The sequence below is a fragment of the Pseudomonas sp. SMN11 genome, from assembly GCF_052041945.1.
Taxonomy (GTDB): domain Bacteria; phylum Pseudomonadota; class Gammaproteobacteria; order Pseudomonadales; family Pseudomonadaceae; genus Aquipseudomonas.
This window is the reverse complement of sequence record NZ_JBKGGW010000006.1, coordinates 109658-165956: the sequence shown is the minus strand read 5'-3', so window position 1 is coordinate 165956 and position 56299 is coordinate 109658. Positions and strand designations below refer to the sequence as shown.

Annotated in this window: 57 protein-coding genes (2 of these 57 cut by a window edge); 38 read left to right on the top strand and 19 right to left on the bottom strand. The window is 57.7% G+C overall.

What is annotated here, in order from left to right; translation table 11 throughout:
* The 4 genes in view from gyrB to dnaA are tightly spaced (at most 40 nt apart) and all read right to left on the bottom strand, a layout consistent with a single transcriptional unit that may run on beyond the window.
* Window positions 1-601: the beginning of a DNA topoisomerase (ATP-hydrolyzing) subunit B gene (gene gyrB, locus ACLEJU_RS08815; protein ID WP_435421851.1), read on the bottom strand. 1820 nt of this gene lie to the left of the window's left edge; only the first 601 of its 2421 coding nucleotides appear in the window; it begins with the start codon at window positions 599-601; its stop codon lies off the left edge, out of view.
* Window positions 602-605: 4 nt separating this feature from the next.
* Window positions 606-1709 (bottom strand): DNA replication/repair protein RecF, encoded by a 1104-nt coding sequence (recF, locus tag ACLEJU_RS08810; RefSeq protein ID WP_103448388.1) that lies wholly within the window; start codon window positions 1707-1709, stop codon window positions 606-608.
* A 15-nt stretch (window positions 1710-1724) separates the two neighbouring features.
* On the bottom strand, window positions 1725-2828 hold the full coding sequence (dnaN, locus tag ACLEJU_RS08805) for a DNA polymerase III subunit beta (protein WP_435421850.1): 1104 nt from the start codon (window positions 2826-2828) through the stop codon (window positions 1725-1727).
* A gap of 40 nt (window positions 2829-2868) precedes the next feature.
* Entirely contained in the window at window positions 2869-4407 is a 1539-nt protein-coding gene (gene dnaA / locus ACLEJU_RS08800; RefSeq protein ID WP_435421849.1) for a chromosomal replication initiator protein DnaA, read from the bottom strand.
* Window positions 4408-4988: 581 nt separating this feature from the next.
* Here dnaA and rpmH point away from each other — a divergent pair.
* The 25 genes from rpmH to ACLEJU_RS08675 all read left to right on the top strand — a co-directional run bounded on the left by rpmH (window position 4989) and on the right by ACLEJU_RS08675 (window position 31515).
* Entirely contained in the window at window positions 4989-5123 is a 135-nt protein-coding gene (gene rpmH / locus ACLEJU_RS08795; protein WP_003253163.1) for a 50S ribosomal protein L34, read from the top strand.
* 13 nt (window positions 5124-5136) lie between these two features.
* Window positions 5137-5541: a ribonuclease P protein component gene (rnpA, locus tag ACLEJU_RS08790; RefSeq protein ID WP_079230262.1), complete on the top strand. Its 405-nt coding sequence runs from the start codon at window positions 5137-5139 to the stop codon at window positions 5539-5541.
* Entirely contained in the window at window positions 5534-5779 is a 246-nt protein-coding gene (gene yidD, locus ACLEJU_RS08785; protein ID WP_079230263.1) for a membrane protein insertion efficiency factor YidD, read from the top strand. The genes rnpA and yidD overlap by 8 nt, the downstream gene beginning before the upstream one ends.
* Before the next feature lie 2 nt (window positions 5780-5781).
* Entirely contained in the window at window positions 5782-7458 is a 1677-nt protein-coding gene (gene yidC, locus ACLEJU_RS08780; RefSeq protein WP_435421848.1) for a membrane protein insertase YidC, read from the top strand.
* Between the two features lie 86 nt (window positions 7459-7544).
* Entirely contained in the window at window positions 7545-8915 is a 1371-nt protein-coding gene (gene mnmE / locus ACLEJU_RS08775) for a tRNA uridine-5-carboxymethylaminomethyl(34) synthesis GTPase MnmE (RefSeq protein ID WP_435421847.1), read from the top strand.
* A gap of 559 nt (window positions 8916-9474) precedes the next feature.
* A complete protein-coding gene (gene mnmG / locus ACLEJU_RS08770) occupies window positions 9475-11367 on the top strand; it encodes a tRNA uridine-5-carboxymethylaminomethyl(34) synthesis enzyme MnmG (RefSeq protein ID WP_435421846.1) in 1893 nt (630 codons plus the stop codon).
* Complete coding sequence (gene rsmG, locus ACLEJU_RS08765; protein WP_435421845.1) at window positions 11364-12014, top strand: 16S rRNA (guanine(527)-N(7))-methyltransferase RsmG; 651 nt, start codon at window positions 11364-11366, stop codon at window positions 12012-12014. Before mnmG ends, rsmG begins: the two co-directional genes overlap by 4 nt.
* Window positions 12015-12032: 18 nt before the next feature.
* A complete protein-coding gene (locus ACLEJU_RS08760; protein WP_060507762.1) occupies window positions 12033-12824 on the top strand; it encodes a ParA family protein in 792 nt (263 codons plus the stop codon).
* 9 nt (window positions 12825-12833) lie between these two features.
* Complete coding sequence (locus ACLEJU_RS08755; RefSeq protein WP_294327059.1) at window positions 12834-13706, top strand: ParB/RepB/Spo0J family partition protein; 873 nt, start codon at window positions 12834-12836, stop codon at window positions 13704-13706.
* A 149-nt stretch (window positions 13707-13855) separates the two neighbouring features.
* On the top strand, window positions 13856-14263 hold the full coding sequence (locus tag ACLEJU_RS08750; RefSeq protein WP_008092225.1) for a F0F1 ATP synthase subunit I: 408 nt from the start codon (window positions 13856-13858) through the stop codon (window positions 14261-14263).
* Window positions 14264-14279: 16 nt separating this feature from the next.
* Window positions 14280-15149: a F0F1 ATP synthase subunit A gene (gene atpB, locus ACLEJU_RS08745; protein WP_400726919.1), complete on the top strand. Its 870-nt coding sequence runs from the start codon at window positions 14280-14282 to the stop codon at window positions 15147-15149.
* Window positions 15150-15292: 143 nt separating this feature from the next.
* Window positions 15293-15550 (top strand): F0F1 ATP synthase subunit C, encoded by a 258-nt coding sequence (atpE, locus tag ACLEJU_RS08740; RefSeq protein WP_003097235.1) that lies wholly within the window; start codon window positions 15293-15295, stop codon window positions 15548-15550.
* A gap of 57 nt (window positions 15551-15607) precedes the next feature.
* Window positions 15608-16078, top strand: a complete 471-nt coding sequence (locus ACLEJU_RS08735) for a F0F1 ATP synthase subunit B (protein ID WP_027917106.1) — start codon at window positions 15608-15610, stop codon at window positions 16076-16078.
* A 12-nt stretch (window positions 16079-16090) separates the two neighbouring features.
* Window positions 16091-16627 carry a F0F1 ATP synthase subunit delta gene (locus tag ACLEJU_RS08730; RefSeq protein ID WP_003253191.1) on the top strand — a complete coding sequence of 179 codons (537 nt, stop codon included), beginning with the start codon at window positions 16091-16093 and terminating at the stop codon, window positions 16625-16627.
* Between the two features lie 21 nt (window positions 16628-16648).
* A complete protein-coding gene (atpA, locus tag ACLEJU_RS08725) occupies window positions 16649-18193 on the top strand; it encodes a F0F1 ATP synthase subunit alpha (RefSeq protein ID WP_016712768.1) in 1545 nt (514 codons plus the stop codon).
* A 48-nt stretch (window positions 18194-18241) separates the two neighbouring features.
* Window positions 18242-19102, top strand: a complete 861-nt coding sequence (atpG, locus tag ACLEJU_RS08720) for a F0F1 ATP synthase subunit gamma (RefSeq protein WP_013974905.1) — start codon at window positions 18242-18244, stop codon at window positions 19100-19102.
* 27 nt (window positions 19103-19129) lie between these two features.
* Entirely contained in the window at window positions 19130-20506 is a 1377-nt protein-coding gene (atpD, locus tag ACLEJU_RS08715) for a F0F1 ATP synthase subunit beta (RefSeq protein ID WP_008092236.1), read from the top strand.
* A gap of 44 nt (window positions 20507-20550) precedes the next feature.
* Entirely contained in the window at window positions 20551-20970 is a 420-nt protein-coding gene (locus ACLEJU_RS08710; protein ID WP_103448396.1) for a F0F1 ATP synthase subunit epsilon, read from the top strand.
* A 121-nt stretch (window positions 20971-21091) separates the two neighbouring features.
* Window positions 21092-22459 carry a bifunctional UDP-N-acetylglucosamine diphosphorylase/glucosamine-1-phosphate N-acetyltransferase GlmU gene (glmU, locus tag ACLEJU_RS08705; protein ID WP_435421844.1) on the top strand — a complete coding sequence of 456 codons (1368 nt, stop codon included), beginning with the start codon at window positions 21092-21094 and terminating at the stop codon, window positions 22457-22459.
* A 163-nt stretch (window positions 22460-22622) separates the two neighbouring features.
* A complete protein-coding gene (locus ACLEJU_RS08700; protein WP_435421843.1) occupies window positions 22623-23399 on the top strand; it encodes a DeoR/GlpR family DNA-binding transcription regulator in 777 nt (258 codons plus the stop codon).
* 2 nt (window positions 23400-23401) lie between these two features.
* Window positions 23402-25237, top strand: coding sequence for a glutamine--fructose-6-phosphate transaminase (isomerizing) (gene glmS / locus ACLEJU_RS08695; RefSeq protein ID WP_435421842.1), 1836 nt, complete (start codon window positions 23402-23404; stop codon window positions 25235-25237).
* Between the two features lie 269 nt (window positions 25238-25506).
* Window positions 25507-26406, top strand: a complete 900-nt coding sequence (locus ACLEJU_RS08690; protein WP_049695266.1) for a TnsA endonuclease N-terminal domain-containing protein — start codon at window positions 25507-25509, stop codon at window positions 26404-26406.
* Window positions 26399-28567, top strand: coding sequence for a Mu transposase C-terminal domain-containing protein (locus tag ACLEJU_RS08685; RefSeq protein WP_031312167.1), 2169 nt, complete (start codon window positions 26399-26401; stop codon window positions 28565-28567). The genes ACLEJU_RS08690 and ACLEJU_RS08685 overlap by 8 nt, the downstream gene beginning before the upstream one ends.
* Complete coding sequence (locus ACLEJU_RS08680; protein ID WP_023048574.1) at window positions 28564-30012, top strand: ATP-binding protein; 1449 nt, start codon at window positions 28564-28566, stop codon at window positions 30010-30012. The genes ACLEJU_RS08685 and ACLEJU_RS08680 overlap by 4 nt, the downstream gene beginning before the upstream one ends.
* 24 nt (window positions 30013-30036) lie before the next feature.
* Window positions 30037-31515: a TnsD family Tn7-like transposition protein gene (locus ACLEJU_RS08675; RefSeq protein WP_031312166.1), complete on the top strand. Its 1479-nt coding sequence runs from the start codon at window positions 30037-30039 to the stop codon at window positions 31513-31515.
* On the opposite strand, the gene ACLEJU_RS08670 is transcribed toward ACLEJU_RS08675, so the two are convergent.
* Window positions 31487-32410, bottom strand: a complete 924-nt coding sequence (locus ACLEJU_RS08670) for a TniQ family protein (RefSeq protein ID WP_157852843.1) — start codon at window positions 32408-32410, stop codon at window positions 31487-31489. The genes ACLEJU_RS08675 and ACLEJU_RS08670 overlap by 29 nt on opposite strands.
* Window positions 32411-32547: 137 nt before the next feature.
* Here ACLEJU_RS08670 and ACLEJU_RS08665 point away from each other — a divergent pair, with 137 nt between their 5' ends.
* The 3 genes from ACLEJU_RS08665 (at window position 32548) to ACLEJU_RS08655 (ending at window position 33864) form a co-directional block, all read left to right on the top strand.
* Complete coding sequence (locus ACLEJU_RS08665) at window positions 32548-33060, top strand: antitoxin Xre/MbcA/ParS toxin-binding domain-containing protein (protein WP_023048572.1); 513 nt, start codon at window positions 32548-32550, stop codon at window positions 33058-33060.
* Between the two features lie 145 nt (window positions 33061-33205).
* Window positions 33206-33538, top strand: coding sequence for a DUF2790 domain-containing protein (locus ACLEJU_RS08660; protein ID WP_012316932.1), 333 nt, complete (start codon window positions 33206-33208; stop codon window positions 33536-33538).
* Between the two features lie 137 nt (window positions 33539-33675).
* On the top strand, window positions 33676-33864 hold the full coding sequence (locus ACLEJU_RS08655) for an AbrB/MazE/SpoVT family DNA-binding domain-containing protein (RefSeq protein WP_016489899.1): 189 nt from the start codon (window positions 33676-33678) through the stop codon (window positions 33862-33864).
* A gap of 105 nt (window positions 33865-33969) precedes the next feature.
* Here the strand turns inward: ACLEJU_RS08655 and ACLEJU_RS08650 are convergent, their stop codons facing one another.
* The 6 genes from ACLEJU_RS08650 to ACLEJU_RS08625 all read right to left on the bottom strand — a co-directional run bounded on the left by ACLEJU_RS08650 (window position 33970) and on the right by ACLEJU_RS08625 (window position 38856).
* A complete protein-coding gene (locus ACLEJU_RS08650) occupies window positions 33970-34425 on the bottom strand; it encodes a DUF411 domain-containing protein (protein ID WP_023048571.1) in 456 nt (151 codons plus the stop codon).
* Window positions 34415-35197: a c-type cytochrome gene (locus ACLEJU_RS08645; protein ID WP_012316930.1), complete on the bottom strand. Its 783-nt coding sequence runs from the start codon at window positions 35195-35197 to the stop codon at window positions 34415-34417. The genes ACLEJU_RS08650 and ACLEJU_RS08645 overlap by 11 nt, the downstream gene beginning before the upstream one ends.
* Before the next feature lie 10 nt (window positions 35198-35207).
* Complete coding sequence (locus ACLEJU_RS08640) at window positions 35208-36323, bottom strand: copper resistance protein B (RefSeq protein WP_012316929.1); 1116 nt, start codon at window positions 36321-36323, stop codon at window positions 35208-35210.
* Window positions 36313-36636, bottom strand: a complete 324-nt coding sequence (locus tag ACLEJU_RS08635; RefSeq protein WP_012316928.1) for a hypothetical protein — start codon at window positions 36634-36636, stop codon at window positions 36313-36315. The genes ACLEJU_RS08640 and ACLEJU_RS08635 overlap by 11 nt, the downstream gene beginning before the upstream one ends.
* A gap of 14 nt (window positions 36637-36650) precedes the next feature.
* Entirely contained in the window at window positions 36651-38468 is a 1818-nt protein-coding gene (locus ACLEJU_RS08630; RefSeq protein WP_012316927.1) for a copper resistance system multicopper oxidase, read from the bottom strand.
* A gap of 181 nt (window positions 38469-38649) precedes the next feature.
* Window positions 38650-38856, bottom strand: a complete 207-nt coding sequence (locus ACLEJU_RS08625) for a co-regulatory protein PtrA N-terminal domain-containing protein (RefSeq protein ID WP_012316926.1) — start codon at window positions 38854-38856, stop codon at window positions 38650-38652.
* Window positions 38857-39021: 165 nt separating this feature from the next.
* On the opposite strand from ACLEJU_RS08625, the gene ACLEJU_RS08620 reads away from it, so the two are divergent.
* From ACLEJU_RS08620 to ACLEJU_RS08580, 9 genes are all read left to right on the top strand, one after another.
* Entirely contained in the window at window positions 39022-39699 is a 678-nt protein-coding gene (locus tag ACLEJU_RS08620) for a heavy metal response regulator transcription factor (protein WP_012316925.1), read from the top strand.
* Window positions 39699-41099, top strand: coding sequence for a heavy metal sensor histidine kinase (locus tag ACLEJU_RS08615; protein ID WP_023048570.1), 1401 nt, complete (start codon window positions 39699-39701; stop codon window positions 41097-41099). The genes ACLEJU_RS08620 and ACLEJU_RS08615 overlap by 1 nt, the downstream gene beginning before the upstream one ends.
* Window positions 41100-41135: 36 nt before the next feature.
* Window positions 41136-41483: a hypothetical protein gene (locus ACLEJU_RS08610; protein WP_023048569.1), complete on the top strand. Its 348-nt coding sequence runs from the start codon at window positions 41136-41138 to the stop codon at window positions 41481-41483.
* Between the two features lie 86 nt (window positions 41484-41569).
* Window positions 41570-42820: a TolC family protein gene (locus tag ACLEJU_RS08605; protein WP_023048568.1), complete on the top strand. Its 1251-nt coding sequence runs from the start codon at window positions 41570-41572 to the stop codon at window positions 42818-42820.
* Window positions 42817-44277, top strand: a complete 1461-nt coding sequence (locus ACLEJU_RS08600) for an efflux RND transporter periplasmic adaptor subunit (RefSeq protein ID WP_023048567.1) — start codon at window positions 42817-42819, stop codon at window positions 44275-44277. Before ACLEJU_RS08605 ends, ACLEJU_RS08600 begins: the two co-directional genes overlap by 4 nt.
* Window positions 44274-47432, top strand: coding sequence for an efflux RND transporter permease subunit (locus ACLEJU_RS08595; protein ID WP_435421841.1), 3159 nt, complete (start codon window positions 44274-44276; stop codon window positions 47430-47432). The genes ACLEJU_RS08600 and ACLEJU_RS08595 overlap by 4 nt, the downstream gene beginning before the upstream one ends.
* Window positions 47429-47782, top strand: coding sequence for a copper-binding protein (locus tag ACLEJU_RS08590; protein WP_023048565.1), 354 nt, complete (start codon window positions 47429-47431; stop codon window positions 47780-47782). Before ACLEJU_RS08595 ends, ACLEJU_RS08590 begins: the two co-directional genes overlap by 4 nt.
* A gap of 160 nt (window positions 47783-47942) precedes the next feature.
* The gene (locus ACLEJU_RS08585) at window positions 47943-48269 is read left to right on the top strand and encodes a four-helix bundle copper-binding protein (protein ID WP_371263243.1); all 327 of its coding nucleotides are present in this window, start codon (window positions 47943-47945) and stop codon (window positions 48267-48269) included.
* A 657-nt stretch (window positions 48270-48926) separates the two neighbouring features.
* Window positions 48927-49610 carry a hypothetical protein gene (locus tag ACLEJU_RS08580; protein WP_172439589.1) on the top strand — a complete coding sequence of 228 codons (684 nt, stop codon included), beginning with the start codon at window positions 48927-48929 and terminating at the stop codon, window positions 49608-49610.
* A 166-nt stretch (window positions 49611-49776) separates the two neighbouring features.
* Here ACLEJU_RS08580 and ACLEJU_RS08575 read toward each other — a convergent pair whose 3' ends face one another.
* Genes ACLEJU_RS08575 through ACLEJU_RS08545 form a run of 7 tightly spaced genes read right to left on the bottom strand, consistent with a single transcriptional unit; the run spans window position 49777 to window position 54819 of the window.
* Window positions 49777-50319, bottom strand: coding sequence for an arsinothricin resistance N-acetyltransferase ArsN1 family B (locus tag ACLEJU_RS08575; RefSeq protein WP_023048562.1), 543 nt, complete (start codon window positions 50317-50319; stop codon window positions 49777-49779).
* On the bottom strand, window positions 50312-51394 hold the full coding sequence (locus tag ACLEJU_RS08570; RefSeq protein WP_023048561.1) for an ArsO family NAD(P)H-dependent flavin-containing monooxygenase: 1083 nt from the start codon (window positions 51392-51394) through the stop codon (window positions 50312-50314). The genes ACLEJU_RS08575 and ACLEJU_RS08570 overlap by 8 nt, the downstream gene beginning before the upstream one ends.
* A gap of 25 nt (window positions 51395-51419) precedes the next feature.
* Window positions 51420-51923 (bottom strand): cyclin-dependent kinase inhibitor 3 family protein, encoded by a 504-nt coding sequence (locus ACLEJU_RS08565; RefSeq protein ID WP_080992800.1) that lies wholly within the window; start codon window positions 51921-51923, stop codon window positions 51420-51422.
* 4 nt (window positions 51924-51927) lie between these two features.
* Window positions 51928-52641, bottom strand: a complete 714-nt coding sequence (gene arsH, locus ACLEJU_RS08560) for an arsenical resistance protein ArsH (RefSeq protein ID WP_023048559.1) — start codon at window positions 52639-52641, stop codon at window positions 51928-51930.
* Between the two features lie 23 nt (window positions 52642-52664).
* The gene (locus ACLEJU_RS08555; RefSeq protein ID WP_023048558.1) at window positions 52665-53135 is read right to left on the bottom strand and encodes an arsenate reductase ArsC; all 471 of its coding nucleotides are present in this window, start codon (window positions 53133-53135) and stop codon (window positions 52665-52667) included.
* A 14-nt stretch (window positions 53136-53149) separates the two neighbouring features.
* Entirely contained in the window at window positions 53150-54433 is a 1284-nt protein-coding gene (locus ACLEJU_RS08550; protein WP_049695270.1) for an arsenic transporter, read from the bottom strand.
* Window positions 54434-54462: 29 nt separating this feature from the next.
* Window positions 54463-54819 carry a metalloregulator ArsR/SmtB family transcription factor gene (locus ACLEJU_RS08545; RefSeq protein ID WP_049695271.1) on the bottom strand — a complete coding sequence of 119 codons (357 nt, stop codon included), beginning with the start codon at window positions 54817-54819 and terminating at the stop codon, window positions 54463-54465.
* Window positions 54820-54996: 177 nt separating this feature from the next.
* On the opposite strand from ACLEJU_RS08545, the gene arsN2 reads away from it, so the two are divergent.
* Complete coding sequence (arsN2, locus tag ACLEJU_RS08540) at window positions 54997-55446, top strand: arsenic resistance N-acetyltransferase ArsN2 (protein ID WP_023048556.1); 450 nt, start codon at window positions 54997-54999, stop codon at window positions 55444-55446.
* 847 nt (window positions 55447-56293) lie between these two features.
* Here arsN2 and ACLEJU_RS08535 read toward each other — a convergent pair.
* Window positions 56294-56299 carry the final stretch of a DoxX family protein gene (locus ACLEJU_RS08535; protein WP_435421840.1) on the bottom strand. It continues 429 nt past the right edge of the window, so the window shows 6 of its 435 coding nt (coding positions 430-435); the start codon falls outside the window, past its right edge; its stop codon occupies window positions 56294-56296.

The following is a 56299-nucleotide window of genomic DNA, read 5'->3' as shown; positions in this document are numbered from 1 at the left end:
CCGAGTTGAGGAACGACAGCTCGCGAATCCGCTTGGCCAGGATGTCCCAGCTGAAGTGGATGTTCTTGAAGGTTTCAGCCGAAGGCTTGAAGTGGATGTGAGTACCGGTAGTTTCGCTGTCACCGACAACGGCCATCGGTGCCTGTGGAACACCATGAACGTAGGTCTGTTCCCAGATTTTGCCGCTGCGGCGAACGGTCAGCACCAGCTTCTCGGAGAGGGCGTTCACTACCGAAACACCTACACCGTGCAGACCGCCGGATACTTTGTAGGAGTTGTCGTCGAACTTACCGCCAGCGTGCAGCACGGTCATGATGACCTCGGCTGCGGAAACGCCTTCTTCTTTATGCACGTCGACCGGAATGCCGCGACCGTTGTCGCGCACACTGATGGATTCGTCCGTGTGGATGATGACGGTGATGTCATCGCAGTGACCGGCGAGGGCTTCGTCGATCGAGTTGTCGACCACCTCGAAGACCATGTGGTGCAGGCCGCTACCATCATCGGTGTCGCCAATGTACATGCCGGGACGCTTGCGTACGGCATCCAAACCTTTCAGCACCTTGATGCTGGAGGAGTCGTACGTTTGATTTTCGCTCATGCCTTCACTCCCGATGGTCGTGGGTCTGGGTGATACGGCCTTGTTCCACGTGGAACAAGGCAACTGGCGTTTCCGTCTGCCAGCCTTCCCTCAGTAATTCGTGATCTACACAGGTGATGAACACCTGGCAGCGTAATTCTTCAAGCAAGCGGCACAGCGCGCGGCGATGCTGGTCATCCAGCTCGGACGGCAGGTCGTCAACAAGATAAATACAGTGGCCGCGGCGAGCCTGACTGACGAGATGGCCCTGGGCAATGCGCAGTGCGCAAACCACCAGCTTTTGCTGACCACGCGACAAGATGTCGGCCGCGTTATTGGCAGCCAGGCGAAGACGCAGATCAGCACGCTGCGGGCCGGCCTGGGTATGGCCCATCTGCTGATCGCGAAGGAGAGAGGAGGCGAGTACTTCTTGCAGTTCCCGGTCCTTGTCCCAGCCTCGGTAGTAGCTCAGGGTCAACCCGTCCAGCTCGACCAGCTCACTCAGGGTTTGCTCGAAGACGGGCTTCAAGGCCTTGATGTAGTTGCGACGGTATTCATCTATTTCCGCGCTGGCCAGGCATAACTCCCGGTCCCAGGCGGCTTGCGAAGCTGGGTCAAGTGTACCATGCCGCAACCACGAGTTCCGCTGCCGCAGCGCCTTCTGCAGACGTTGCCAGGCTGGCAGGAACCGAGGTTCCACGTGAAACACTCCCCAATCGAGAAACTGCCGGCGGATTTTCGGTGCGCCTTCCAGCAACCTAAAACTGTCTGGGTTGATCAGCTGCAACGGTAGCAGTTCAGCCAGCTGAGCGGCGCTCTTGGCATTCTGCCCGTCGATGCGGATAGTGAATTCGCCCGCCCGCTCCCTGGAGACGCCCAGGTTACTGGTACCACCTTCAGCCAACTGAACTTCGCCAAACACGGTGCAAGCAGGCTGCTCATACTGAATGACCGGGTTCAAGCGAGTACTGCGGAATGACCGGGCGAGGCCAAGCAGGTGCACGGCTTCGAGCACACTGGTCTTGCCGCTGCCGTTTGCGCCGTAGAGGATATTGATGCGGGGGGAAGGTGAGAGAGTCACCGGGTGCAGATTGCGCACCGCGGTGACCATGATACGTCGAAGGGACATTTCGCCTGCTACAGATTACAGGCGCATCGGCATGACAACGTAGGAAGAATCGTCATTGCCAGCTTCCTGCAGCAGGGCACTGCTGTTGGAGTCAGACAGAATCAGACGAACTTGCTCGGTAGTCATCACGCCCAGCACGTCCAGCAGGTAGCTGACGTTGAAGCCAATCTCCAGTGAGCTACCTTCGTAGTCCACGCTGATCTCTTCTTCCGCTTCTTCCTGCTCAGGGTTGTTGGCCTGGATTTTAAGTTGGCCGGCGGCCAACTGCAGGCGAATACCGCGGTATTTCTCGTTGGAAAGAATCGCGGTACGGCTGAACGCTTCGCGCAGCGCCTGGCGGTCACCGACGACCAGCTTGTCACCACCTTTCGGCAATACACGCTCGTAGTCCGGGAACTTGCCGTCGACCAGTTTGGAGGTGAAGGTGAACTCACCAGTGGTCGCTCGGATGTGGTGCTGACCGAGCACGATGCTAACCATGCCTTCCGGATCAGTGAGCAGGCGCGCCAGCTCAAGAATACCTTTACGAGGAACGATGACCTGATGGCGGTCATCCTGCTCGATCGCTGCGCTCATCGAGCACAGCGCCAGGCGGTGACCATCCGTGGAAACCGCACGCAGGGTGTTGCGCGACACTTCCAGCAGCATGCCGTTGAGGTAGTAACGCACGTCCTGCTGGGCCATGGCAAAGCTGGTGCGCTCGATCAGGCGGCGCAGTTTGCTCTGCTCCAGATTGCAGGTCAGCGAACCCGGGCCTTCTTCAACGGTAGGGAAATCGTTGGCAGGCAGGGTCGACAAAGTGAAACGACTACGGCCGGCTTTGACCAGGAGCTTCTGCTCATCGACCTTGATATCGATCAGAACGTCGTTCGGCAGGCTCTTGCAGATGTCCATCAGCTTGCGCGCCGGGACAGTGATCTCGCCTGGCTCGGCCGGCTCTTCCAGTTGCACGCGGCCAACCAGTTCGACTTCCAGGTCGGTACCGGTCAACGACAGCTGCTGGCCTTGCACGACCAACAGGACGTTGGACAGCACCGGCAAGGTCTGGCGGCGCTCGACGACACCGGCGACCAGTTGCAGGGGTTTCAACAGGGCTTCGCGTTGAATGGTGAAATGCATGGTCTAGTCCCTTGCCTTCAATTAGCTGCGCTGGCGACCATCACGTCGTCAGCGTCCGCAGCAGGTTCTTGTAGTCCTCGCGGATGTCCGCGTCGGATTCCTTCAATTCGTTGATCTTGCGGCAGGCGTGCAGCACGGTGGTGTGGTCGCGGCCGCCAAACATGTCACCGATTTCCGGCAGACTGTGGTTGGTCAGTTCCTTCGACAGTGCCATGGCTACCTGACGCGGGCGCGCAACGGAGCGCGAACGGCGTTTGGACAACAGATCGGCGATCTTGATCTTGTAGTACTCGGCCACGGTGCGCTGGATGTTATCCACACTCACCAGCTTGTCCTGAAGCGCCAGCAGGTCCTTCAACGACTCGCGAATCAGCTCGATGGTGATGTCACGGCCCATGAAGTGCGAGTGAGCGATCACCCGCTTCAGGGCGCCTTCGAGTTCACGTACGTTGGAGCGAATGCGCTGGGCAATGAAGAACGCAGCATCATGCGGCAGTTCGACCTTGGCCTGGTCGGCCTTCTTCATCAGGATCGCCACGCGGGTTTCCAGTTCGGGCGGCTCGACAGCCACCGTCAGACCCCAGCCGAAGCGCGACTTCAGGCGCTCTTCCAGGCCTTCGATCTCCTTCGGGTAACGGTCGCTGGTGAGAATCACCTGCTGGCCGCCCTCGAGCAAGGCGTTGAAGGTGTGGAAGAACTCTTCCTGGGAACGCTCTTTACGGGCGAAGAACTGGATGTCGTCGATCAGCAGCGCATCGACCGAACGGTAGAAACGCTTGAATTCATTGATTGCGTTGAGCTGCAGCGCCTTGACCATGTCCGCGACGAAGCGCTCGGAATGCAGGTACACGACCTTGGCATTCGGGTTCTTCTTCAGCAGGTGGTTACCCACAGCATGCATCAGGTGGGTCTTACCCAGGCCCACGCCACCATAAAGGAACAGCGGGTTGTAACCATGCTTGGGGTTGTCGGCGACCTGCCAGGCCGCAGCGCGGGCCAGCTGGTTCGACTTACCTTCGACAAAGGTCTCGAAGGTAAAGGTGCGGTTCAGATAGCTGGTGTGCTTGAGCGCGCCTTCCACCTGGACCGTGCGTTGCTCGGTACGGCTGCCAGCAACGGGAGCCGAACCGCTGTCGCCCATGCCATCGAAGCTGTCACGCGAAGCCGACTCAGCAGTGTCATTCACCTGCACCGGTTCGGCTACTGGCGCTTGAACCGGCTCGGCAACCGCGGCGGCCGCAGGCGCAGCGGCCTGTTGGGTCTGGCTGTGTGCAAGCGAAGCCGCGACTGCAGCACTGACGGGGGCATTGGGTGCAGCGCGTGGCGCAGAGCTGCGACGGCTGCCTATTAACAAGGAAAGGGCTGGCGCCATGCCGCTGCCGTTTTCACCCAACAGTTCGAGCAGACGGCCAAGGTACTTTTCATTCACCCAATCGAGCACGAAACGGTTAGGCGCATAGACGCGCAACTCGTCGCCTTCGGCTTCGACCTGTAGCGGACGGATCCAGGTGTTGAATTGCTGGGCAGGCAGTTCATCGCGCAGAAGCTCCACGCACTGCTGCCAAAGTTCCACTGACACGGATATCCCCTGAGTTGAAAGCCGGATGAGGCAAAACAAACCGCCATTGTACCGGTCGAGCGATCAGTTATCCACATGTGGAAACATTCTGAGCCATGACAAAACAGCCATTTAGCGGCAAAAACGTCTTCCAACCTCTGTGAATAAGGCCTGTTGATAACTAGCCATGAGGGCTATGCACAACCACGAGGTCAACCCTGTTGATAACTCTGCTGTGGATAACGAGACCTTCTATCCACAGGCTTTCCGCACGTCCGACACAAGCGCAGCACGTGTTACCGACAACGTTATAAATCTCTGTACAGCACGTAATTAAAGGCCTGCATTACGTTATCCACAGAAAGTTATCCACCTAAGATTTATAAGTTCTTCAGAAAAGCTTTTTATATGTCTCTTCTTTTTTTCATTTTGTCGTCCGCCTGCCTGGATGAGCAACCCTCCCTGGCATCCAGCCGTCAGGGCGCCTTCTATAAGGAAAGGCTGGTTGGAAATTGACCTATGGGCTTGCTTTCTCTAGAATCGCCGATCTCTTAAAAAGGGGGCCATTCCGGCCCGTAGTCGACAAACCAGGTAACAACGCCATGAAACGTACTTTCCAACCAAGCACCATCAAGCGCGCTCGCACCCACGGCTTCCGTGCCCGTATGGCTACCAAGAACGGCCGCGCTGTTCTGTCGCGTCGTCGTGCCAAAGGCCGTAAGCGTCTGGCCATTTGATTTTTCGGCACAGGTGGTGAGTCAGGACTTCAGTCGGGAAAAGCGACTGCTTACACCCCGGCACTTCAAAGCGGTCTTCGACTCCCCAACCGGCAAGGTTCCAGGGAAAAACCTGCTGATCCTTGCTCGCGAGAACGGCCTGGATCACCCGCGCCTCGGCCTGGTGATCGGCAAGAAGAGCGTCAAGCTCGCCGTTCAACGCAACCGCCTCAAGCGCTTGATGCGCGATTCCTTCCGGCTCAACCAGCAAATGCTGGGTGGCCTGGATATAGTGATCGTCGCGCGCAAGGGATTGGGTGAGATAGAAAACCCGGAATTGCACCAACACTTTGGCAAGCTCTGGAAACGCCTGGCGCGCAGCCGGCCAACTCCAGCGGCAAACGCCGATTCCGCAGGGGTAGACAGTCAAAATGCGTAAACTGGCCCTCGTTCCGATCCAGTTTTACCGTTACGCCATCAGTCCCCTGATGGCCAACCACTGTCGTTTCTACCCCAGTTGCTCCTGTTACGCTCTTGAAGCCATTGAGAACCATGGTCTCTTGCGTGGCGGGTGGCTAGCCGTTCGTCGCCTGGGGCGTTGTCATCCGTGGAACGACGGCGGTTTCGATCCCGTTCCCCCCGCTCCTTCCTCCCGTACTTCTTCGATAGCCGAGTAATCATGGATATTAAACGCACGATCCTGATCGTCGCCCTGGCAATCGTGTCCTACGTCATGGTCCTCAAGTGGAACGAGGACTACGGCCAGGCTGCCCTGCCGACTCAGAATACTGCTGCCAGCACTGTTGCCCCGGCCTTGCCCGATGGCGTGCCGGCCGGTACCGCCAGCGCCGATGTGCCTAGCGCCAATGCCGAATCCAGCCCTGCCGAACTGGCTCCGGCCGCGGTCAGCAAGGATCTGATCCGGATCAAGACCGATGTCCTGGAACTGGCTATCGATCCGGTCGGTGGTGACATCGTCCAGCTGAACCTGCCGAAATACCCACGCCGTCAGGACCATCCGGACATTCCGTTCCAGCTGTTCGACAACGGCGGCGAGCGTGTCTACCTGGCACAAAGCGGCCTGACCGGCGCCAACGGCCCGGATGCCCGTTCGTCGGGTCGCCCGCTGTACGCTGCCGAGCAGAAGAGCTACCAGCTGGCTGATGGCCAGGACCAACTGGTCGTCGACCTCAAGTTCAGCGACAACGGCGTCAACTACATCAAGCGCTTCAGCTTCAAGCGCGGTGAGTACGACCTGACCGTCAGCTACCTGATCGACAACCAGAGCGGCCAGGCCTGGAACGGCAACATGTTTGCCCAGCTCAAGCGTGACGCCAGTTCCGATCCATCGTCGAGCACCGCCACCGGCACCGCGACCTACCTGGGCGCCGCCATGTGGACAGCTTCCGAGCCTTACAAAAAGGTCTCGATGAAGGATATCGACAAAGGTAGTTTGAAAGAAAATGTGTCGGGCGGCTGGGTTGCCTGGCTGCAGCACTACTTCGTGACCGCGTGGATTCCGGCCAAATCGGACAACAATGTTGTCCAGACCCGCAAGGACAGCCAGGGCAACTACATCATCGGCTATACCGGCCCGGCCCTCAGCGTTCCTGCTGGCGGCAAGGTTGAAACTAGCGCCATGCTGTATGCCGGTCCGAAGATCCAGTCCAAGCTGAAAGAGTTGTCCCCAGGCCTGGAACTGACCGTCGACTACGGCTTCCTGTGGTTCATCGCCCAGCCGATCTTCTGGCTGTTGCAACATATCCACAGCCTGCTGGGCAACTGGGGCTGGTCGATCATCGTGCTGACCATGCTCATCAAGGGCCTGTTCTTCCCGCTGTCGGCTGCCAGCTACCGCTCGATGGCGCGCATGCGTGCCGTGGCACCGAAGCTCGCCGCACTGAAGGAACGCTTCGGTGACGATCGCCAGAAGATGTCCCAGGCGATGATGGAGCTGTACAAGAAAGAGAAGATCAACCCGCTGGGCGGCTGCTTGCCGATCCTGGTGCAGATGCCGGTGTTCCTGTCCCTGTACTGGGTACTGCTGGAAAGCGTCGAGATGCGCCAGGCTCCGTGGATGCTGTGGATCACTGACCTGTCGATCAAGGATCCGTTCTTCATCCTGCCGATCATCATGGGTGCCACCATGTTCATCCAGCAGCGTCTGAACCCGACTCCGCCAGATCCGATGCAGGCCAAGGTGATGAAAATGATGCCGATCATCTTCACCTTCTTCTTCCTGTGGTTCCCGGCTGGTCTGGTGCTGTACTGGGTTGTGAACAACTGCCTATCGATCACCCAGCAGTGGTACATCACCCGCCGTATCGAAGCAGCCACCAAAAAAGCTGCTGCTTGACGGGCTACTGCGCTAGCCTGTGAATAAAAACGCCCCTTCGGGGGCGTTTTTGCTATCTGTCGTTTTTGTCGTAGAGGCTTTCGAGCATGAACACTGTGCGTGAAACCATCGTCGCCATCGCCACTGCCCAGGGCCGCGGAGGTGTCGGTATCGTGAGGTTGTCAGGGCCATTGGCGAGCAGGGCGGGGCAGCTGATTACCGGCCGAACGCTGACGCCACGCCACGCCCACTACGGGCCATTCCGCGACGAGGATGGCCTGGTGCTGGATGAAGGCATCGCGCTGTACTTCCCAGGCCCCAACTCGTTCACGGGTGAGGATGTACTCGAGCTGCAGGGGCATGGCGGCCCTGTGGTCCTGGATATGCTGCTGCAGCGGTGTCTTCAAGTTGGCTGCCGTCTGGCGCGTCCGGGCGAGTTCAGCGAGCGTGCGTTTCTCAACGACAAGCTCGACCTGGCCCAGGCCGAAGCCATTGCCGACCTGATTGAAGCGAGCTCCAGCCAGGCTGCGCGCAATGCCTTGCGCTCGCTGCAGGGGGAGTTCTCCAAGCGTGTGCACAGCCTGACGGAGGCGTTGATTGCCCTGCGCATCTACGTCGAGGCCGCGATCGACTTTCCTGAAGAGGAAATCGACTTCCTTGCCGATGGCCATGTGTTGTCGATGCTCGATGCGGTACGCAGCGAGTTATCCACCGTGCAGCGAGAGGCCGGGCAGGGCGCCTTGCTGCGTGATGGCATGACGGTGGTCATCGCCGGCCGGCCAAATGCCGGCAAATCGAGCCTGCTGAACCAGCTGGCGGGGCGTGAGGCGGCAATCGTTACCGACATCGCCGGCACCACCCGGGACATCCTGCGCGAACATATCCACATCGATGGCATGCCACTGCATGTGGTCGATACCGCCGGCCTGCGGGATACCGACGACCATGTGGAAAAGATCGGCGTGGAACGCGCGCTGAAGGCCATTGGCGAGGCCGACCGAGTGCTGCTGGTGGTCGACTCCACCGCCCCCGAGGCCAGTGACCCGTTTGCCCTGTGGCCTGAGTTTCTCGACCAGCGGCCAGACCCGGGCAAGGTCACTCTGATTCGCAACAAGGCCGATCTCAGCGGTGAGCGGGTAGGCCTGGAACAATGCGACGACGGCCACGTGACCATCACCCTGAGCGCCAAAGGGGACGATCAGGGGCTACAACTGCTGCGCGATCACCTCAAGGCCTGCATGGGTTATGAACAGACCGCCGAGAGCGGTTTCAGCGCCCGCCGGCGCCACCTGGATGCCTTGCGCCAGGCCAGTTCGCACCTGGAGCATGGTCGCGCACAGTTGACCCTGGCTGGCGCGGGTGAACTGCTGGCCGAGGACTTGCGTCAGGCGCAGCAGGCGCTGGGTGAAATCACCGGTGCGTTCAGTTCCGATGACCTGCTGGGGCGGATTTTCTCCAGTTTCTGCATCGGCAAGTAATCCACAGCTGGCTAAAACCAAGGCCGCTCCTCCGGGAGCGGCTTTTTTTTGCCTGCAATTTATCCACTCGTCGGATCTTTCAAATACCAACCCCCACCCCTGTAGGAGAGGCTTTAGCCGCGAAGAGGCCTGCTCAGGCATACGGAAATCCATCCACAGATACAAAAAGCTCCTTAGGAGCCCTGTGGAAAACCCGCCTTCAGCTCCGTTGATAAGCAGGCTTTTTTTCTGAGGAAAAATCCGCCTGTGGGTAAACAGGCATTTAATCCACAGGCTAAAGGACGTTATCCAAACCCCTCATGGTGGGTAAGCCACAGGGTTCAATTCCTCTGTACACCATGTATGTATTGGCCTAGAGAACCTTATCCACAGAGAAGTCTGTGCATAAGAATAAACATAAAAACAAAGCTTTTTTAAATTTCTTCTCTTTGATTTCTGTTGTCTGCCATTCATCCACAGACTGGTCAAAATTTGCTCAGACGGTTCCTTTAGAGGGGGTGAAGTCCCTATACTTGTCCGCTTACCTTCTCTATTCGCAAAAACAGGCACGAGGTGCGTGGTGGATTTCCCTTCCCGTTTTGAAGTGATCGTCATCGGCGGCGGCCATGCCGGTACCGAGGCTGCGCTTGCGTCAGCACGCATGGGTGTGAAAACCCTGCTGTTGACCCATAACGTGGAAACCCTCGGTCACATGAGTTGCAACCCCGCCATTGGCGGTATCGGTAAAAGCCATCTGGTCAAAGAGATCGATGCACTCGGCGGCGCCATGGCGCTGGCCACCGACAAGAGCGGCATCCAGTTCCGCATCCTGAATAACCGCAAGGGCCCGGCCGTACGCGCCACCCGTGCGCAAGCCGACCGCGCCATCTACAAGGCGGTGGTACGCGAGATCCTGGAAAACCAGCCAAACCTGTGGATATTCCAGCAGTCCTGTGATGACCTGATCGTCGAACAGGACCAGGTCAAAGGCGTAGTGACCCAGATGGGTCTGCGCTTCTTCGCCGAATCCGTGGTGCTGACCACCGGTACTTTCCTCGGTGGCCTTATCCACATCGGTCTGCAGAACCATTCCGGTGGACGCGCCGGCGACCCGCCATCGATTGCTCTGGCTCACCGCATGCGTGAACTGCCACTGCGCGTCGGCCGGCTGAAAACCGGTACTCCTCCGCGTATCGATGGGCGTTCCGTAGACTTTTCGGTCATGACCGAGCAGCCTGGCGACACGCCGATCCCGGTGATGTCGTTCATGGGCAATGCCGAGATGCACCCGCGCCAGGTGAGCTGCTGGATTACCCATACCAACGCCCGCACCCACGAGATCATTGCCTCGAACCTTGACCGTTCGCCGATGTACTCTGGGGTGATCGAAGGTGTCGGCCCGCGCTATTGCCCGTCGATCGAAGACAAGATCCACCGCTTCGCCGACAAGGAAAGCCACCAGGTGTTCATCGAGCCGGAAGGCCTGACCACCCACGAGCTGTACCCCAACGGTATTTCCACTTCGCTGCCGTTCGATGTGCAGCTGGAGCTGGTGCGCTCGATCCGCGGTATGGAAAACGCCCATATCGTTCGCCCGGGCTACGCCATCGAGTACGACTACTTCGACCCGCGTGACCTGAAGTACAGCCTCGAGACCAAAGTCATCGGTGGCCTTTTCTTCGCCGGCCAGATCAACGGCACCACCGGCTACGAAGAAGCCGGCGCCCAAGGCCTGCTGGCCGGGACCAACGCCGCGTTGCGTGCGCAAGGCCGCGAAAGCTGGTGCCCGCGTCGCGACGAGGCGTACATCGGCGTACTGGTCGACGACCTGATTACCCTGGGTACTCAGGAGCCGTACCGCATGTTCACTTCGCGCGCCGAATACCGGCTGATCCTGCGCGAAGACAACGCCGACCTGCGCCTGACCGAGAAAGGTCGCGAGCTCGGCCTGATCGACGACGATCGCTGGGCAGCATTCTGCGCCAAGCGCGACGGCATCGAACGTGAAGAACAGCGTCTGAAGTCGACTTGGGTGCGCCCGAACACCGAGCAAGGCCAAGCCATTGTGGATAAGTTCGGTACCCCGTTGGCTCACGAGTACAGCCTGCTCAACCTGCTGGCCCGTCCAGAGATCGACTATGCCGGGCTGATCGAAGCGACCGGCGGTGCGGAAATCGATCCACAGGTTGCCGAACAGGTCGAAATCAAGACCAAGTACGCCGGTTACATCGACCGTCAGCAGGACGAGATCGCCCGCCTGCGCGCCAGCGAAGACACCCGTCTGCCTGTGGATATCGACTACACCACGATTTCCGGACTGTCGAAGGAAATCCAAAGCAAGCTTGGCCAGACCCGTCCGGAGACCCTGGGCCAGGCTTCGCGCATCCCTGGCGTTACTCCGGCGGCGATTTCCCTGTTGCTGATTCATCTGAAAAAACGCGGCGCTGGCCGCGAATTGGAGCAAAGCGCTTGAGTTCCCTGGTCACCCCGCAACATGCCGAAGAGTTGTCCACAGGCGCGCGCCAGCTCGGTGTCGAGCTGAGCGCCGAGCAGCACGAGAAGCTGCTGGGCTACCTGGCCCTGTTGATCAAATGGAACAAAGCCTACAACCTCACTGCCGTGCGCGACCCGGACGAGATGGTTTCCCGCCATCTGCTCGACAGCCTCAGCGTCATGTCGTTTATCCACAGCGAGCGTGACAACTGGCTGGATGTTGGCAGCGGCGGTGGCATGCCCGGCATTCCTTTGGCTATCCTGCATCCGCGCAAGCAGGTGACGGTGCTGGACGCCAATGGCAAGAAGACGCGCTTCCTGACCCAGGTGAAGATGGAACTGAAACTGGACAACCTCACGGTTATCCACAGCCGGGTCGAAGCCTTCCAGCCGTCGCTACCGTTCAGCGGAATCATCTCCCGCGCCTTCAGCAGCATGGAGAACTTCACCAACTGGACCCGCCATCTGGGCGACACCGGGACGCAATGGCTTGCAATGAAGGGGCTGCATCCTGCCGATGAACTGGTAGCATTGCCCGCAGACTTCACAGTGGAAAGCGAGCAGGCCCTGACCGTTCCAGGTTGCCAGGGCCAGCGCCATCTGCTGATACTGCGCCGCAAGGCTTGATTGGGAACACACGCAACAATGGCTAAGGTATTCGCAATCGCGAACCAGAAAGGTGGTGTCGGCAAGACCACCACCTGTATCAACCTCGCAGCATCGCTGGCCGCGACCAAGCGTCGTGTGCTGCTGATCGACCTCGATCCGCAGGGCAACGCGACCATGGGCAGCGGTGTGGACAAACACGAACTCGAGCATTCGGTCTATGACCTGCTGATCGGGGAATGCGACCTTGCCCAGGCCATGCACTATTCCGAGCATGGCGCCTACCAGCTGCTGCCGGCCAACCGCGACCTGACCGCCGCGGAAGTGGTGCTGCTGGAAATGCAGGTCAAGGAGAGTCGCCTGCGCAACGCGCTGGCGCCGATCCGCGAAAACTACGATTTCATCCTCATCGATTGCCCGCCGTCGCTGTCCATGCTGACGCTCAACGCGCTGGTCGCCTCCGATGGCGTGATCATCCCGATGCAGTGCGAGTACTACGCACTGGAAGGTCTCAGCGACCTTGTGGATAACATCAAGCGCATCGCAGCGCGGTTGAACCCGCAGCTGAAGATCGAAGGCCTGCTGCGGACCATGTACGACCCGCGCCTGAGCCTGAACAACGATGTGTCGGCGCAGCTCAAGGAACACTTCGGCGAGCAACTGTACGACACGGTCATTCCGCGCAACATCCGCCTGGCCGAGGCACCGAGCTTCGGCATGCCGGCGCTGGCCTACGACAAGCAATCGCGTGGCGCACTGGCCTATCTGGCCCTGGCCGGGGAACTGGTACGCCGTCAACGCCGTCAATCTCGCACTGCACAAACAACTTAAGGAATCCGCATGGCCGTTAAGAAACGGGGTCTCGGACGTGGGTTGGATGCACTGCTCAGTGGTCCTTCCGTCAGCGCGCTCGAAGAGCAGGCTGTGACGATCGACCAGAAAGAACTGCAACACCTGCCCGTCGAACTGATCCAGCGCGGCAAGTACCAGCCGCGCCGCGACATGGACCCCGAGGCACTCGAAGAACTCGCGCACTCGATTCGCAACCACGGTGTGATGCAGCCGATCGTGGTTCGCCCGATCGACGGTAGCCGCTATGAGATCATTGCCGGTGAGCGCCGCTGGCGCGCCACCCAGCAGGCCGGTCTCGACACCATCCCGGCGATGGTGCGCGAAGTGCCGGATGAAGCCGCCATCGCCATGGCGCTGATCGAGAACATCCAGCGCGAGGACCTCAACCCGCTGGAAGAAGCCCTGGCCCTGCAGCGCCTGCAGCAGGAGTTCGAGCTGACCCAGCAACAGGTGGCCGATGCCGTGGGCAAGTCGCGGGTAACCGTGGCCAACCTGCTGCGCCTGATCTCGCTGCCCGAGGCGATCAAGACCATGCTCGCCCACGGCGATCTGGAAATGGGCCACGCCCGCGCCTTGCTCGGCCTCGAGGAAGATCGTCAGGAAGAGGGGGCGCGTCATGTTGTCGCACGCGGCCTCACCGTGCGCCAAACCGAGGCACTGGTCCGTCAGTGGCTCAATGGCAAGCCTGATCCGGTCGAACCGAGCAAACCTGATCCGGACATCGCGCGCCTTGAACAGCGGCTCGCAGAGCGCCTGGGCTCTGCCGTGCAGATACGCCACGGCAACAAGGGCAAAGGCCAATTGGTTATTCGCTACAACTCGCTTGACGAGTTGCAAGGCGTGCTTGCTCACATCCGCTGAAACAATTCCCGTTGTAGCGAACAGTCGGAAATCACTACCGAAGAGTTGAATAGGGGTTAATCCACCCCTATACTCTGCGCGCATTTTGTCGGCACAAATTATGCCAAGTCATAGCTGACTTGTTGGTCGACTTCCGAGGAGCAGTTGTGATGGAAATCCGCACGCCAAACCGCCTGCCTTTCCATCGCTGGGCGGTTTTTCCGGTACTGCTGGCTCAATTCGTCGTACTACTGCTGGCAACTTTGGTGTTGTGGCAGTGGAAAGGGGCGGTCAGTGGATATTCAGGCCTTTGCGGAGGTTTGATTGCCTGGCTGCCCAATGTGTATTTCGCCTGGAAGGCTTTTCGCTTCAGCGGAGCTCGGGCGGCACAAGCTATCGTCAAGTCGTTTTACGCGGGCGAAGCAGGCAAGATGATTTTGACGGCAGTGCTCTTTGCACTGACCTTCGCAGGAGTGAAGCCACTGGCGCCGTTAGCAGTATTCGGCGTCTTCGTGTTGACCCTTTTGGTCAGCTGGTTCGCGCCCCTGCTGATGAATAAAAGACTTTCGAGACCTTAGGGCGTTTGAGGCAACCATGGCAGCAGAAACCGCTTCGGGCTATATCCAGCACCACTTGCAGAACCTGACCTACGGTCAACTACCAGACGGCAGCTGGGGCTTTGCCCATTCGGCTGCAGAAGCCAAGGCAATGGGCTTCTGGGCGTTCCACCTGGACACCCTGGGTTGGTCCGTCGCGCTGGGTCTGATCTTCCTGTTCATCTTCCGCATGGCGGCCAAGAAGGCGACTTCCGGCCAACCAGGCGGCCTGCAGAACTTCGTTGAAGTGCTGGTGGACTTCGTCAACGGCAGCGTGAAGGACTCCTTCCACGGCCGCAGCCCGGTAATTGCTCCGCTGGCGCTGACCATCTTCGTCTGGGTGTTCCTGATGAACGCCATCGACCTGGTACCGGTCGACTGGATTCCTCAGCTCGCCATGCTGATCTCCGGTGATCCGCACATTCCGTTCCGCGCCGTGTCGACCACCGACCCGAACGCGACCCTGGCCATGGCCTTCAGCGTGTTCGCCCTGATCATCTTCTACAGCATCAAGGTCAAGGGCCTGGGCGGCTTCATTGGTGAGCTCACCCTGCACCCGTTCGGCAGCAAGAACATCTTCGTTCAGATCCTGCTGATCCCGGTGAACTTCCTGCTGGAATTCGTCACCCTGATCGCCAAGCCGATCTCGCTGGCACTGCGTCTTTTCGGCAACATGTACGCCGGCGAGCTGGTGTTCATCCTGATCGCCGTGATGTTCGGCGCCGGCATCCTCTGGCTGAGCGGCCTGGGTATCGTGCTGCAGTGGGCGTGGGCTGTGTTCCACATCCTGATCATCACGCTGCAAGCTTTCATCTTCATGATGCTGACCATCGTCTACCTGTCGATGGCTCATGAAGATAACCATTAAGACCGCCTGGCGTGTCTTGTAGCCTTCCCCGCTCGTTTGGGGGGAGGGCTTTAAAAGTCCGCAAGGGCAGCTGTACCAAACGATTTGTTTTACCGCTTCAACTTAAAAACCTAACCAATACGACGTAAAAGTCGGGAGGAAAGATGGAAACTGTAGTTGGTCTGACCGCTATCGCTGTTGCTCTGCTGATCGGCCTGGGTGCTCTGGGTACCGCCATTGGTTTCGGCCTGCTGGGCGGCAAATTCCTGGAAGGCGCTGCTCGTCAGCCTGAAATGGTTCCAATGCTGCAGGTCAAAATGTTCATCGTTGCCGGTCTGCTCGACGCCGTAACCATGATCGGTGTTGGTATCGCTCTGTTCTTCACCTTCGCGAATCCGTTCGTTGGTCAGATCGCCGGCTAATCACTCGTAACCACGAGTTGATGGCTGTGATGAATTAAGACCGAGCGAGGTGTTGGCGTGAACATTAATGCAACCCTGATTGGCCAATCCGTTGCCTTCCTGATTTTTGTACTCTTCTGCATGAAGTACGTATGGCCTCCGGTCATCACTGCTCTGCAAGAGCGTCAAAAGAAGATTGCCGACGGCTTGGACGCTGCCAACCGCGCAGCTCGCGACCTGGAGCTGGCCCAAGAGAAAGTGGGTCAGCAACTGCGTGAAGCTAAAGCACAGGCAGCCGAAATCATTGAGCAAAGCAAGAAACGCGCTGCTCAGCTTGTCGAGGAAGCCCGTGACCAGGCCCGCGTCGAAGCTGACCGTGTGAAGGCTCAGGCTCTGGCCGAGATCGAACAGGAACTGAACAGCGCTAAAGACGCCCTGCGTGCCCAAGTGGGTGCCCTGGCTGTTGGCGGTGCTGAAAAGATCCTTGGCGCCACAATCGATCAAAACGCGCATGCGGAGCTGGTTAACAAACTGGCCGCTGAAATTTAAGCGAGGGCGATCATGGCAGAACTGACCACGTTGGCCCGACCTTACGCTAAGGCTGCCTTTGAGCATGCCCAGGCCCATCAGCAACTGGCCAATTGGTCAGCCATGCTCGGCCTGGCTGCTGCGGTGTCGCAAGACGACACCATGCAGCGCCTGCTCAAGGCCCCGCGACTGACGAGCGCAGAAAAGGCCGCCACGTTCATTGACGTGTGCGGTGACAAGTTCAATGCACAGGCACAGAATTTCATTCATGTTGCCGCGGAAAACGACCGTCTCCTGCTTCTGCCGGAGATTGCCGCCCTGTTCGACCTGTACAAGGCCGAGCAAGAGAAATCCGTGGACGTGGAAGTCACCAGTGCCTTCGCGTTGAACCAAGAACAGCAAGACAAACTCGCCAAGGTTCTCAGTGCACGGCTAGGCCAGGAAGTTCGCCTGCACGCGTCGGAGGATGCCAGCCTGATTGGCGGCGTCGTCATCCGCGCTGGTGACCTGGTAATCGATGGCTCTGTTCGCGGCAAGATCGCGAAACTGGCCGAAGCATTGAAATCTTGAGTTTGAAGGGGCAGCAGAGCAATGCAGCAACTCAATCCTTCCGAAATTAGTGAAATCATCAAGGGCCGCATCGACAACCTCGATGTGAGCTCCCAAGCCCGCAACGAAGGTACCGTTGTTTCGGTATCCGACGGTATCGTGCGGATCCACGGTCTGGCCGACGTCATGTACGGCGAAATGATCGAGTTCCCTGGCAGCGTATTCGGCATGGCCCTGAACCTGGAGCAAGACTCCGTAGGTGCAGTGATCCTGGGTGCCTATGACACCCTCGCCGAAGGCATGAGCGCCAAGTGCACCGGCCGCATCCTGGAAGTTCCGGTTGGTAAGGAACTGCTGGGTCGCGTCGTTGACGCACTGGGCAACCCGATCGACGGCAAAGGTCCTCTGGGCAACACTCAGACCGACGCGGTCGAGAAAGTAGCTCCAGGCGTGATCTGGCGTAAGTCGGTAGACCAGCCTGTACAGACTGGCTACAAGTCCGTCGACGCCATGATCCCTGTCGGCCGTGGCCAGCGCGAGCTGATCATCGGTGACCGTCAGATCGGCAAGACCGCCATGGCCATCGACGCCATCATCAACCAGAAAGACTCCGGTATTTTCTGTGTTTATGTTGCTGTCGGCCAGAAGCGTTCCACCGTTGCCAACATCGTTCGCAAGCTGGAAGAAGCCGGCGCCCTGGCCAACACCATCGTGGTCGTTGCCAGTGCTTCGGAATCCGCCGCACTGCAGTTCCTGGCGCCATACGCCGGCTGCACCATGGGCGAGTTCTTCCGTGACCGCGGTGAAGACGCCCTGATCGTTTACGATGACCTGTCCAAGCAGGCCGTTGCCTACCGTCAGATCTCCCTGCTGCTGCGCCGTCCACCAGGACGTGAAGCGTACCCAGGCGACGTGTTCTATCTCCACTCCCGTCTGCTGGAGCGTGCATCGCGCGTTTCGGAAGAGTACGTCGAGAAGTTCACCAACGGCGCAGTCACTGGCAAGACCGGTTCCCTGACCGCCCTGCCGATCATCGAAACCCAGGCTGGCGACGTTTCCGCGTTCGTTCCGACCAACGTGATTTCCATCACCGACGGTCAGATCTTCCTGGAATCGGCCATGTTCAACTCGGGCATCCGCCCTGCAGTGAACGCCGGTGTTTCGGTGTCCCGCGTAGGTGGTGCCGCTCAGACCAAGATCATCAAGAAGCTGTCCGGTGGTATTCGTACCGCTCTGGCTCAGTACCGTGAACTGGCTGCATTCGCCCAGTTCGCTTCCGATCTGGACGAAGCGACCCGCAAGCAGCTGGAGCATGGTCAGCGCGTAACCGAGCTGATGAAGCAGAAGCAGTACGCGCCAATGTCGATCGCCGACATGGCCCTGTCGCTGTACGCCGCTGAGCGTGGTTTCCTGACTGACGTAGAAGTCTCCAAGATCGGCAGCTTCGAGCAAGCACTGATCGCCTTCTTCAACCGCGATCACGCCGAACTGATGGCGAAGATCAACGTGAAGGGTGACTTCAACGACGAAATCGACGCTGGCCTGAAAGCCGGTATCGAGAAGTTCAAGGCCACCCAGACCTGGTAAGCCGCAGCGGGGGCCCAGGCCCCCGCTTGCTAACCTGATAGGTGATACATGGCAGGCGCAAAAGAGATTCGCAGTAAGATTGCGAGCATCAAAAGCACGCAAAAAATTACCAGCGCCATGGAGAAAGTGGCGGTCAGCAAGATGCGCAAGGCACAAATGCGCATGGCTGCTAGCCGTCCTTACGCGGAGCGTATCCGCCAGGTGATCGGTCATCTGGCCAACGCCAACCCGGAATACCGCCACCCGTTCATGATCGAGCGCCCTGTAAAGCGCGCCGGTTATATCGTGGTGAGCAGTGACCGTGGTCTGTGCGGTGGCTTGAACACCAACCTGTTCAAGGCCCTGGTCAAGGACATGAACGAAAACCGCGAACAGGGCGTTGAAATCGACCTGTGCGTGATCGGCAGCAAGGGTGCGACTTTCTTCCGCATCTTTGGCGGCAACGTCGTAGCCGCGATCAGCCACCTGGGCGAAGAGCCATCGATCAACGATCTGATCGGCTCCGTCAAAGTGATGCTGGACGCCTACCTGGACGGCCGTATCGATCGCCTTTCGGTGGTTTCGAACAAGTTCATCAACACCATGACCCAAAAACCGACGGTCGAGCAATTGGTACCGTTGGTGGCAACCCCGGATCAGGATCTCAAGCATCACTGGGATTACCTGTACGAACCCGACGCAAAAGAGCTGCTGGACGGCTTGATGGTGCGTTACGTGGAGTCGCAGGTATACCAGGCGGTGGTCGAGAACAACGCTGCTGAACAAGCGGCCCGGATGATCGCCATGAAGAACGCCACAGACAACGCCGGTGATTTGATCAAAGAGCTGCAGTTGATCTACAACAAGGCGCGTCAGGCTGCGATCACCCAGGAGATCTCGGAAATCGTCGGCGGCGCTGCCGCGGTTTAACGGTTCAAAAATTCAGAGGATCCAGCTATGAGTAGCGGACGTATCGTTCAAATCATCGGCGCCGTCATCGACGTGGAATTCCCACGTGACGTCGTACCGAGTGTTTACAACGCGCTGAAAGTACAAGGCGCGGAAACCACCCTCGAAGTTCAGCAGCAGCTGGGCGACGGCGTGGTTCGTACCATTGCGATGGGCTCGACCGAAGGCCTGAAGCGCGGTCTGGATGTCGTTGACACCGGTGCTGCCATTTCCGTTCCAGTTGGTAAGGCCACTCTGGGCCGTATCATGGACGTACTGGGCAACCCGATCGACGAAGCCGGTCCGATCGGCGAAGAAGAGCGTCGCGGTATCCACCAGCCAGCGCCTTCGTTCGCTGACCAGGCAGGCGGCAACGACCTGCTGGAAACCGGCATCAAGGTTATCGACCTGGTTTGCCCGTTCGCCAAGGGTGGTAAAGTTGGTCTGTTCGGTGGTGCCGGTGTCGGCAAGACCGTAAACATGATGGAACTGATCCGTAACATCGCCATGGAACACAGCGGTTACTCCGTGTTCGCTGGTGTGGGTGAGCGTACTCGTGAGGGTAACGACTTCTACCACGAGATGAAGGACTCCAACGTTCTCGACAAAGTAGCGCTGGTCTACGGTCAGATGAACGAGCCACCAGGAAACCGTCTGCGCGTAGCGCTGACCGGCCTGACCATGGCTGAGAAGTTCCGTGACGAAGGTAACGACGTTCTGCTGTTCGTCGACAACATCTATCGTTACACCCTGGCCGGTACTGAAGTATCCGCACTGCTGGGCCGTATGCCTTCCGCAGTAGGTTACCAGCCGACCCTGGCCGAAGAGATGGGCGTTCTGCAAGAGCGTATCACTTCGACCAAAGAAGGTTCGATCACCTCCGTTCAGGCCGTATACGTACCTGCGGACGACCTGACCGACCCGTCGCCAGCGACCACCTTCGCCCACTTGGACGCCACCGTCGTTCTGTCCCGTGACATCGCCTCCCTGGGTATCTACCCAGCGGTCGACCCACTGGACTCGACTTCGCGCCAGCTGGACCCGAACGTGATCGGCAACGAACACTACGACACTGCTCGTGGCGTTCAGTATGTTCTGCAGCGCTACAAAGAGCTGAAGGACATCATCGCGATCCTGGGTATGGACGAACTGTCCGAAAGCGACAAGCAACTGGTAGCCCGCGCTCGTAAGATCCAGCGCTTCCTGTCGCAGCCGTTCTTCGTGGCCGAAGTCTTCACCGGTTCGCCAGGCAAGTACGTTTCCCTGAAAGACACCATCGCTGGCTTCAGCGGCATCCTCAAAGGTGACTACGACCACCTGCCAGAACAAGCGTTCTACATGGTCGGCAGCATCGACGAAGCGATCGAGAAAGCCAAGAAACTGTAATCCCGGCGCCCCGCAAGGGGCGCTAATCAGGTTGAGGCAAGCAGATGGCTATGACAGTCCATTGCGATATCGTCAGCGCGGAAGGAGAAATTTTCTCCGGCCTGGTCGAGATGGTAGTAGCGCACGGCAACCTGGGCGATCTTGGTATCGCTCCAGGCCACGCCCCGCTGATCACCAATCTCAAGCCGGGTCCGATCACGCTGACCAAGCAAGGTGGCGATCGTGAGGTGTTCTACATCTCCGGTGGTTTCCTCGAAGTGCAGCCGAACATGGTCAAGGTTCTTGCCGACACCGTGCAGCGCGCTGCCGACCTGGACGAAGCTCAGGCTCAGGAAGCCCTCAAGGCTGCTGAGAACGCCCTGAATGCGAAAAGTGCGGACTTCGACTATGGTGCTGCTGCCGCACGCCTGGCCGAGGCTGCAGCTCAGCTGCGTACCGTCCAGCAAATGCGCAAAGGCAAGTAATCCGGTTCAGGCCGCATACTTCCGTTGCGATTGAGTTAAAGGGTAGCCTCGGCTACCCTTTTTCTTTTTCTGAATTCCCCTCTTCGGTCATCACTGACCGCCCAGGATCGGTACCCAGCCAATGTCCCTCGATATCGTCATTCTCGCCGCAGGCCAAGGTACTCGCATGCGCTCGGCGCTGCCCAAGGTGTTGCACCCGGTTGCCGGTAATTCCATGCTCGGCCACGTTATCCACAGCGCGCGCCAGCTTCAGCCCCAAGGCATTCACGTGGTCATCGGCCACGGTGCGGAGCTGGTACGTGAGCGCCTGGCAGCCGATGACCTGAATTTCGTCATGCAGGACAAGCAGCTGGGTACCGGCCATGCCGTTGCGCAGGCATTGCCGGCGATCACCTCTGACACGGTGCTGGTGCTTTATGGCGATGTACCGCTGATCGAAGTGGAAACCCTGCAGCGCCTGTTGGCCAAGGTCAGCGACAAGCAGCTGGGCCTGCTCACCGTGACCCTGCAGGACCCGACCGGCTATGGCCGCATCGTGCGTAATGGCGAAGGCCAGGTGACCGCCATCGTCGAGCACAAGGACGCCAGCGAAGCACAGAAGGCGATCAAGGAAGGCAACACTGGCATCCTGGCCATGCCGGCCGCGCGCCTGGCTGACTGGATGGGTCGCTTGTCGAACAACAATGCTCAGGGCGAGTACTACCTCACTGACGTCATCGCCATGGCGGTGGCCGACGGGTTGGTGGTCGCTACCGAACAGCCGCACGACCCGATGGAAGTGCAGGGCGCCAATGACCGTCGCCAGCTGTCGGAACTCGAGCGTCATTACCAGCTGCGCGAAGGCCGCCGGCTGATGGCCCAGGGTGTCACCCTGCGCGACCCTGCGCGCTTCGATGTACGTGGCCAAGTGACCGTTGGTCGCGACGTGCTGATCGATATCAATGTGATCCTCGAAGGCAAGGTGGTCATCGAGGACGACGTGCAGATCGGCCCTAACTGCGTGATCAAGGACAGTACCCTTCGCAAGGGCGCGATCATCAAGGCCAACACTCACCTCGACGGCGCGGTGATGGGCGAGGGTAGCGATGCAGGCCCGTTCGCCCGCCTGCGCCCGGGCAGCGTGCTGGAAGCCAAGGCCCATGTGGGTAACTTCGTCGAACTGAAAAACGCCCATCTGGGGGAAGGCGCCAAGGCCGGTCATTTGACCTATCTGGGCGATGCCGAGATCGGTGCGCGCACCAATATCGGTGCCGGTACCATCACCTGCAACTACGATGGCGCCAACAAGTTCAAGACCGTGATGGGGGAGGACGTGTTCATCGGCTCCAACAACTCCCTCGTGGCGCCTGTGGAAATCAAGGCTGGAGCGACTACAGCTGCCGGTTCGACGATCACTCAGGCCGTCGAAGCGGGTGATTTGGCGGTGGCGCGTGCACGCCAGCGCAACATCTCGGGCTGGAAGCGGCCGGAGAAGATCAAGAAAAGCTGAGTTATACACAGCTGTTTTGAAAGCCGACTTATGTGAATAAGTCGGCTTTTTTATTGGCCATACAGGAGGCGGGTGGTCAGGAAAATTTATCCACACCTTGACGAGCCGGCCTTCTTAGGTTTTGATTGCAATCATTATCTTTCGAATCGAAACTTAAACGCCCATGTCGAAACGTAACACCCCCCAGCGGCGCCATAACATACTGGCCCTGCTCAGTGAGCAGGGCGAAGTGAGCGTGGATGCCTTGGCCAAGCGTTTCGAAACGTCAGAAGTGACCATTCGCAAGGACCTTGCCGCGCTGGAAGCAAACGGCCTGCTGCTGCGCCGCTACGGCGGTGCTGTACCAGTACCGCAGGAGATGCTCAGTGAACCTGCGCAACCGGTCTCTGCCTACAAGAAGGCTATCGCCCGTGCTGCGGTTGGGCGTATCCGCGAGCATGCGCGGATCATCATCGACAGCGGCAGCACTACCGCCGCCATGATCCCGGAACTGGGCCGTCAGCCCGGCTTGGTAGTAATGACCAACTCGTTGAATGTGGCCCGCGCCATCAGCGAGGTTGAGCACGAACCGGTGCTGCTGATGACTGGGGGTACCTGGGACCCGCATTCGGAGTCGTTCCAGGGCCAGGTCGCCGAGCAGGTACTACGCTCTTACGATTTCGACCAGCTGTTCATCGGTGCCGATGGCATCGATCTGCAGCGCGGCACTACCACCTTCAATGAGTTGCTTGGCTTGAGCCGAGTGATGGCCGAGGTGGCCCGCGAAGTGATCGTGATGGTCGAGTCCGACAAGGTTGGGCGCAAGATCCCCAATCTCGAGCTGCCCTGGGGCAGCGTGCACACCCTTATTACAGACGAACGCCTGCCCGCAGCGGCACGCGAACAGATTCATGCCCGCGGCATCAACCTGATCTGCGCCGCGATCAGCCAGGAGCAATAACCATGTGTGGAATCGTTGGTGCCGTAGCCGAGCGCAACATCACTGCCATTCTTATCGAAGGCCTCAAGCGTCTTGAGTATCGCGGGTACGACAGTGCCGGCCTGGCCGTTTACACCCAGCAGGGCGAATTGCAACGCCGCCGCCGCATCGGCAAGGTCGCCGAGCTGCAAGCCGCTGTTGCTGCCGAGCCGCTGAACGGTCAGTTGGGCATCGCCCATACCCGTTGGGCCACCCACGGTGCACCGACTGAAGGCAACGCCCACCCACACTTCTCTGGTAACGAAGTGGCGGTGGTGCACAACGGCATCATCGAGAACCATGAAGAGCTGCGTGAAGAGCTCAAAGGCTTGGGTTACGTCTTCACCTCGCAGACCGATACCGAAGTCATCGTGCATCTGATCCACCACACCCTGAAGACCATTCCGGACCTGGCCGATGCGCTGAAATCCGCCGTCAAGCGCCTGCACGGTGCCTATGGCCTGGCGCTGATCAGCGTGAAACAGCCTGATCGCCTGGTCGCCGCGCGCAGTGGTAGCCCACTGGTGATCGGCTTGGGCCATGGCGAGAACTTCCTGGCTTCCGACCAACTGGCCCTGCGCCAGGTCACCGACCGCTTCATGTACCTGGAAGAGGGCGATATCGCCGAGATCCGCCGTGATCAGGTGAAGATCTGGGACCAAGCCGGCCAGCCGGTGGTGCGTGAAACCGTGCAGTACCACGAAGGTGCGGAAGCCGCCGACAAGGGCGCCTATCGTCACTTCATGCTCAAGGAGATCCACGAGCAGCCGACCGTGGTCCAGCGCACCCTGGAAGGCCGCCTAGGCAAGGACCACGTGATGGTCCAGGCTTTCGGCCCTCAGGCTGCCGAGCTGTTCGCCAAAGTGCGCAACGTGCAGATCGTCGCCTGTGGTACCAGCTACCACGCCGGCATGGTGGCTCGTTACTGGCTGGAAAGCCTGGCTGGCATTCCTTGCCAGGTCGAAGTGGCCAGCGAGTTCCGTTATCGCAAGGTGGTGGTGCAGCCAGACACCCTGTTCGTCTCGATCTCCCAGTCCGGTGAAACTGCCGACACCCTGGCCGCCCTGCGCAACGCCAAGGAACTGGGCTTCCTCGGTAGCTTGGCCATCTGCAACGTCGGCATCAGCTCGCTGGTACGCGAGTCCGACCTGACGTTGCTGACCCTGGCCGGCCCGGAGATTGGCGTGGCTTCGACCAAGGCCTTCACCACTCAGCTGGTTTCGCTGATGCTGCTGACCCTGGCCCTGGGCCAGGTGCGTGGCACCCTCGAAGCGGGCGTCGAAGCCGGGCTGGTGGAAGAGCTGCGCCGCCTGCCAGCGCGCCTGGGTGAGGCCCTGGCGATGGACAGCACCGTGGAGAAAACCGCCGAGCTGTTCGCCGACAAGCATCACACCCTGTTCCTCGGCCGTGGTGCGCAGTACCCGGTGGCGATGGAAGGTGCGCTGAAGCTCAAGGAAATTTCCTATATCCACGCCGAAGCCTACCCGGCCGGTGAGCTCAAGCACGGCCCGCTGGCGCTAGTGGATAACGACATGCCAGTGGTGACCGTGGCGCCGAACAACGAACTGCTGGAGAAGCTCAAGTCCAACCTGCAGGAAGTGCGTGCCCGCGGTGGTGAGCTGGTGGTGTTCGCCGACGAGAATGCCGGCATGACTAACGGCGAAGGCACTCACGTGATCAAGGTGCCGCATATCGTCGACGAGCTGGCGCCGATCCTCTACACCATCCCGCTGCAGTTGCTGTCGTACTACGTGGCAGTGCTCAAAGGTACTGACGTCGACCAGCCACGTAACCTGGCGAAGTCGGTGACTGTGGAGTAAGCGAGTCGACAGTCGATGATGAAGGTGTTTTTGATTAATAAAGGTTGTCACAAAACAATAAAGGTTGTCACAACGTAATAAAGGTTGTCACAAGGCTGGCCCCGACCGCACATCAGGCCGGAGCCAGGCCTTGGAGATTTGGGTGACAATCCTCTACGCACCGCTGTGACTGTTGTCCTGGCTGAGCCCGCTCGCTGGCATGTCCTCTTTACACGACACACCAGCCTCGTTCCGTTCGAGTGGGTCGCCCAATCATGAGCGACTTGAACATGGCATCTGCGCCCGTAGCTCCGGTCAAGGCTGCCCACCGCCAGCTGATGACCCAATCAAAAATAGATAAAAAAATTAAATCAGGCCGTGGAAGTGGAGTGAGAGATTCCTATAAACCATGGATCAAGGTGTGGGAAATCAAATCAAAGGGTGTCTCCCATATGATTGCGGGAGTTAAGATTTTCCGCACTCATCACCTGCTGTCCAATGCGGAGCGAGATTACCTCACTGTACTTGAGCACGACGCCTCGATCATTGATATCCGAGAGCAGTACCCCCTGCTTACACAGGCTGAGACTCAAGCAATTGCCTCAAGCATAAATTGTCGTCACCCTGTATATCCTGGGACGCAGATACCTGTCGTTATGACGACGGACTTTCTCATCACCTTCTTGGATCCCTCTGGTGAAACGAGGTTAGCTGCTCGCTCAGTAAAATATAGAAAGGAATTTGAGCAGGCTGATCTTCATGTGCGGAATCGAATAGCTGAAAAGCTCGCTATTGAGGAAAAATACTGGTCAATGAGGGGCGTGGACTGGAAGCTGGTCCTGCACGAAAACCTCTCGAAGATTAGATTAGCGAACCTCAGAGTTCTCAGGACTTATGCCAATATCCATCCCTCGTTGCCGACTGAGAAAAATATAGGGAACTTACTTGAATACATCGCGGGGTCAAAGACGGATCAAATACCCTTAAAAGCTCTTTTGGAAAAGGCGTCACGTGATATCTATATTGACTATATGAGCGTGAAGCGGCTCTTCCATCACCTGCTATGGATCGGCCGTTTAGAGTCTGATATTACCTCGAAAATAATAAGCTTGTCGCAGCCGTTGCACGTATGGCCGAGCCATCGGTCAGCGGCTTTGTCTCCGCCAACCGAGGTTTCTCATCATGCTTGATTTTCAAATTAACAGCATTGTTTCTCCCGGCGAAGAACCGAGCTTACTAAAAAAGGCAGTTAGGGTCTTAGGCATAAATAATGATACTGTTATCGTGATTGAGCTGAATATGAATCCAGGCAAGCCGTGGCAGATTGATAAGTCAGTTTTAATTGACGAAATTGATTCAGGGCGCGCGGTCTTAAGTCCAGAAATGGTTCCTTTACATCTGCTCAGAAGCGACGATGAAATTAGTGAAAATGAAAAGGCGAGCCGAAATCGAAATTGGAGTCTTATAAGAAGTTTAGTAGAAGATCGCTCTGCCTTGGATATTCTTGGTCCTGGTTTTGGGAAGCTTGTTGCGACGCATGCCATAGAGACAGGGGTAGAGCGTAAGCAGATATACCGGCTTCTATACCGCTATTGGAGTATGGGTCAGACACCTAACGCGTTTCTTTGGAACACAAGCGCTTGCGGCGGACGTGGGAAGAAAAAGGATCGGTCCTCAGGTATTATCCCCGGTCGGCCGCGTAAGTATCTTGGTGTCGTTGTCAATGATGGTGGTGCCATCCCGCTCGAACAGCGCCATCTCTCTCATATCCGTTTGGCTTACGGGCGAGTCGCTAGCGGCAAGTGTGGCACCCTGAAAGATGCACATAAGTGGATGTTAAACAAATTTTATAGAGCGACTCTCCCTGACGGATCGAAAGGAAATATTGTACGCGGCAGTTACCCGACTACTGCACAGCTTAGATATCACGGTAAATTATTTTTCGATGACCTGTATAAGCTCAAGGTGCGTGGCGGTTCTATCAGGTACAACAAAGACCATCGGGCTATCGTTGGCTCAGCATCCCAAGGCCTGATAGGCGCGACGCAGCGATATGAGATAGATTCCACCATCGCTGATGTCTATTTAGTGCATCGCGTTAATAGGCTGTGGCTCATTGGGCGTCCGATACTTTATGTAGTCGTCGATACCTACACCAGAATGATTGTAGGAATTCACGTGGGCCTTGAGGGGCCCAGCTGGAATGGGGCTAGACACGCGATATACAACGCTTGCACCTCAAAGGTTGAGTTTTGCAAACGATACAACGTAGACATTGAGGAAGCTGACTGGCCATGCTCGCATTTGCCAGTCGAAATTGTGGCTGACCGGGCTGAACTTCTAAGCGAGGCGGGGGCAACGCTCTCCCAAAGCTTGGGGCTTGGGGTGCAAATTTTGCCTCCTTTCAGGCCTGATTGGAAAGGGATCATCGAAAGCCGTTTCCGTCTGATCAATGAACACCTCGACTTGAAGTTCGTTCCAGGCGGAGTGGATGCTCGTAAAATGGAGCGCGGCGATAGGGACTACCAACTCGATGCCATTTTGGATATCGACGAGTTCACCGAAATGGTTATTGTAGGAGTCTTGGCTCACAATAAGAGCCTGCGGATACCACACCTTTTAAATCGCGAGATGATTGCCGGCGGAGTGGAAGCAACGCCTATAGCGATTTGGAATTGGTCGAAGGATAATAGCCCTATAAATTCAAAAGTAGTATCGCCGGCTGAGTTGAAAATCGCTCTATTGCCCTCTCAGCAGTGTCGTATAAGTCGAGGCGGTATTGTTTTCCAAGGCGTACAGTATACATGTCAAACAGCGTTACGCGAGGAGTGGTTGGAGCGCTCGCACAACCTGCGGACGAAATATGTTCGAGTATTCTATGATCCTAACTCTATTGAAAATTGTTGGATCAAGTCAGAAGCAGGTTTTGAGGCTTTAACTATTGTACCGCAGCAACGGCAGAAATATGGTGGACTCCGTATGGAGGAGGTTCTTGATATGATCCATGTCCTGAACCAAGTTTCGCCGGATGCCCGTTATGACAGTGATAATACTGCGGCGCTGGTAAGGGGGCGGCAAGAGGAAATCTTTGACCGGGCCAAATCCAAACGTGTCGCTCAGGGTGACCCGAAATCGAATGCAGATTTCAAGCGGGACAAACGTGCCAAGCGTGCTACCGAAGCTCAGACCGAGCGCGATTCCCATACCGCTGATCTGAATCAGCTACGCGTTGTGGATAACATACCTCCTGTGGCAGAAAATTCTAAGCTAGTCACCGGCAGGCCCAGTTCCGCGAGAAGCGCGGCGTTTCTGAAACTAGTCGTCAGCGAGGGAAGCGAGGCTGAGACATGAACGATTTGACGTTCTCCCCCGCAGAATACATTCCTACAGGCATGCCTCAGTACGATGGCAACCCGCTGATCGAATGCTTGCCTAGAATTCTGTCGGATGTAGATGTGGTCAGGCGCGTTGGGAACCTTCCGCCGAAGCCCGACGAGGCCGAACGAGCGTTGCCACCGAAGCTTCGCGGTCATGGGATCAACCGGCTGAAAGATGTTGTTGTTCCATTCGAAATTCACCTGCGCCTTGAAGACCTTTTCAGCCAGCTGATTCGCTACGGATATATGGGACGCAATCCGCTGTTGGCCTCATCTGTTAGGCATCGGCTGCCTTCCTCAGCGGAGGCCAAGGGCCACGGATTCATGTCCACCGCTGAGACGATGACGCTCATCGGCTTGAGTGGTATGGGTAAGACCACAGCGCTCAATTCCATCGCAAGGCTTTATCCGCAGGTGATCAGCCACAGCAGATATAAAGACGCCATTCTCATCGAAACCCAGGTCGTGTGGCTAAAGATTGAGTGCCCTCATGACGGCTCGTTGCGCGGTTTCTGTGCAGCATTCTTCTCAGCGTTGGATGCTGCGTTAGGAGTCGACAAATACTCGCGCAGGGGCGGTTCTGGCAACAGCATCAGCGTAATGCTCCAGCACATCAGTCAGCTGTGCAAAACCTTTTTCATTGGTGCTTTGATCATTGATGAAATGCAGCATCTTTGCTCCTCGCGGGGGGGACAGGATCGGGAAAAGTTGCTGAATTTCTTCGTAACTTTATCCAACGATGCAGGCGTTCCGCTGGTGTATGTAGGGACCAACGCAATGCTCCCGCTGTTTTCTGGTGTGCTGCGCAACGCCCGAAGAGCGGCGGGGATGGGACCCATCGCTTTTGACCGATTCAGCGAAGACGATCCGTTTTGGGAGCACTTGGTGTCCCAACTCTGGGCCTATGACTGGACGGCATCATGCGCCCCCCTGACGAAGGAGCTCTTGTCCAAGATCTATGATCTCGCCCAAGGCAATACTGATTTCCTAGCGAAACTGCTTATGCTTGCGCAGCGTCATGTAATTTGGGAGGGCCTCGACGCTATTACGCCAGCGGTGCTTCAGCAGGTGTATGACAATCAAATGAGGCTTCTACACAAGCCCATCGAGGCTCTACGAAGCGGTGATCCTCTTCAGATTGCTGACTTCGAGGACATGATGCCTACAAAAGACCAGATCGCCCAGATGATGAACTACGACTTGGCTCGCCGGGCCGACAGAGCTCATCTTTCGCTACTTACCCAGGCCGCGATCACTCCTCCACCTCAAGCCAAGGATAAATCGGCATCGAAGGCTACGGGTCGTACCGTGGTCCCGGTTGCTGACGGAGCATTAGCTAACGTGCATTTTTCGAAGGACGAAGACCTTCAGGCTCAGCTCGAACAGCGCGGCTGGGTGGATAGGGATTCCTCCTGGTGACATGAGGATCGGGAGCTCAAGGCAGTGGCTAACCTTCTGTTCTTCCCCCAGCCGTTCCCGGATGAGTCGCTCTACAGCCTGGCCGTGCGCTATCACAAGCTAGCGGCCAATCCAGGATACCGCGTGTCAAGCCACGAGCTCTTCGGTAGCTACTCGCGTACCTGTGGTTCCATTTTGCCATGCTGCTTAGGGGCTCTGTCTGAGCGTCTGGGAGGCGCCATTCCCGTAGGAGAGTTGATCAATCGCTTCACACTTTTACCGCTTTATTTGCCGTTTTTGAATGAACAGAAGGGCCGCGATGCCGTTGTTCTAATGGGAGGTAATCGGGGTACAGGACTCAAGATGGCCTTGGGCATAACAGCGTCGCGTTTCCTCCAACACGCCTCGTTTAGATATTGCGAGAGCTGCGTCGGACAGGACATGCTGGAGTGCGGCTTAGCCTACTGGCATCGTATTCATCAAGCTTCGGGCATTTGCGTCTGTCCGCGCCACAGCGAAGTGCTACAGGCGATGAGATTTCCCAAAGGGGCAGATTGGCGTTGCATGTTGCTACCGGGCGAATCAGGTGGAACGCCGGTTATGGACTGTGGAGAACACAGCGCGGCCATTGCGATTGCCCGTATGCAGCTATGGGGGCTCGACCACCCCGATGAGATCAAAGCGATCCAGGCTGGAAATTTTTTCAGGACCCGTTTGGACGAGATGAGTTTTATTAGGTCTGGTCGAATTAGAGAGGGAATGCTGAGAGAGTTCTTAACCAGGCGACTTCGGTGCAGTCCTAGCGCTGCCGAGTTTGAAGAAATGGTTCGGTCCTGTGACTGGGTTTTGCAGATCATACGGCGACGAGAGCGAATCGTGCAGCCCTTCAAGTTCTATTTCCTCTGCTGGCTCCTCGATCTGGAGCTGGAACACCTCAAGACCTACTGTCCAGAGGCCGATATATCCGCTGGTGTTATGGTCTGTCGTGATAGGCCGAATAACCTTACTGATGACAATGACCTCCAAGCCCGCCGGTTAGCCTTTGCAAACAGTGCTAACCCCAAATGTCATGACAAGCCGGGCTATCAGTGGTTGTACCGCCACGACAGGGAATGGTTGGTCAACTATGTTGCTGCAAACCCCTACCTCAGAGATCGAAAGATTCGAATCGACTGGCAATCCAGGGACTTCACCCTTGCGTCAGAGCTCGCTAAAGCTAGGGCGATCTTACTTTCTGTACACGGAAAGCCTCAGCAGGTCACCCGCGCTGCTCTATGCAGGCTTGTGGTAAACGCCCACGCTTTCCTTAAAATGCCGGAACATTTTCCGAGGAGCATAAGGTTGATGGCGGATTTGCTTGAGTCTACTCATGACCACCAGCTGCGTAAAATCCGGTGGGCAATCCGAGAATACTCTCTGACTGAACACTGTGCCATGAGTGTTCTCTACCGTTATGCCGGAATACGGATATCTCGCGTATCCGAAGATGAAATCCTCATGCAGATACGTGACGATATGGACTAGTTCTATTGGCTTCGTGCAAGAGTTTATTGAATATGGATTTTTTCTTCTCTCGCAGGAGGTCTTGCTCATCTTGGTTCGCTAGCAAATTTAAATAATTCTCAGCGGTGTGACATCCTAAAAATACATACATAGGAAATTTGTCACTGGTGGAGATACTGCTCGTGGTAAGTCTCGACGTAATCCCCATTTCTTTGTAAATCAGTTTGGACATATCCAGCTCGGTGCGTTCGAATTCTCTAGTGCGATTAATCATGAGGCTTGCATATGCGATAAAGTCTGCCGTTCCATCATGTATCATCGGGCCGCGGTAGCCCAGAAGATCTGCGACAAATTTGGCGTACATATGACGGGTTGATCCGAATTCTCGCTTTTGACGTCTTGACCATTTGCCCTGCTTGCTGCACTTGGCTAGGTGACCAATCTCGTGCTTTTTCAGTGGCATTGAGCAGGCCGGACATGTTTCGATTAGAGTGCAAGCATGAGTACTGCAAACCTGTACGGAACCCAACACGTGCCTGCAATGAATATAGGGGCTTCCGCAGTTATTCAAGTCTTCGAGAACGCAATCTGGACAAACTTTCTGCCAAGTCTTTGGTGTGACGATTGCGGTCGCTCGATGACGACCAAGCGCAGCTATCATAGGATACAAAGTGTGGTCGTTTAGGACTAGTTCGGAAATTTTGTGGTCGTCTAGCAGTTTTGGGTAATAAAATTCTTGATGCGGCCGCCACTCTGCTTGCGCGGTGCTTAAGGTTTTACTAATCCCAAAGCCAACACGAGGTATCGGTTTTATATAGAAATCTTCAGTTTTTAGAGATTTAATACCTAGAAGCTCATTGCCTCGCTTAAGCGCTGATGCGACATATTCTCCAGGTAATGGTGCGAAAATTCTCATTAATTGAAGTGCTTGTACACGTTGCTAGACGGGCGGTATGCCATTTTAGTTAGAAGTCACCGGTATCGCATCCACATTGGTGACCGTATTGGGCTATTGTGAAGGTGGAAGGGCGCCGGACGTGCTTGGGAATCAAAATGGCTAGTCTGGCAGCCAACGCACAAGAGGAGGTCGATGCAGTGAATCCTACAAGCACTCGCCCACCTGTTGAATCGCAGGCCTTTCCACCAACGTTCCACCTGGTTCATACCCACCCCGACGGGTTGAGCCAGCTGGAGCTCCTGAGTCTAGTCCAAACAGGATTCTTTTTCAGCGACGTGAAGTGCATGGTCGAGTCATCGAGCCTGTTCAAGGCTCGTAACCTTGTCGGGCGAATCACAGGAAGATCGACCAGAAGCATTCACCGTCTGAGCCATCCCGCTCAGGCCCATCGTCTGGATGCCCAGCAGAGCGCGGTGGCGTTCCAGTATGCGAAAGGACTGGAGCTTGCATCGAAGGTATTTGGCTCTCAGATGCTCGCGGAGCAGTGGCTTTGTCGGCCGTGCGGCCGTTTGTTGGGGTTTGTACCCTTCGAGATGCTCGACACGTCGCTCGGGTTCAGCGTCGTAGCGGACTATCTTGAGCGTATACGCTTGGGTGTCTACCAGTAGCTTGCCTGAGGGCGAGGTTGGTATGCGGCGAGGAGGCAACGCTACCTCTTTTTACATGCGGGACTTACAACCTTGTAATTCCCGTATCACTCAATTGACAGCGATCAACCCCTAATCTTCAGTCACGTTTATTGGAGTGATTGAAATGAAAGTCATCAAAAGTATCACCGCTATCCTGGCCCTAGTGGCTTCGTCAGCCGTACTCGCCGAAGGAGGATCCGACCGTCTGCATGGAAAGATGATTCAGGCCAATGAGCAAGCTATGCGAGCTTATGCCGCTGCCAAGGGAAAGAACCCACCGGAGGTGATCCACTATCGCTACGGGATGCGGCTCGACGTGGCGAAGGTGATCAGCATGACGTCGACCAAGGCGAGCTGTGACGTGATGCCGGCACAGATGAATTACGAGGATTCCAACGGAGACGTGAAAATCCTTGAATACCGGACCGCTGGAGTCGGTTGCCGGGGCCAGAACTGAGCACTGAGCGAGTGGACAGGACTTACTCTGATAAAACGCCGGGTTGAAGCGTCAATTCCGGCAATAGATCGCCTGGTTACCGGCTTTCATGACTGGTGGAGTACGATGAGGACTGGTAGCTCAGGCAGGAGAGTCCAATGACTCAATCAGCGCGCACCACGGTAAAGTGCCTAGATCCCGGCGACGGCTCCGGCGATGTGATTGTGGAATTACCCGATGACATTTTGCGCGAGCTCGGGGTCACGACGGGCGACAGACTCTCCATCGAGCTCATCAACGGCGATATCGTACTCAAGCCAGTCCGCGAGCGCCGTGAATCTGACTAGCTACCCTTTGTAGCCCCTCTCTGTCGTCCTGTTGAGCTGATGAAGCTTTCTAGCGGGGGAATAAGGGACGGCAGTCAGCCTACCGCCGTCCTCCTGGTAGGTGCGTTATTTGGCTGGATAGTTGGCGACTACTTGGTCCTCGCCGCTTTTGATTAAACCAATGACTTGGTAGGCATGGCTTACGCCATCAACCTCCATGCCTGGGGACCCAGCTGGCATTCCTGGTACGGCGATCCCGACTAGATCGTTCCGCCCCCTGAGTTCTCGAATCTGCTCAGCTGGCACGTGACCTTCAACAAACTTTCCGTCGATCACAGCTGTGTGGCAGGACGCTAACCGTGGCGCTACGCCCAGCTTCTGTTTCACTGCGCTCATGTCCGTCTCAACATGGTCGGTCACTTTGAAACCATTGGCTTCCAGGTGCGCGATCCACTTCTTGCAGCAACCGCAGTTCGCGTCTCGGTGAACGTCGATGGACAATGGCTCGGCAGCATAGGCCGCCGAGGTCACCAGAAGCCCAGCGATAGCGGCTAGCCGAACGAATATCCGGTTAGTTGGCATGAGTGTGCTCCTTACCGTCTTTGTGAACATGCGTCTTTGGCGACGATGTCGGGTGGGCATCCGAATGGGCCTCGGCCGCATTGTGGTCACCGTGATGATCTGCCGCTTGAGCGGAGCCTGCGGGTGCAGCTCCATGGTCGTGAGCTGCCTGGGCATGATCGTCGTCTGCCGCTTCATCGTGATCACCATGCTCGGCACGACCGCTCCCGCCGTGCTGGCCCTCATGGTTGTGCATATCGCTTTCACCGCCGCCGTGCTGGTGGCCGCCGCTCGTGGCCACCAAGGCCTTGTACTGCTCGGCATTCATCTGGGGCAGTTGATCCAGGAACGCGACGATTCCCCAGATGTACTCATCGCCCATGCTCTTGCCCCAGGCGGGCATGCCCGTGGCTTTGATACCGTGCTTGATTGTCCAGAATGCGGCGGCTGGATCGCCTCCGACACCCACCTTGGTGAGGTCGGGTGGCGACGGGTATAGCGCTTGGCTTAGCTCAGTCTTCCCAACGCCAGGGGCAAGGTGACAGCCTATACACATGGCGTTGTAGTTGCCCGCCCCCGCTTTGATCAACGCGGCTTCCTTCAGATCAGGGACTTCGATGTCTCGCGCTCGAACCTCAATAGACCGATCACGAGCCATGGCGAGAAAGGAATGGACTGCCGGGAAGTGAGGATCATCAGCGCCGACATTCACCAGACCGAAATAGGCTGTGCCCAATACCGCAGCACTTCCGACAGCACCGGCCCCAAGCAGCGTTGTAATTGTTTTTTTCATGTTGGAATTCTCAGAACCACATCCGGATACCGGCAACGAAGCGTGCCTCATCAACATCTCCACCCTCGTCTCGGATGAAGTCAGCGGTGTTGCCGTAGGAGCGGCTCCAGGTAACGCCTATGTATGGAGCAAACTGGCGGACAATTTCATACCGTAGGCGCAGCCCGACTTCGGTATTGGCAAGGCCCGAGCCAACGCCGCGCTCAGGATCGTTCTTGCCATAGAAATTGACCTCGGCCGTGGGCTGCAAAATCAAGCGATTGGTCAGCAGGATGTCGTATTCGCCCTCAAGACGCGCAGCAGTCTGACCGTTCTCGCCTATAAACGCCGTGGCTTCGGCCTCGAAGTCATACAGAGCCATGCCCTGAATACCAAAGGCTGCCCAGGTCTGTGGGGATTCCGGTTTGAAATCCTGGCGGACCCCGGCGACCACATCCCACCAAGGGCTGACCGAGCGCCCGTACAGGAGTTGCAGCTCAGCATCTTCGGTTACCCCATTGGTGCGCTCGCCTTCCGAACGAACCCAGAGGCGATTAATGTCGCCGCCTATCCAGCCTGATGCGTCCCAGGCCAGGGTGCTGCCCTCATCGGCGTCCTGGTATTCGAGCTGGTCCAACAGGAAGAAGCTGTTGATTCCGCTGTCGTGCACTTGGTGGCCACCCAGGGGCGGAAAGGCCGACTCGCGATCCGCATCAGTGAGCACTGGAATCGGCGTGCGGCTCGTCGTGGTCGGAGAAGTCGCTGAGCTATGGTTCATCTGGGAATGGTCCATGCCCTTCATAGAGCCGTGATCCATGCCCTGCATGTTTCCATGGTTCATTTTGCTGTGGTCCATCTTGTTGTGGTCCACCGGGCTGGATTTACTCTTGCTTTGAGCATGCCCCATCTGGCTGTGATCAACAGGGGCAGGCTTTTTCTGCTGTTTGCCCATCCCCATCTTGCTGTGATCCATCGCCGGCATCGATTCGGATGGAGCAGCATCCATTTGCATGGAGCCGTGCCCCATTTTCGAATGATCCATGCCCGAGTGATCCATTTCTTCAGCAGCGAAGCTGGGCGTTACGCCCAGCATGCTGATCGAAACGGTCAGAGCCAGCAGCGAAGGCCGCCCGAGGCTATTGGCCATCTTTCCCTGCCTTAGCTTTGTCGCTGCCATGCGATTTCATCATTTTGTCGTGGTCCATGCCTTCCATCGAGCCATGGTCCATTCCCTTCATCGAGCCGTGGTCCATACCTTCCATGGAACCATGGTCCATGCCTTCATGGTTCATCCCCTGGCCCTGCTTGTCCTGCGAGCCTTTGGCTTTGCCGGCCTCTGTGGTTTTCTGGGAATGCTGATCATGATTGTCGCTGGACCACGACGACGGGGCATAAACAGCCAGAATGCCTACCATCGCAGCAGAAAGGAAAAAGGCGCTTCGTTTCATTGGTTTGCTCATCTCAAATCTCCAGTTCATTCGTCCACACGTACTTCTCGGAACATGCCCATTTCCATGTGGAACAGTAGGTGACAGTGATAGGCCCAACGTCCCAAGGCATCTGCGGTGACGCGATAGCTTCGTTTTGAGCCAGGTGGCATGTCGATGGTGTGCTTGCGAACCATGAAGTTGCCGTTCTCGTCCTCCAGATCACTCCACATACCGTGGAGGTGGATGGGGTGAGTCATCATGGTGTCGTTGACCAAGGTGATGCGAAGACGCTCGCCATATTTCAACCGCAGCGGTTCAGCGTCGGAGAATTTGATACCGTCGAACGACCACGCGAACTTCTCCATGTGGCCGGTAAGGTGCAGTTCGATTGTCCGTCCAGGCTCTCGACCATCGGGATCGATGAAGGTGCTCCGCAGATCGGCGTACGTCAGCACTCGACGCCCGTTGTTGCGTAGGCCAATTCCCGGATCGTTCAGCTTTGGCGTTGGCGACATAGTCTGCATATCGACCAGTGGGTTGTTGGTCTCGGAAGCCGGATGGCTTTGCATTGCGCCGCTCATGCCGGCCATGCCTTCATTGCCCATCCCAGTCATCTTGCTGTGGTCCATACCGGCCATGCTGCCGTGGTCCATTCCAGCCATCTTGCTGTGATCCATGCCGGCCATGCTGCCCTGGTCCATGCCAGCCATGCTGCCATGATCCATTCCGCCCATGCTGCCGTGGTCCATGCCCATATCGCTCATGGCGATGATCGGGCGTGGATCTACCGCCGGTACGGGCGCTTGCAAGCCTTCGCGAACTGCCAGGGTGCCTCGGGAATACCCGGTACGGTCCATGGATTGCGCGAAAATCGTATAGGCCTGTTCGTTTTCAGGCTCGACGATGACATCGTAGGTTTCAGCAACGGCGATCCGGAACTCATCGACCGATACGGGTTTGACGTACTGGCCGTCGGCAGCCACAACCGTCATCTTGAGCCCAGGAATCCGGACATCGAAATAGGTCATGGCCGAGCCGTTGATGAATCGCAGGCGGATCTTCTCGCCGGGCTTGAAGATACCCGTCCAGTTGCCGTTCGGAGCTTGGCCGTTCATGAGGTAGGTGTAGGTATACCCGCTCACATCTGCGAGGTCGGTGGGGCTCATCTTCATTTCAGCCCACATCTTCCGATCCGCTACAGCGGCCGACCAGCCTTTCTCGCTCACGTCGTCAACGAAGTCGCTGACCGTGCGCTTGTGGAAGTTGTAATAGTCGGACTGCTTCTTGAGTTTGGAGAGCACCCGCGCCGGGTCCTCATCCGTCCAATCGCTGAGCATGACGACGTAATCGCGGTCATATACAAACGGCTCGGGATCCTTAGCATCGATCACCAGTGCGCCATAGACCCCAGACTGCTCTTGGAGGCCTGAGTGGCTGTGATACCAGTAAGTGCCGTTCTGGTGGACCTTGAACTTGTATTCGTACATGCCATCGGGAGCGATGCCGTGAAAGCTCAAGCCCGGCACACCGTCCATATTGGCGGGCAGGATTATGCCGTGCCAGTGAATGGAGGTGTCCTGTTTCAACCGGTTGCGTACACGCAGCGTCACGGTGTCGCCTTCGCGCCATCGCAGGATCGGCCCAGGCACGGAGCCGTTGATGGCCATGGCCGTACGAGCTGCCCCCGTAATGTTGACGGGCAGTTCACCGATATACAGGTCGAATTCATTGCCGCTGAGCACGTTCGGTTGGCCAGGGCTGGTCACAGCCCAGACCGGCGCGCGCCACATGCCGAGCCCACCCAGAAGTCCGGTAGCGGCCAGGCCTTTGACGAATGATCGTCTCGTGGTTTTGCTTTGCATGCCGTTGCGTCCAGTCAGGTAGATCGCTGATATCCAGGCTGCTCGATGGCGCAGCCCTTGGGTTCGTTGGAGCTCTCACCAGTCTCGTAGACTTTCGCTACTGCGCGAGGCTGATGAGAGGCCGTAGTCTGAAACTGCCATAGTTCAGATTCCGGAGTGATTACATTTCTGTAAGCTCGGATCAGCAGCTCTCGTGGCCGACATGCTTGCTGGACTGTGCGGCGACCGGCGGCTGCTCTTTCTCCTGCTGCGCAACCTGATAGGCCTGCATGGAGTTTTGGCGAGCCGCTTCCATCCGCGCAAAGGTCCGGTCCGCGCCGCCCTCTGCCAGGGCGATGCCTGCCATGCCGAAGGTAACGACCACCACAATTGCTTTGACCATGTTCATCTGGAGATCCTCAGTGGGTTCTGCGCCTCATGGCGTCAGGTACAGGGTCAAATTAGCCTCGCGGTGCTGTCAGAAAACTGATCGCGACATTACTTTTCCGTCAGCTTCTGGTTGGGCGTCTTTTTTCCTGCAAACTGGAGATGCACTCCGCGTGGATGAGAGCAGATGAAATTACTCGTAGCCGAAGATGAGCCGAAAACCGGTGTCTACCTCCAGCAAGGCCTAACAGAGGCTGGCTTCACTGTAGACCGGGTGATGACAGGCACTGACGCCCTGCAACAGGCGCAGAGCGAAGCGTATGACTTGCTGATCTTGGACGTAATGATGCCGGGGCTCGATGGCTGGGAGGTCCTGCGCAAGATCCGGGCAGCGGGGAAAGACGTGCCGGTCCTCTTTCTCACGGCCCGTGATGGCGTAGATGATCGCGTTAAAGGCTTGGAGCTGGGTGCTGATGACTACCTTGTGAAGCCCTTTGCGTTCTCTGAGCTGTTGGCTCGGGTCCGCACACTGCTGCGCAGAGGCAACGGTGGTTCTGCTCAAACCACCATGAAGATGGCGGACCTTGAGGTTGACCTGCTCAAGCGCCGGGCTACGCGAAACGGCAAGCGGATCGACCTTACTGCCAAGGAGTTTGCCCTTTTGGAGCTGCTCATGCGCCGACGCGGGGAGGTGCTCCCCAAGTCGCTGATCGCTTCTCAGGTCTGGGACATGAACTTCGACAGTGACACCAACGTGATCGAGGTCGCGATTCGCCGACTGCGGGCCAAGATTGATGACGACTTCGCGCCAAAGCTCATCCATACCGCCCGAGGCATGGGCTACATGATGGATGTGGCAGAGTGATGCGCCCGCAATCATCGCTCGTCAAGCGACTGACCCTGATGTTCATGTTCGCGGTGACTGCTGTCTTGGTCGTTGCCGGCGTGGCTTTCTACGGGCTCAGCCAGCACCATTTCCGGATGCTGGATGAGCAGGCGCTCTCCGAAAAGCTGGAGTCAACGCGTCATATTCTGTCCATTTCAGCAGCGCGAGGCGAGCTCGGCGATCAGGAGCAGCAGCTGCGGGCATTGCTCGGCGCACATCAGGATCTTTCGGCGAAAATCACCAAGGCTGACGGAACGACCCTTTTTTCAGACTCCAAAGCCTCCCAAATTCCTCAGCGGTTTGAGCAGGCGCGCCAGGGTGCGGTCTGGGAGTGGCAGGATGAATCGCAGAACTTCCGCGGTATCACCGCCCAGATGACCATCGCGGGCGAAACGGAACCGGTGACGGCCGTGCTGATGCTCGATGTCACCACTCACGCGCATTTCTTTGTCACCCTGCAATGGTGGTTCGGCATCGGCTTGGTGATCAGCGCGATTGTGAGCGCAGGCTTGGGCTGGGTCGTTGCCAAGAGTGGGCTTCGGCCTGTCGGGCAAATCACCAAAGTGGCCACCGGGATGTCGGCAAGATCGCTCCGCGAGCGCATTCCGCTGGAGCCCGTACCGCTAGAGCTTCAGGAGCTCATCCTGTCTTTCAACGGGATGCTGGGACGGTTGGAGGATGCATTCGTTCGGTTGTCCAACTTCTCTGCCGATATCGCTCATGAGTTGAGAACGCCGGTCAGCAACCTACTTACCCATACCGAAGTGGTGCTCACCAAGAAGCGTGACCTGGATGCCTATGAGGAAAACCTCTATTCGAACCTTGAAGACCTCAAGCGCATGTCGCGCATGATCGACGACATGCTTTTCCTCGCGAAGGCGGATAACGGTCTGATCGTGCCTGAGCAGATTGATGTGGAGCTCTCCGAACTCGTATCCAAGCTGTTCGAGTACTACCAGTTTCTGGCTGAGGATCAAGGCATCCAGCTGACCCTCCAAGGTCGTGGCAAGGTTCGTGGCGATCTCTTGATGATTGACCGAGCGCTTTCCAACCTTTTATCGAACGCGTTGCGCTACACCCCGGAAGGCAACGAGATATCAGTGCAGATCGAGCAAACACGTGAAAACGTGACGTTGTCCATACGTAACAGCGGAGTAACCATCGATCCTCAGCACATTGGCAAGATCTTCGACCGGTTCTATCGGGCTGATCCAGCCAGACGCGAAGGCGGACCAAGCAATGCAGGCCTGGGCCTGTCGATAACACGCTCCATCATCGAGGCTCACAGCGGACGAATTTGGTGTACTTCAGCGGAGGGATTCACAACTTTTTACATCAGCCTTCCAGCCTCCAAGCGGTTGTTTGGTGAAGCCTCTTAATGCTGAATTCATCCCGGTAACCTATATTCGCCCATCATGAAACGCTTCATTCGACTGCTCACCATCCTGATGCTTATCGTGGCGCTTCCGCTTAACGGGATGGCGGGCATCGATTCGGCGACTGAACCTTGCCCAATGCAGACCATGGGCATGGAAATGATGGCGGGCATGGACCATGACTGCTGCCAGGACCAAGAGCCGGGCAAGACTGGTGACCATGCCAAATCCTGCAAGGTAGGCCAGGAGTGCAGAACTGCCAGCACAGTGCAGCTCAGCTTCCTGACGCCTGGACTGACCTATGCCAAGCCACGACCTGCCGATACCTACGCTGTAGGCATAGCAACAGGTTCTCCCCCCGATCCATGGCGTCCTCCCCGCGTCTGACTCCCTCTTAATTTCACACCATCGTTCTGCCTAGCAGCGGGCCGATGGCACGCGCCTGGGCGCTGATCTTTCGAGGAATCATTCTCATGACTCCCCAACGTTTTCAGGGACGAACTCCCACTGCCGTCCTTTTCATACTGCTGCCGGCTGTCTCAGCACAGGCGACAACGCTGCCGCTGGATGAAGCGCTGCAACTGGCTGAACGCAACGCTCCCTCTCTACAAGCCCGCCAAGAGCAGGCATCAGCTGCGCGCAACTTGGTCATTCCAGCGGGCGAACTACCCGATCCGCGCCTGAATCTTGGAGTACAAAACCTGCCGATTGAAGGCGCTGATCGCTGGAGCTTGAACAGAGACTTCATGACCATGCAGGTGGTTGGCCTGTCCCAGGACGTACCGAACCGGGACAAACGTAAAGCTCGCGTAGAGACAGCTCAGGCCACGGTCGAGCGAGCCGATGCTGAGGCGGTCTTCGAGCGCCTGAAGATTCGAGCGGCAACCGCGCAGGCTTGGGTTAATGCGTACACCGTGCAGCGAAAACTTGAACAGTTCGACGCTTTCTACAAAGAAAACCAGCTGCTGGCTTCTACGGTGCGGGCGCGCCTGGCCGGTGGCGCAGGCTCGACGACCGATACGCTGGCTCCGAAACAGGAATTGGCGCAGCTGGACGAGCAGAAGGATGTTTTATTGAGTCAGGCAGCTCAAGCGCGATCCGCGCTGAAGCGCTGGATTGGGCAGGACGCCGAAGTAGGGGCGCCGACGTTCCCACTCTGGCCTGTAGACGCAGCTGAATACCTGCACTCCGTACATGCCCACCCGGAGCTCAATACCTACAACGCCATGACACGCGAGGCGCAAGCCCAGGTACACCAGGCCCAGGCAGAAAAGAAGTCGGATTGGTCTTGGGGGGTGGATTATCAGCGTCGTGGCCCGGACTTCAGCAACATGGTCAGCTTGCAAGTCAGCTTCCAGCTGCCGTTGTTCACCGGCTCCCGGCAAGACCCGATGATTGCGGCACGACGCGCGCAAGTTCGTCAGTTGGAGGATGAGCAGGATGCAGCCCTGCGCGAGCATCAAGCCCAGCTTGAAACAGACCTTGCCGAGTACCAACGTTTGCAGCGGGCGGTGCGGCGCAGTCGCGAGACGCTTCTACCTCTGGCCGAGGACCGGGTACGCCTCGCTCTGGCGGACTACCGCGCCGGTAAGTCGCCGTTGAGTGAAGTGCTGTCGGCACGTCGGCAACGCGTGGAAGCGCTGTTACAGGATGTGGATCTGCAAGGACAGTTGGCTGCAACAGCAGCGCGTCTGCATTTCGTATATGGAGAGGTGCGGGCATGAGGAATAGGTCGATTGGGTTGGTTGTGGCTGCTGCCCTTGCTATTGGAGCAGGCGCGGGCTTCTGGCTAGGTGGACGGGGCACGGTTACCCCATCGCAGCCAGTAGGTGAGCAAAAAGCGCTGTATTGGTACGACCCGATGTATCCCCAGCAGCATTTCCCGGCACCCGGAAAGTCGCCGTTCATGGACATGCCGCTCGTGCCCAAGTATTCAGGCGAGACGGATGACAAGGGGCAGCCTGCGGTTCAGGTCTCGGCTGGGCTCCAGCAAAATCTCGGGATGCGATTGGCAACGGTGATGGCTGGCAGGCTTGAACGATCCCTGAGCGTGAGCGGCGTTCTGGCGTTCGACGAACGCGACTTCAGCGTGTTGCAGGCCCGTACTGGCGGTTACGTCGAACGCGTATATGGCCGGGCGGCGGGGGATATAGTTGCTAAAGGGGCTCCCCTAGCCGATGTGCTGACCCCGGAGTGGGCTGGTTTGCAGGAGGAATATCTGGCGTTGCGGCATTCCGGCGACGCTCAACTGACAGCGGCGGCACGACAGCGGCTCCTGCTCTCCGGCATGCCGGTCTACCTGATCAACCGGGTCGCGAGCACTGGAAAGGTACAGCTCTCGGTCACACTTTCCGCGCCCACTGCCGGTGTCATCCAGGTTCTCGATCTGCGACCCGGCATGACGCTGACGCCGGGGACTACCTTGGCAAGGATCAACGGAGTGGCCAACGTCTGGCTGGAAGCCGCTGTGCCAGAAGCCCAGGCTCAAGGCCTGCGCGAAGGCCAGCCTGTGCAAGCGCAATTGCCAGCTTTCCCAGGCGATCCGGTACCGGGCAAGTTGACCGCGCTGTTGGCTGATGCCGATTTGCAAAGCCGCACGTTGCGCCTGCGTATCGAGTTGCCCAACCCGGATGGACGGCTTCGTCCTGGGATGACCGCTCAAGTGGCTCTCAATCCCGGCGTGTCTGCCGAGCAGAGCCTCTTGGTGCCTGCCGAGGCGGTCATACGTACCGGCAAGCGGGATCTGGTGATGCTGGCTGAAGAAGGTGGTCGCTTCCGACCGGTGGAAGTCGTGTTGGGTCAGGAGAGCAAGGGGCAAGTTGCGGTGTTGCAGGGCCTTCAGGCAGGTCAGCGCATCGTAGCGTCGGGGCAATTCCTACTGGACTCCGAAGCTAATTTGAAAGGCATCGAAGCGGCGACGGCGCAAGACGCTCAGCCAAAAGCGGGGCCCGCCTTACATGAAGCGAACGGCCGTATCGTGCAGATAGACGGAGCCCAGCTCACCGTTGACCATGGTCCCTTCCTCACCCTGGGTATGCCTGGGATGACCATGACCTTCCCGGTGGCTGATCAGTCGCTCCTTGATGGCCTCAAGGTCGGTGCACAGATTCGCTTTGGGATACGCGAACGCGACGAGGGCATGGTGGTTGAGCAGATCAAAGTGTTGGAGGGCCAACCATGATTGCCAAACTGATCCGCTGGTCGGTAGGCAACCGGGTACTGGTGCTGCTCGCTACGCTGTTTCTGGTGGCATGGGGCTTCGTCTCGGTGCGCAGTCTGCCAATCGACGCCTTGCCCGACCTGTCGGATGTACAGGTGATCATCCGCACGTCCTACCCAGGTCAGGCTCCTCAGATCGTTGAGAATCAGGTGACCTATCCGCTGACCACGACAATGCTCTCGGTTCCGGAGGCCAAAACGGTACGCGGCTTCTCCGCCTTCGGTGACAGCTTCGTCTACGTGCTGTTCGAGGACGGCACCGATCTGTATTGGGCGCGCTCTCGGGTTCTTGAGTACCTGAGCCAGGCACAATCGCGATTACCTGCGGCAGCCAAGCCGGTACTCGGACCGGACGCCACCGGAGTCGGGTGGATTTTTCAGTATGCGCTGGTCGATCGCAACGGTGGCCATGACCTGTCGCAACTGCGCAGCCTGCAGGACTGGTTCCTGCGCTATGAGCTCAAGACCCTGCCGGATGTCGCTGAGGTGGCCACCATCGGCGGTATGGTCAAGCAATACCAAGTCCTCCTCGATCCGCTTCGCATGGCCAGCCTCGGTATCACCCAAGCTGAGGTGATAGAGGCTATAGGTAAGGCCAACCAGGAGACCGGCGGTGGTGTGCTGGAGCAAGGCGAAGCAGAATTCATGGTTCGTGCGGCCGGCTACCTAGGATCGCTGGACGATTTCAGAGCGATCCCTCTGCGACTGGCTACCAAGGGCGTGCCGGTGAACTTAGGCGATGTCGCTACGGTGCAGATAGGTCCGGAAGCCCGCAGAGGCATAGGTGAACTGGACGGCCTCGGTGAAGCCGTAGGTGGAGTGGTTATCCTGCGCAGCGGCAAGAATGCTCGTGAGGCCATCGCGCACGTCAAGGCCAAGCTCGAAACCCTGAAGAAAGGCCTGCCTGCCGGGGTGGAGCTTGTCACCGTCTACGACCGCAGCCAGCTGATCGACCGTGCTGTGGAGAACCTCAGTCACAAACTGGTCGAGGAGTTTGTGGTAGTGGCGTTGGTATGCGCAGCGTTTCTCTGGCACCTGCGCTCGTCGCTGGTGGCCATCGTGTCGCTGCCCGTGGGAATCCTGATTGCGCTGATCGTCATGCGTCATCAGGGCATCAACGCCAACATCATGTCCCTTGGCGGAATCGCTATTGCCATCGGTGCAATGGTGGACGCTGCCGTGGTCATGATCGAGAACGCCCACAAACGTGTAGAGGCCTGGCATGCCCAGCATCCTGGTCAACCTTTGCGGGGCGAAGCGCATTGGAACGTAATGACGGAGGCGGCCGTCGAGGTTGGACCAGCGCTGTTCTTCAGCCTCATGATCATCACGCTCTCGTTCATCCCGGTGTTCACGCTGCAAGCCCAGGAGGGCCGCCTCTTTGCCCCCCTGGCCTTTACCAAGACCTACGCGATGGCAGCGGCGGCTGCGCTATCGGTGACCCTGATACCGGTGCTGATGGGGTACTGGATCAGAGGGCCACTGCCTGCGGAACAGCGCAACCCGCTCAACCGGGGCCTCATCCGGCTGTACCGTCCGGCATTGGAGGTCGTCCTGCGCCGGCCCTTGCTTACCCTCGCTGGAGCATTGCTCATCCTGCTCAGCAGTCTGTGGCCCTTGAACCATCTGGGTGGCGAGTTTCTTCCCCCACTTGATGAAGGTGATCTGCTCTACATGCCTTCAGCCTTGCCTGGACTCTCCGCGCAGAAAGCTTCAGAGCTGTTGCAGCGAACGGATCGCTTGATTCGTACAGTCCCCGAGGTAGCCAGCGTCTTTGGTAAGGCCGGCCGCGCCGAATCGGCCACTGACCCTGCACCGCTGGAGATGTTCGAGACCACCGTGCGGCTCAAGCCCAAGAGTGAATGGCGTCCAGGTATGACCACTGAGAAGCTAATCGAAGAGCTTGACCGTATCGTGCGTGTGCCTGGGCTCACCAATATCTGGATTCCGCCTATCCGCAATCGGATTGACATGCTGGCCACCGGCATCAAGAGTCCGATCGGCGTCAAGGTTGCCGGCAGCGATCTGAACCAGATAGACCGGGCTACCCTTGCTGTAGAGCGGGCAGCGATAAAGGTGCCTGGAGTGACTTCGGCCCTGGCAGAGCGTTTGACTGGCGGTCGCTACATTGATTTGGACATCGACCGCCATGCCGCTGCGCGTTATGGCCTGAACATTACCGACGTACAGGCTATTGTAGCCGGTGCCATAGGTGGCGAAACCATTGGGGAAACGGTTGAAGGGTTAGCTCGCTTTCCCATTAGCGTGCGCTATCCACGTGAATGGCGTGATTCCGTGGAGGCGTTGCGTCAGCTGCCGATCTACACGTCGCAGGGGGGCCAGCTGACGCTTGGCACCGTGGCCCGCATACGTATTGCCGATGGCCCGCCCATGCTCAAGAGCGAAAATGCTCGCCCCTCGGGCTGGGTGTACGTCGATGTGCGCGGCAGAGACCTATCGTCTGTTGTGGCAGACCTGCGGCAGGTGATCGACACCGAGGTAAAGCTAGATCCGGGCATGAGCTTGAGTTACTCCGGGCAGTTCGAATACTTGGAGCGCGCTAACGCACGCCTGGCCTGGGTGGTGCCGGCGACGCTGGCCATCATCTTCGTGCTGCTCTACCTGACTTATGGGCGCCTCGGTGAGGCGCTACTCATCATGGGCACGCTACCGTTCGCGCTAACCGGAGGCGTTTGGCTGCTGTACTTGCTGGGCTACAACCTGTCGGTGGCCACAGGCGTTGGTTTCATTGCCTTGGCCGGCGTAGCGGCGGAGTTTGGCGTGATTATGCTCATTTACCTGAATAACGCTTGGGCTGAGCGTCAGGCCAGTGGCGAAACCACACGAGCAGCGCTGCTCGGCGCAATCCGTGAGGGTGCGGTGCAGCGCATCAGACCCAAGGCAATGACCGTGGCGGTCATCGTTGCAGGCCTGCTGCCCATCCTCTGGAGCAGCGGTACCGGCAGCGAGGTCATGAGTCGCATCGCGGTGCCCATGGTCGGCGGCATGCTAACCGCTCCGTTGCTCTCCCTGTTTGTAATACCTGCGGCGTACTGGCTGATCCGTCGCCGCGAACTTACTGTCACTACCCCCAACCCCTCAGGAGAAAACCAATGAAAAAGCTAATCGTCATCGCAGCCCTGGTCACAGCTTTCGCCGCCAGTGTGCATGCCCAGGACATGGATGGTATGGACATGAAGAACATGCCAGCTTCCGCCGAAGGAGGCCAAGGCACCCAGGCGGCACCCACCGCGCATGCTGAAGGGGCAATAAAGGCGCTGGATCCTCAAAGCGGAAAAATCACATTGGCCCACGGCCCGGTAGCAGAGCTCAAATGGCCGGCGATGACCATGGGTTTCCATGCTGAGCCTGCACAGCTGAAGGGCTTGAACGTAGGAGACAAGGTGAAATTTGGGTTCCGTATGGAAGGAAGCGTCGCGAAGATCGTGAGCATTCATAAGCAGTGATGTTCCAGCCTTAAATGATCGGGCACGCCTTCACACCGAGAGGATTCGGACAAGCTTACAGAAATGTAATCAATCTTCAGGACCCCGTCAGGTCGAACGCTACATACCGTCATGAGACGGTGCACTGGCATCAAATCGACCCGATACCGGAGATATGACCATGAACAGTCGCTTTGAAGAATGCATCTCGGAATGCCTGCGCTGTGCGCTGGCCTGTGAAGGCTGTGCGTCAGCCTGCCTACAAGAACAAGATGTAAAAATGATGGCTGACTGCATCAAGCTGGACAGAGATTGCGCAGATATGTGCAACCTTGCGGCTACCTTGATGGCACGAGAAAGCATGCTGGCCAAAGAGCTTTGTGCCCTATGCGCCAAAATTTGCCGGGCCTGCGGGGAGGAGTGCGGTAAGCATAAGGCAGACCACTGTCAGCAATGCGCCCAGGCCTGCATGACCTGCGCAGAATCCTGCGAAGCAATGGCTGCGTAAGCGAATTTCGCCAAACCTCCGCCTGCTTTCCATGCGCCTGATTAAGGATTTGGGTACGTCGATAATCGTCGTGCTTAGGGAGGCGGGTAGACCGCTGATGGGCATGCGCCCTGGCAGAGCCTAGCTTGGGAAGCTAGCAAACCAAAGGCGCTGCGACCCGATAGCAAAGAAGCCCGCCTCAGCGGCGGGCTATCAGATGTCTCCAAGGGGAGGCTGTAGGCCAACAAGTCTCGGAGCAAGCACTTGTAGGATACGCCTGTTGGCTCACGCCCACCAGCCCGCTTCGGCGGAAGCGAATGGTCCTACGTTCTGACGGCCGGCATTGGGAGCGGCTTGGTGAAGGCCACGTCGATTTGTAGGGCAATCCACCAAGACAAAGCCGGCTGATTATCCCCAAGCGGTATACCCTCAGGAAGAGTCAAAGGCAAAGCTAGGGGTGAATCTAGCGGGTACCCACATTTGAGGGCAAAATCACCAGCTTCGCCTACAGTGCATTGGGTTGAGGGGAAAGGTGTGGGAGCAGAGCTAGATCGGGTAAAGGATCGCAAAAGGAGCAGAGCGTTAATCGAAGACCTCTACCTGGACGCGAACCGAGTTTACGTAATTCACTACTCCTGCGAATCGTTTTATGAAAATGATACGGGGGAGTCGAAACGTGTGACATCCATCGCCACACGGAACCTAAAAACCGGCCAAACCAAATCGTGGTCCATCCATAAAGAAGCAGAGCTCAGCAAACAGCTCTCCAGCATGCAAGCAGAGCTCAATAAATTCGAAAAGTCGATGCTGAAAGGTTTTTTCCAATGGCTTGATAAGCACAAGGATTGTCGGTTCCTGCATTGGAACATGCGAGACGAAAATTTCGGGTTCTTTGCGCTTGAGCATCGCTTTCGGGTGCTCGGGGGCAAACCCGTAGAGCTGCCGGATGACAAGAAGGTTGACCTTGCGCGTGAGCTGGTTGCGTTATATGGAAGAAACTATGCCCCGCATGCCGATAGTAGGGGAAGGAAAGGCAGGATCATGGCATTGGCTGAACTCAATAATGCCAGCGACCAAGACGCACTGCCCGGCGCTGATGAGGCTGCCGCCTTTGTGAACGCTGAGTACATAAAAATGCATCAATCGACCCTAAGGAAGCTCGATATGTTTGCGAACTTCTTCGAGCGTACACATGAAAAGTCCTTGAAGACAAAATCCAAATGGTACGAGCGGAACGGGGTGCATCCTGTTGTGTTAATTGAAATCGTCAAAGACCACCCGATCTACACGACAGTTATCGTACTGAGCGGCCTTGCCATTGCCGCTGTCAATTTCAGCCGTTTCTTGGCCCTTTTCAACTAGCCCCCTGTAGTGCAAGCACCATTTCACCAATCTTTGGGCATCATTATTAGGTTTGGAGGTGTCTACAAAACTGGGACGATTCAGGTTTACTCACATGTGTTGGAGGATTAGTGCTGTCGCAGCCAGCAACGGCGCGGGCTGGGACGCTCTAGCGTGGCATTCGGGTTTAGGATACGAAGCTCATTGGAGCCTCGGGTCGAAGGCCGTCGTCACCGAACTCAAACCGCCAATACCCCACATCATGCCAAGCATCGAGCTTGAATCCGACCTGCGGAAACGTACCGATGTGCTGAAAACCGAGTCGTTCGTGCAGCCCGACACTGCCTTCATTCGGCAAGGCGATACCGGCATACGCCGAGCGATATCCCAGACGCTTCAGAACCGGCAGCAGCACGTCATAGAGCTGCCGAGCAATTCCGCTGCGGCGCTGCCCCTCGGCGACATACACCGTCACATCCACCGCCCACCGGTACGCCGCACGCGCCCGGTGCTGACTGGCGTAGGCATAGCCGACTACCCGTCCTTCTCGCACAGCCACCAGATACGGATAGGTTTGCAGCGTCGTGGAGATACGCTCACACATTTGCTCCACGCTCGGCACTGCCTCTTCGAATGAGATGGCCGTGTTGAGTACGATGGGCGCGTAGATGATCTGGATCTCTTCTGCATCCTCTGGTCTGGCGACACGAATTTCGATTCCGCTATGCATCCGACTGCTCCAAGCTGTTCAGGTGTTCGACTACTTCGTTAACTGTGCTGCGCGCGGTACGGGTGACGCCAATCAACGTCGCCGAGGCCAAGCCGGTCCAGTCGCCATATCCGACCAGCCAGAGGCGCGGCTCGCGAATAGAACGCCCCCCATCAACCTCGACCCTTCCGTAGTCATCCAGCACGTCCAGTGCCTTAAGGTGATCCAGTGCCGGCCGGAATCCAGTACACCAGACCACCACATCGACCTGGGTTTTCTCACCGTTGGGCCAGACGACCCCATCCGACGTAAATGAGGTGAAAGGCCTTACAGCACGAAGGGCCCCGCGCTCGCGAGCCCGGACTACTGAGGGCACCATGACGATATCACCAAGCCCACCGACCTGTGCGTCGATAACACGGCCCTCCTGTTGAGCCTTGAGGCGCTCGGTAGCCCGTTCGAACAGCACCCGGCCATCCACGTCATCAGGCAGAAACGCCGGTTCCTTCGTGGTTACCCACGTTGCGTCGGCGATCTCGGACAGCTCCGCGTAGATTTGCGCCCCCGAGTTGCCACCACCAACGACCAGCACGCGTTTTCCTTGGAAAGCCTCTGGTAACTGGTACTGGGCGGAGTGAATCTGCTGCCCCTGGAACAGCTCTATCCCCGGATAGGCCGGAACATTGGGCTTGCTCCAGGTCCCCGTTGCGCTGATGACGGCACGGGCTTCCCAGTTGCGGTCCTTCGAGCGCACACGAAGACCACGTGCGGTCCGCTCCACCGCCGTGATGCTGACGGGGCGAACGATAGGAAACCCGTAGCGCGCCTCGTACTGCTCCAGGTAGCTGACCACGTGATCCCTATCAGGATTACCTTCGGTGACTGGCGGCATCGGCCAGCCCGCGATGGAGCTCCAAGCGGAGGGCGAGAACAGCGTCAGCGAGTGCCAGCCATGGCGCCACGCCCCGCCCGCAGCCTCTTCAGCGTCAAGCAGCAGGAACGAGAGCTTGGCCCGCTTGAGAAAATAGGCCACCGTCAGCGCGGACTGCCCGCCGCCAATCACGATGACATCGAGTAGCTCGCCTTCGGTGGCCATGGTTTCTCCTGTCTGGCTGGAGCGCTCAGCCTTCGCCGAACTGGTTGATGTAGTTGATGTGCGCAGGCTTCTGAATCGCCCGTGGGCGAAGATCCTGCACCCATGCAATCGCCTCGCGGCGCGGCATTCCGGACTCGATCAGCAGACGGGCAGCGAACAGCCCGGTGCGGCCGGAGCCGCCCTTGCAGTGGATGGCCAGGGCCTTGTTGGATGCGAGCAAAGCGTTCAACTGGTGGCGGATCTCTCCCAGCCCGACCTCGAAGTTTTTATCCGGAGCATGATCATCCTTGATCGGCAGTTGGTACCACTCCAACCCATGCTGCTTGGCCGCGACGCCAAGCTGGGCAACTCCGTTTTCCTGAAGCTCTGCGTCCGACATCAGCGTAACCAGCGCCACGGCACCGGCCTTCTTGAGCGTATCCAGGCTTTCAGCGAGACCGCTGGTCTGGGTGCCCGGACAAGGCGTAAAAATCAGCACACCCGGAGCATGGGGCAACGATTTCAATGAGTAAGGATGCGACATGCTCATGACCTCAGATAGACCGAATATTGACTCGCTTGGATAGTTCTTCCGCCGACTCTTTGCGCTCGGAGTAGCGGTCTACCAAATAATCCTGGCGATCACGCAACAGGAGCGTGAACTTGGTCAGTTCCTCCATCACGTCGACCAGTCGATCGTAGAAAGAAGACGGCTTCATGCGCCCGGCTTCATCGAACTCCAGGAAGGCTTTCGGCACCGACGACTGGTTCGGGATGGTAAACATACGCATCCAGCGGCCAAGCACGCGCAGTTGGTTCACCACGTTAAAGGACTGCGAGCCTCCACATACCTGCATCACCGCGAGGGTCTTGCCCTGGGTTGGGCGAACCGCGCCCATGGCCAGCGGTACCCAATCGATCTGCGCCTTGAAGACAGCACTCATTGAGCCGTGACGCTCGGGCGAGCACCACACCTGGCCCTCGGACCATTGCATCAGCTCGCGGAGTTCCAGCACCTTCTCGTGAGAGTCCGGAGCGTCATCCGGCAGCGGTAGGCCGGAAGGATCAAAGATTCGGGTTTCGGCGCCGAACTCTTCCAGCAGGCGCGCAGCCTCCTGGACCATCAAGCGGCTGAATGAGCGTTCGCGGGTCGATCCGTACAGCAGCAGGATGCGCGGTTTGTGTGTGGAAGGATCCTTCGGCGCCAGCCGCTCCAGCGACGGCAGATCAATAAGTTCTGGTTGGACATTGGGCAGGTGGTCGTTCATTTCGGTCTCCATTGATCCAGGGCCTACAGCGCGCCGATGCGGGCAAGTTCGGCTTTCAGTTCGTCCTGGCTCAGTTGCGAGAAAGGCAGCGCAATGAAGGCGCGCACGCGCTCATCAATCTTCGCAAGTGTTGTCTGGAAGGCTTCTTCGATTTCTGCCTCACTCCCGGTGACCGCCGAAGGGTCGGCCAGGCCCCAGTGGGCTTTGAGCGATGGACCGAAGAAGATCGGGCAGGCTTCGCCGGCAGCGCGGTCGCACACGGTGACAACGATGTCGGGAGGAGAGCTCTCGAAGGCATCCGAGGCCTTGCTTGAAAGACCTGCGGTGGGGATACCGGCGGCTTCCAGGGTATTCAGTGCCCGCTCATTGACCTTGCCGCTTGGGAAGCTGCCCGAGCTCACAGCTTCCATACCCTCTGGGGCCAGGTGATTGAACAGCGCCTCGGACAGGATGCTGCGGCAGCTGTTGTGGGTGCACATGAACAAGACTTTCATCAGGTATCTCCGGTTCAAAAGCTCAGGCGGATGGCCAATGCGGCCAAGGTGGCAAGCAGGATCGGCAGCGTCAGGACGATGCCGGTGCGGAAGTAGTAACCCCAGGTGATGACGATGTTCTTGCGGGCCAGCACGTGTAGCCACAGCAAGGTGGCCAGGCTGCCGATGGGGGTGATTTTCGGACCGAGGTCACAGCCGATGACGTTGGCGTAGATCATGGCCTCGCGCACGATGCCGGTGGCCTCGGCGGAATGGATCGACAAGGCCCCTACCAACACAGTGGGCATGTTGTTCATGACCGACGACAGGCCAGCGGCGAGCAGCCCCGTCCCGAGGGATGCGCCCCAGATTCCGTAGCCAGCGAAGACATTGAGGATCTGCGTCAGGTAGTCGGTGAGGCCGGCGTTACGCAGGCCATACACCACAAGGTACATGCCAAGCGAGAACACCACGACCTGCCAAGGCGCGTCCTTGAGCACCTTGCGGGTTGAAATCACGTGCCCACGCGCGGCGATCAGGTAGAGGATCAGCGCACAGGCAGCAGCGATGGCGCTGATCGGAACGCCCAGCGGCTCGATGGCGAAGAAGCCAACCAGCAACAGCGCAAGCACCCACCAGCCGGCAACGAACGTCGCCTTGTCGCGGATAGCGGCTTCGGGAGCCTTCAGTTGGTCGAGTTCATAGGTACGCGGCAGGTCCTTGCGGAAGAACCACAGCAGCATTCCCAGGGTGGCGGCGATGCTGACCAGGTTCACCGGCACCATGACCGAGGCGTATTCGCTGAAGCCAATGCCAAAGTAGTCGGCGGAAACGATGTTCACCAGGTTGGACACCACCAGCGGCAAGCTCGCGGTATCGGCGATGAAGCCCGCCGCCATGACGAATGCCAGCGTCGCCGCCGGGGAGAAGCGCAGGGCCAGCAGCATGGCGATGACGATCGGGGTCAGGATCAGTGCCGCACCGTCGTTAGCGAACAGCGCCGAGACGGCGGCGCCCAGCAGGATGATGAAGGCGAACAGCTTGCGGCTGCTGCCATTGCCCCAGCGGGCCACGTGCAATGCCGCCCACTCGAAGAACCCCGCCTCATCCAGCAGCAGGCTGATGATGATGACGGCGATGAAAGTGGCGGTAGCGTTCCAGACGATCTGCCAGACCACGGGAATATCGGACAGGCTCACGACGCCCGCCAGCAGCGCCACGACGGCCCCCAGTGCGGCGCTCCAGCCCACGCCCAGGCCTTTGGGCTGCCAGATGACGAGAACGATCGTCACCAGGAAAATCAAAAATGCGATCAGCATGACTACAACTCAATCAGCGAAGGGAATTCTCAAGCACAAGCAACAGGGCTCTGCGGCCGCTCGCCCATTTCGGCAAGGCGCAATGCATCGGGGCTCAACCATTCCTGGTTGGCATCGACCACTCCCTTCAGCATCGCGTCCACCCACTGCGGCAGTTCGGGGTGCAGTCGGTAGTACACCCATTGACCCTTGCGGCGATCCATCAGGATTCCAGCCTCGCGCAACTGGGCAAGATGCCGGGAGATCTTCGGCTGGCTCAGCTCCAGCGCGTGGGTAAGTTCGCAGACACAGAGTTCGCCTTCACGGGCGATCAGCAGGGTCATCCGGGCCCGGGTGTCATCAGCCAGGCATTTGAAAACGATGGGGGGAGTCAGTGTTTCCCGCATGTGACCTCCTGGGGAATGCGTGTACGGCCAATATCTGGAAATCCGAATATATGCCAATTCGAATATACGGTAAAGCAGATATTTACACTCGCCTCGCCTTACGGGACGTCATAAAACTGGAAAAAGCCCTCGCTTTGGGCCCTATACTGGCCGTCGATACCATCCCCAGAGTCCCCAATGAACCAGTCTGATATCTCTGTCCGATTGCTTGGTACCGATCAAATCCAAGGCCTGGCTGCGCATCTGACTGCAGCGGGCTTGCCGACCCAAGACCTTTTGCAGCCCGACCGAATGTTCTATTCCTTTCATCGGGGAGAAACGGAGCTGGGATACGGGGGCATTGAAGGAACTGGCCGGACTCGTCTGATTCGCTCACTGGTTGTCGTACCGGCCCAGCGAAAGTCAGGGATCGGTACCCTGCTGCTCAGAGCACTTGAGCGAATAGCGGAAGCTGACGGAGCCCAGAGCCTTCATCTGCTGACCACAACAGCACCCGACTTCTTCGAGGCTCGGGGATATGAGCACAGAGACCGATCTCAAGCCCCAAAGGCAATTTCCAGTTCGGAGGAGTTCAAGAGCCTTTGTCCGACCTCTGCGGTCTATATGGTGAAGGATCTGGCGACATGAACTCGGTGTCACCTCAGGGAACTCGCCTCCACGAATTTCACTGAGTCCTGCGGCGCCCTGAAGATGGCGAGCCCTGGGCCCGGCATGATTGAGCGACTTCATGAGTGAGGATACAGGCGTATCCTTGGACGGTTTTAAACCTGCCTGGTAGCGGAAAACAGTCAGTCTGGTTGGCGCGTCTGCGCTCGGAAAAGCAGCAACCCCTCCAAGATGTATCTCAGAGAAATCCATGCCCAACCCAACGATTTGTAGGGGGCTCCCAGCCAGGAGCGCTCGCACCGGTTACCACGCCCCAAAAAGATACCATCATAATTTTTTTGGGGTTTTAGCACGGGGTCCTTCCTGTGATTTTTTCTGGCTGAACCTTTGCTGTGACAACCTTTATTAAACGAAAAAGCCCGAGAAATTTTGAAAAATTATGCTTTGTGACAACCTTTATTTTTGCTTCCCTAGAAGCAGCCTCCTCGCTAGGCCGCGAAATGCAAGAGACTTTGTGACAAAGTTTATTAATCGGCAACAGAAGGGAGTCGCCAGCGGTTCCCTTCATCAACATGGTCACAAGCTATTACGTCTAAACGTCTAAAAACTCAACTGCTCTGGGCCACGCATGGCTAATGTGCTGTCGAGCAGGGAGCGAGCTTCGCGAGCGCTGTGGGAGCGGCTTTAGCCGCGAAGCAAGTGACGCGGTGGATGGCACAGTTTTGCCGGTGTTCGCGGCTGAAGCCGCTCCCACAGGGGCCCCTGCTAGTTGAAAGAGATAGCATAAGGCCTCCAGCACGTGAAACTTGAGCACAAGCGAAAGCCCCGGCTGGTAGCCGGGGCTTTTCATTTGTGCGATCAGTCAGGTTCAAGC

What these genes read in the sequence shown, in the direction of transcription:
- recF (WP_103448388.1), bottom strand. Translation starts at nt 1,709, where the DNA reads ATGTCCCTTCGACGTATCATGGTCACCGCGGTGCGCAATCTGCACCCG.
- dnaN (WP_435421850.1), bottom strand. Translation starts at nt 2,828, where the DNA reads ATGCATTTCACCATTCAACGCGAAGCCCTGTTGAAACCCCTGCAACTG.
- rpmH (WP_003253163.1), top strand. Translation starts at nt 4,989, where the DNA reads ATGAAACGTACTTTCCAACCAAGCACCATCAAGCGCGCTCGCACCCAC.
- yidD (WP_079230263.1), top strand. Translation starts at nt 5,534, where the DNA reads ATGCGTAAACTGGCCCTCGTTCCGATCCAGTTTTACCGTTACGCCATC.
- yidC (WP_435421848.1), top strand. Translation starts at nt 5,782, where the DNA reads ATGGATATTAAACGCACGATCCTGATCGTCGCCCTGGCAATCGTGTCC.
- mnmE (WP_435421847.1), top strand. Translation starts at nt 7,545, where the DNA reads ATGAACACTGTGCGTGAAACCATCGTCGCCATCGCCACTGCCCAGGGC.
- ACLEJU_RS08760 (WP_060507762.1), top strand. Translation starts at nt 12,033, where the DNA reads ATGGCTAAGGTATTCGCAATCGCGAACCAGAAAGGTGGTGTCGGCAAG.
- ACLEJU_RS08755 (WP_294327059.1), top strand. Translation starts at nt 12,834, where the DNA reads ATGGCCGTTAAGAAACGGGGTCTCGGACGTGGGTTGGATGCACTGCTC.
- ACLEJU_RS08750 (WP_008092225.1), top strand. Translation starts at nt 13,856, where the DNA reads ATGGAAATCCGCACGCCAAACCGCCTGCCTTTCCATCGCTGGGCGGTT.
- atpB (WP_400726919.1), top strand. Translation starts at nt 14,280, where the DNA reads ATGGCAGCAGAAACCGCTTCGGGCTATATCCAGCACCACTTGCAGAAC.
- atpE (WP_003097235.1), top strand. Translation starts at nt 15,293, where the DNA reads ATGGAAACTGTAGTTGGTCTGACCGCTATCGCTGTTGCTCTGCTGATC.
- ACLEJU_RS08730 (WP_003253191.1), top strand. Translation starts at nt 16,091, where the DNA reads ATGGCAGAACTGACCACGTTGGCCCGACCTTACGCTAAGGCTGCCTTT.
- atpA (WP_016712768.1), top strand. Translation starts at nt 16,649, where the DNA reads ATGCAGCAACTCAATCCTTCCGAAATTAGTGAAATCATCAAGGGCCGC.
- atpG (WP_013974905.1), top strand. Translation starts at nt 18,242, where the DNA reads ATGGCAGGCGCAAAAGAGATTCGCAGTAAGATTGCGAGCATCAAAAGC.
- atpD (WP_008092236.1), top strand. Translation starts at nt 19,130, where the DNA reads ATGAGTAGCGGACGTATCGTTCAAATCATCGGCGCCGTCATCGACGTG.
- ACLEJU_RS08710 (WP_103448396.1), top strand. Translation starts at nt 20,551, where the DNA reads ATGGCTATGACAGTCCATTGCGATATCGTCAGCGCGGAAGGAGAAATT.
- glmU (WP_435421844.1), top strand. Translation starts at nt 21,092, where the DNA reads ATGTCCCTCGATATCGTCATTCTCGCCGCAGGCCAAGGTACTCGCATG.
- ACLEJU_RS08700 (WP_435421843.1), top strand. Translation starts at nt 22,623, where the DNA reads ATGTCGAAACGTAACACCCCCCAGCGGCGCCATAACATACTGGCCCTG.
- glmS (WP_435421842.1), top strand. Translation starts at nt 23,402, where the DNA reads ATGTGTGGAATCGTTGGTGCCGTAGCCGAGCGCAACATCACTGCCATT.
- ACLEJU_RS08690 (WP_049695266.1), top strand. Translation starts at nt 25,507, where the DNA reads ATGGCATCTGCGCCCGTAGCTCCGGTCAAGGCTGCCCACCGCCAGCTG.
- ACLEJU_RS08685 (WP_031312167.1), top strand. Translation starts at nt 26,399, where the DNA reads ATGCTTGATTTTCAAATTAACAGCATTGTTTCTCCCGGCGAAGAACCG.
- ACLEJU_RS08680 (WP_023048574.1), top strand. Translation starts at nt 28,564, where the DNA reads ATGAACGATTTGACGTTCTCCCCCGCAGAATACATTCCTACAGGCATG.
- ACLEJU_RS08670 (WP_157852843.1), bottom strand. Translation starts at nt 32,410, where the DNA reads ATGAGAATTTTCGCACCATTACCTGGAGAATATGTCGCATCAGCGCTT.
- ACLEJU_RS08665 (WP_023048572.1), top strand. Translation starts at nt 32,548, where the DNA reads ATGGCTAGTCTGGCAGCCAACGCACAAGAGGAGGTCGATGCAGTGAAT.
- ACLEJU_RS08660 (WP_012316932.1), top strand. Translation starts at nt 33,206, where the DNA reads ATGAAAGTCATCAAAAGTATCACCGCTATCCTGGCCCTAGTGGCTTCG.
- ACLEJU_RS08655 (WP_016489899.1), top strand. Translation starts at nt 33,676, where the DNA reads ATGACTCAATCAGCGCGCACCACGGTAAAGTGCCTAGATCCCGGCGAC.
- ACLEJU_RS08650 (WP_023048571.1), bottom strand. Translation starts at nt 34,425, where the DNA reads ATGCCAACTAACCGGATATTCGTTCGGCTAGCCGCTATCGCTGGGCTT.
- ACLEJU_RS08645 (WP_012316930.1), bottom strand. Translation starts at nt 35,197, where the DNA reads ATGAAAAAAACAATTACAACGCTGCTTGGGGCCGGTGCTGTCGGAAGT.
- ACLEJU_RS08640 (WP_012316929.1), bottom strand. Translation starts at nt 36,323, where the DNA reads ATGGCCAATAGCCTCGGGCGGCCTTCGCTGCTGGCTCTGACCGTTTCG.
- ACLEJU_RS08635 (WP_012316928.1), bottom strand. Translation starts at nt 36,636, where the DNA reads ATGAGCAAACCAATGAAACGAAGCGCCTTTTTCCTTTCTGCTGCGATG.
- ACLEJU_RS08630 (WP_012316927.1), bottom strand. Translation starts at nt 38,468, where the DNA reads ATGCAAAGCAAAACCACGAGACGATCATTCGTCAAAGGCCTGGCCGCT.
- ACLEJU_RS08625 (WP_012316926.1), bottom strand. Translation starts at nt 38,856, where the DNA reads ATGAACATGGTCAAAGCAATTGTGGTGGTCGTTACCTTCGGCATGGCA.
- ACLEJU_RS08620 (WP_012316925.1), top strand. Translation starts at nt 39,022, where the DNA reads ATGAAATTACTCGTAGCCGAAGATGAGCCGAAAACCGGTGTCTACCTC.
- ACLEJU_RS08615 (WP_023048570.1), top strand. Translation starts at nt 39,699, where the DNA reads ATGCGCCCGCAATCATCGCTCGTCAAGCGACTGACCCTGATGTTCATG.
- ACLEJU_RS08610 (WP_023048569.1), top strand. Translation starts at nt 41,136, where the DNA reads ATGAAACGCTTCATTCGACTGCTCACCATCCTGATGCTTATCGTGGCG.
- ACLEJU_RS08605 (WP_023048568.1), top strand. Translation starts at nt 41,570, where the DNA reads ATGACTCCCCAACGTTTTCAGGGACGAACTCCCACTGCCGTCCTTTTC.
- ACLEJU_RS08600 (WP_023048567.1), top strand. Translation starts at nt 42,817, where the DNA reads ATGAGGAATAGGTCGATTGGGTTGGTTGTGGCTGCTGCCCTTGCTATT.
- ACLEJU_RS08595 (WP_435421841.1), top strand. Translation starts at nt 44,274, where the DNA reads ATGATTGCCAAACTGATCCGCTGGTCGGTAGGCAACCGGGTACTGGTG.
- ACLEJU_RS08590 (WP_023048565.1), top strand. Translation starts at nt 47,429, where the DNA reads ATGAAAAAGCTAATCGTCATCGCAGCCCTGGTCACAGCTTTCGCCGCC.
- ACLEJU_RS08585 (WP_371263243.1), top strand. Translation starts at nt 47,943, where the DNA reads ATGAACAGTCGCTTTGAAGAATGCATCTCGGAATGCCTGCGCTGTGCG.
- ACLEJU_RS08575 (WP_023048562.1), bottom strand. Translation starts at nt 50,319, where the DNA reads ATGCATAGCGGAATCGAAATTCGTGTCGCCAGACCAGAGGATGCAGAA.
- ACLEJU_RS08570 (WP_023048561.1), bottom strand. Translation starts at nt 51,394, where the DNA reads ATGGCCACCGAAGGCGAGCTACTCGATGTCATCGTGATTGGCGGCGGG.
- ACLEJU_RS08565 (WP_080992800.1), bottom strand. Translation starts at nt 51,923, where the DNA reads ATGAGCATGTCGCATCCTTACTCATTGAAATCGTTGCCCCATGCTCCG.
- arsH (WP_023048559.1), bottom strand. Translation starts at nt 52,641, where the DNA reads ATGAACGACCACCTGCCCAATGTCCAACCAGAACTTATTGATCTGCCG.
- ACLEJU_RS08555 (WP_023048558.1), bottom strand. Translation starts at nt 53,135, where the DNA reads ATGAAAGTCTTGTTCATGTGCACCCACAACAGCTGCCGCAGCATCCTG.
- ACLEJU_RS08550 (WP_049695270.1), bottom strand. Translation starts at nt 54,433, where the DNA reads ATGCTGATCGCATTTTTGATTTTCCTGGTGACGATCGTTCTCGTCATC.
- ACLEJU_RS08545 (WP_049695271.1), bottom strand. Translation starts at nt 54,819, where the DNA reads ATGCGGGAAACACTGACTCCCCCCATCGTTTTCAAATGCCTGGCTGAT.
- arsN2 (WP_023048556.1), top strand. Translation starts at nt 54,997, where the DNA reads ATGAACCAGTCTGATATCTCTGTCCGATTGCTTGGTACCGATCAAATC.